This window comes from Thioalkalivibrio sp. ALE25, assembly GCF_000377285.1.
GTDB lineage: Bacteria > Pseudomonadota > Gammaproteobacteria > Ectothiorhodospirales > Ectothiorhodospiraceae > Thioalkalivibrio.
The window spans coordinates 56,738-102,969 of sequence record NZ_KB897932.1; the positions used below are offsets into that span (position 1 = coordinate 56,738).

40 protein-coding genes, 5 tRNA genes and 1 other RNA gene (1 of these 46 cut by a window edge) are annotated in these 46,232 nt (G+C 66.6%); 31 read left to right on the forward strand and 15 right to left on the reverse strand.

Going from position 1 to position 46,232, the window contains the following annotated elements:
• Positions 1–393, reverse strand: partial view of an OmpA family protein gene (locus tag C996_RS0108335; protein WP_018866999.1) — the 5' portion only. It extends 369 nt beyond the left edge of the window; the window shows 393 of its 762 coding nt (coding positions 1–393); its start codon is at positions 391–393; the stop codon falls past the left edge of the window.
• Positions 393–1,433 carry a hypothetical protein gene (locus C996_RS0108340; RefSeq protein ID WP_038035736.1) on the reverse strand — a complete coding sequence of 347 codons (1,041 nt, stop codon included), beginning with the start codon at positions 1,431–1,433 and terminating at the stop codon, positions 393–395. The genes C996_RS0108335 and C996_RS0108340 overlap by 1 nt, the downstream gene beginning before the upstream one ends.
• Before the next feature lie 347 nt (positions 1,434–1,780).
• Between C996_RS0108340 and C996_RS0108345 the strand changes: the two genes are divergently transcribed.
• From C996_RS0108345 to hpnC, 8 genes are all read left to right on the forward strand, one after another.
• Positions 1,781–2,647, forward strand: coding sequence for a PhnD/SsuA/transferrin family substrate-binding protein (locus C996_RS0108345; protein WP_018867001.1), 867 nt, complete (start codon positions 1,781–1,783; stop codon positions 2,645–2,647).
• A 213-nt stretch (positions 2,648–2,860) separates the two neighbouring features.
• Complete coding sequence (locus C996_RS0108350) at positions 2,861–5,653, forward strand: EAL domain-containing protein (protein ID WP_018867002.1); 2,793 nt, start codon at positions 2,861–2,863, stop codon at positions 5,651–5,653.
• A 109-nt stretch (positions 5,654–5,762) separates the two neighbouring features.
• Positions 5,763–6,383 (forward strand): NAD(P)H:quinone oxidoreductase, encoded by a 621-nt coding sequence (gene wrbA, locus C996_RS0108355; protein ID WP_018867003.1) that lies wholly within the window; start codon positions 5,763–5,765, stop codon positions 6,381–6,383.
• 116 nt (positions 6,384–6,499) lie between these two features.
• Complete coding sequence (locus tag C996_RS0108360; RefSeq protein ID WP_018867004.1) at positions 6,500–6,892, forward strand: DoxX family protein; 393 nt, start codon at positions 6,500–6,502, stop codon at positions 6,890–6,892.
• Between the two features lie 380 nt (positions 6,893–7,272).
• A complete protein-coding gene (locus C996_RS0108365) occupies positions 7,273–8,607 on the forward strand; it encodes a TRZ/ATZ family hydrolase (RefSeq protein ID WP_018867005.1) in 1,335 nt (444 codons plus the stop codon).
• 14 nt (positions 8,608–8,621) lie between these two features.
• Complete coding sequence (gene ubiG / locus C996_RS0108370) at positions 8,622–9,377, forward strand: bifunctional 2-polyprenyl-6-hydroxyphenol methylase/3-demethylubiquinol 3-O-methyltransferase UbiG (protein WP_018867006.1); 756 nt, start codon at positions 8,622–8,624, stop codon at positions 9,375–9,377.
• Positions 9,374–10,063 (forward strand): HAD family hydrolase, encoded by a 690-nt coding sequence (locus C996_RS0108375; RefSeq protein WP_018867007.1) that lies wholly within the window; start codon positions 9,374–9,376, stop codon positions 10,061–10,063. Before ubiG ends, C996_RS0108375 begins: the two co-directional genes overlap by 4 nt.
• 33 nt (positions 10,064–10,096) lie before the next feature.
• Positions 10,097–10,966 carry a squalene synthase HpnC gene (hpnC, locus tag C996_RS0108380; RefSeq protein WP_018867008.1) on the forward strand — a complete coding sequence of 290 codons (870 nt, stop codon included), beginning with the start codon at positions 10,097–10,099 and terminating at the stop codon, positions 10,964–10,966.
• Here the strand turns inward: hpnC and hemN are convergent.
• On the reverse strand, positions 10,963–12,351 hold the full coding sequence (gene hemN / locus C996_RS0108385; protein WP_018867009.1) for an oxygen-independent coproporphyrinogen III oxidase: 1,389 nt from the start codon (positions 12,349–12,351) through the stop codon (positions 10,963–10,965). The two genes, hpnC and hemN, sit on opposite strands and share 4 nt — an antisense overlap.
• 179 nt (positions 12,352–12,530) lie before the next feature.
• Here hemN and hpnD point away from each other — a divergent pair, with 179 nt between their 5' ends.
• From hpnD to C996_RS0108400, 3 genes are read left to right on the forward strand one after another with little or no spacing between them, the layout of a single operon-like run.
• A complete protein-coding gene (hpnD, locus tag C996_RS0108390; RefSeq protein ID WP_018867010.1) occupies positions 12,531–13,391 on the forward strand; it encodes a presqualene diphosphate synthase HpnD in 861 nt (286 codons plus the stop codon).
• A 4-nt stretch (positions 13,392–13,395) separates the two neighbouring features.
• Positions 13,396–14,742, forward strand: coding sequence for a hydroxysqualene dehydroxylase HpnE (gene hpnE / locus C996_RS0108395; protein WP_018867011.1), 1,347 nt, complete (start codon positions 13,396–13,398; stop codon positions 14,740–14,742).
• The gene (locus tag C996_RS0108400; protein ID WP_018867012.1) at positions 14,739–15,527 is read left to right on the forward strand and encodes an SDR family NAD(P)-dependent oxidoreductase; all 789 of its coding nucleotides are present in this window, start codon (positions 14,739–14,741) and stop codon (positions 15,525–15,527) included. The genes hpnE and C996_RS0108400 overlap by 4 nt, the downstream gene beginning before the upstream one ends.
• 12 nt (positions 15,528–15,539) lie before the next feature.
• Here C996_RS0108400 and C996_RS0108405 read toward each other — a convergent pair whose 3' ends face one another.
• The 3 genes from C996_RS0108405 to C996_RS0108415 form a co-directional block, all read right to left on the reverse strand.
• Positions 15,540–17,864 (reverse strand): YgiQ family radical SAM protein, encoded by a 2,325-nt coding sequence (locus C996_RS0108405; protein ID WP_018867013.1) that lies wholly within the window; start codon positions 17,862–17,864, stop codon positions 15,540–15,542.
• A gap of 132 nt (positions 17,865–17,996) precedes the next feature.
• The gene (locus tag C996_RS0108410; RefSeq protein WP_018875608.1) at positions 17,997–18,395 is read right to left on the reverse strand and encodes a globin; all 399 of its coding nucleotides are present in this window, start codon (positions 18,393–18,395) and stop codon (positions 17,997–17,999) included.
• Between the two features lie 92 nt (positions 18,396–18,487).
• Positions 18,488–20,062: a glutamate synthase-related protein gene (locus C996_RS0108415; RefSeq protein ID WP_018867015.1), complete on the reverse strand. Its 1,575-nt coding sequence runs from the start codon at positions 20,060–20,062 to the stop codon at positions 18,488–18,490.
• Positions 20,063–20,179: 117 nt separating this feature from the next.
• Here C996_RS0108415 and pdxH point away from each other — a divergent pair, with 117 nt between their 5' ends.
• The 3 genes from pdxH to C996_RS14270 all read left to right on the forward strand — a co-directional run bounded on the left by pdxH (position 20,180) and on the right by C996_RS14270 (position 21,375).
• Positions 20,180–20,824 (forward strand): pyridoxamine 5'-phosphate oxidase, encoded by a 645-nt coding sequence (pdxH, locus tag C996_RS0108420; protein WP_018867016.1) that lies wholly within the window; start codon positions 20,180–20,182, stop codon positions 20,822–20,824.
• Between the two features lie 91 nt (positions 20,825–20,915).
• Positions 20,916–21,005 (forward strand) — tRNA-Ser (locus C996_RS0108425).
• Between the two features lie 239 nt (positions 21,006–21,244).
• A non-coding RNA gene (locus C996_RS14270) (RtT sRNA) lies at positions 21,245–21,375 on the forward strand.
• Positions 21,376–21,621: 246 nt separating this feature from the next.
• On the opposite strand, the gene C996_RS0108430 is transcribed toward C996_RS14270, so the two are convergent.
• A tRNA-Val gene (locus C996_RS0108430) sits at positions 21,622–21,696 on the reverse strand.
• A gap of 236 nt (positions 21,697–21,932) precedes the next feature.
• Between C996_RS0108430 and C996_RS14575 the strand changes: the two genes are divergently transcribed.
• From C996_RS14575 to C996_RS0108460, 8 genes are all read left to right on the forward strand, one after another.
• Positions 21,933–22,092: transfer RNA gene (locus C996_RS14575), tRNA-Ser, on the forward strand.
• 69 nt (positions 22,093–22,161) lie between these two features.
• Positions 22,162–22,321: transfer RNA gene (locus C996_RS14580), tRNA-Ser, on the forward strand.
• A gap of 69 nt (positions 22,322–22,390) precedes the next feature.
• Positions 22,391–22,480, forward strand: a tRNA-Ser gene (locus tag C996_RS0108435).
• A gap of 456 nt (positions 22,481–22,936) precedes the next feature.
• On the forward strand, positions 22,937–25,009 hold the full coding sequence (locus C996_RS0108440; RefSeq protein WP_018867017.1) for a SulP family inorganic anion transporter: 2,073 nt from the start codon (positions 22,937–22,939) through the stop codon (positions 25,007–25,009).
• A 122-nt stretch (positions 25,010–25,131) separates the two neighbouring features.
• Complete coding sequence (locus C996_RS0108445; protein ID WP_017941768.1) at positions 25,132–25,821, forward strand: Bax inhibitor-1/YccA family protein; 690 nt, start codon at positions 25,132–25,134, stop codon at positions 25,819–25,821.
• A 98-nt stretch (positions 25,822–25,919) separates the two neighbouring features.
• Entirely contained in the window at positions 25,920–26,891 is a 972-nt protein-coding gene (locus C996_RS0108450) for a D-2-hydroxyacid dehydrogenase (RefSeq protein WP_018867018.1), read from the forward strand.
• A 5-nt stretch (positions 26,892–26,896) separates the two neighbouring features.
• Positions 26,897–27,115, forward strand: a complete 219-nt coding sequence (locus C996_RS0108455) for a SlyX family protein (RefSeq protein ID WP_018867019.1) — start codon at positions 26,897–26,899, stop codon at positions 27,113–27,115.
• A gap of 4 nt (positions 27,116–27,119) precedes the next feature.
• Positions 27,120–27,896, forward strand: a complete 777-nt coding sequence (locus C996_RS0108460; protein ID WP_018867020.1) for a class I SAM-dependent methyltransferase — start codon at positions 27,120–27,122, stop codon at positions 27,894–27,896.
• A gap of 18 nt (positions 27,897–27,914) precedes the next feature.
• Here the strand turns inward: C996_RS0108460 and C996_RS0108465 are convergent, their stop codons facing one another.
• On the reverse strand, positions 27,915–28,427 hold the full coding sequence (locus tag C996_RS0108465) for a hypothetical protein (RefSeq protein WP_018867021.1): 513 nt from the start codon (positions 28,425–28,427) through the stop codon (positions 27,915–27,917).
• A gap of 121 nt (positions 28,428–28,548) precedes the next feature.
• On the opposite strand from C996_RS0108465, the gene C996_RS0108470 reads away from it, so the two are divergent.
• From C996_RS0108470 to cyaY, 3 genes are all read left to right on the forward strand, one after another.
• A complete protein-coding gene (locus C996_RS0108470; RefSeq protein ID WP_018867022.1) occupies positions 28,549–28,884 on the forward strand; it encodes a hypothetical protein in 336 nt (111 codons plus the stop codon).
• Positions 28,884–29,270 carry a DUF423 domain-containing protein gene (locus tag C996_RS0108475; protein ID WP_018867023.1) on the forward strand — a complete coding sequence of 129 codons (387 nt, stop codon included), beginning with the start codon at positions 28,884–28,886 and terminating at the stop codon, positions 29,268–29,270. Before C996_RS0108470 ends, C996_RS0108475 begins: the two co-directional genes overlap by 1 nt.
• Positions 29,271–29,607: 337 nt before the next feature.
• Entirely contained in the window at positions 29,608–29,931 is a 324-nt protein-coding gene (gene cyaY, locus C996_RS0108480; RefSeq protein ID WP_018867024.1) for an iron donor protein CyaY, read from the forward strand.
• Between the two features lie 34 nt (positions 29,932–29,965).
• On the opposite strand, the gene C996_RS0108485 is transcribed toward cyaY, so the two are convergent.
• From C996_RS0108485 to serS, 3 genes are all read right to left on the reverse strand, one after another.
• The gene (locus C996_RS0108485) at positions 29,966–30,400 is read right to left on the reverse strand and encodes a hypothetical protein (RefSeq protein WP_018867025.1); all 435 of its coding nucleotides are present in this window, start codon (positions 30,398–30,400) and stop codon (positions 29,966–29,968) included.
• Between the two features lie 28 nt (positions 30,401–30,428).
• The gene (locus C996_RS0108490; RefSeq protein ID WP_026279254.1) at positions 30,429–31,442 is read right to left on the reverse strand and encodes a thioredoxin fold domain-containing protein; all 1,014 of its coding nucleotides are present in this window, start codon (positions 31,440–31,442) and stop codon (positions 30,429–30,431) included.
• Positions 31,443–31,524: 82 nt separating this feature from the next.
• Positions 31,525–32,811, reverse strand: coding sequence for a serine--tRNA ligase (serS, locus tag C996_RS0108495; RefSeq protein ID WP_018867027.1), 1,287 nt, complete (start codon positions 32,809–32,811; stop codon positions 31,525–31,527).
• Between the two features lie 224 nt (positions 32,812–33,035).
• Between serS and C996_RS0108500 the strand changes: the two genes are divergently transcribed.
• From C996_RS0108500 to C996_RS0108515, 4 genes are all read left to right on the forward strand, one after another.
• Positions 33,036–34,532, forward strand: coding sequence for an FAD-linked oxidase C-terminal domain-containing protein (locus tag C996_RS0108500; RefSeq protein WP_018867028.1), 1,497 nt, complete (start codon positions 33,036–33,038; stop codon positions 34,530–34,532).
• A 37-nt stretch (positions 34,533–34,569) separates the two neighbouring features.
• Positions 34,570–35,520, forward strand: coding sequence for a diguanylate cyclase domain-containing protein (locus C996_RS0108505; RefSeq protein ID WP_018867029.1), 951 nt, complete (start codon positions 34,570–34,572; stop codon positions 35,518–35,520).
• 41 nt (positions 35,521–35,561) lie between these two features.
• Positions 35,562–36,533: a sensor domain-containing diguanylate cyclase gene (locus C996_RS0108510; RefSeq protein WP_018867030.1), complete on the forward strand. Its 972-nt coding sequence runs from the start codon at positions 35,562–35,564 to the stop codon at positions 36,531–36,533.
• Positions 36,534–36,744: 211 nt separating this feature from the next.
• Positions 36,745–38,049 (forward strand): citrate synthase, encoded by a 1,305-nt coding sequence (locus C996_RS0108515; RefSeq protein WP_018867031.1) that lies wholly within the window; start codon positions 36,745–36,747, stop codon positions 38,047–38,049.
• A gap of 104 nt (positions 38,050–38,153) precedes the next feature.
• On the opposite strand, the gene C996_RS0108520 is transcribed toward C996_RS0108515, so the two are convergent.
• Complete coding sequence (locus C996_RS0108520; protein ID WP_026279255.1) at positions 38,154–39,542, reverse strand: TolC family outer membrane protein; 1,389 nt, start codon at positions 39,540–39,542, stop codon at positions 38,154–38,156.
• A 401-nt stretch (positions 39,543–39,943) separates the two neighbouring features.
• Here C996_RS0108520 and C996_RS0108525 point away from each other — a divergent pair, with 401 nt between their 5' ends.
• Positions 39,944–40,618, forward strand: a complete 675-nt coding sequence (locus tag C996_RS0108525) for a transglutaminase-like cysteine peptidase (protein ID WP_038032697.1) — start codon at positions 39,944–39,946, stop codon at positions 40,616–40,618.
• Between the two features lie 13 nt (positions 40,619–40,631).
• Positions 40,632–42,539, forward strand: a complete 1,908-nt coding sequence (locus tag C996_RS0108530) for a LapD/MoxY N-terminal periplasmic domain-containing protein (RefSeq protein ID WP_026279256.1) — start codon at positions 40,632–40,634, stop codon at positions 42,537–42,539.
• A 203-nt stretch (positions 42,540–42,742) separates the two neighbouring features.
• Here the strand turns inward: C996_RS0108530 and C996_RS0108535 are convergent, their stop codons facing one another.
• From C996_RS0108535 to C996_RS14790, 3 genes are all read right to left on the reverse strand, one after another.
• Positions 42,743–44,608: a retention module-containing protein gene (locus tag C996_RS0108535; protein ID WP_018867035.1), complete on the reverse strand. Its 1,866-nt coding sequence runs from the start codon at positions 44,606–44,608 to the stop codon at positions 42,743–42,745.
• Between the two features lie 142 nt (positions 44,609–44,750).
• Positions 44,751–45,080 carry a hypothetical protein gene (locus C996_RS0108540; protein ID WP_018867036.1) on the reverse strand — a complete coding sequence of 110 codons (330 nt, stop codon included), beginning with the start codon at positions 45,078–45,080 and terminating at the stop codon, positions 44,751–44,753.
• Positions 45,081–45,182: 102 nt separating this feature from the next.
• Positions 45,183–46,232, reverse strand: a 1,050-nt coding sequence (locus tag C996_RS14790) for a type I secretion C-terminal target domain-containing protein (RefSeq protein ID WP_038035739.1), incomplete at its 5' end; no start/stop codon positions are given.

The following is a 46,232-nucleotide window of genomic DNA, read 5'->3' on the forward strand; positions in this document are numbered from 1 at the left end:
CTGTTCGGCATAGCGCGGCATGAAATCCGCCAGAATCGCCTCGAATCGCGGCCGGATGGAGGCTGAACTGCGCTCGAACAGGACCTCCGGCTCACGGAAACGCAGCGTCAGGCTGTCGCGATCCAGCTCCGCGTTCCAGCGCGGCAGATCCTCCCGGAACTCCTCCTCGAGCACCGAATAGATCGCCGCGCGCAGCGCGGCCGCCTCGTTGCGCACCTCCGTGTGCGCGGCACTCTCGCGCTCCACCTGCACCATATGCAGCAGGGCGAGGAACAGGAAGATCATCATCAACGCCGCCATCAGATCCGCCACCGCGAGCCAGTGCGAGCCCTGGTCCGCCTCGCTGCCGGGGCCCTCGCCCCGGCGTCCGCGCCGCGCCATCCACGCAAACATCAGTTACGCCCGCCCGCTGATGCCACCGGCCGGCTCCAGCGCTGCTCGGCCGCGTGTCCGGCCTGAACGGCGTTCTCGATGCTCTCGAGCATCGCCTCCAGGCGGGCATCCATGGCCGGGAAGGCCTCGGTTGCACGATCGCGCAGGGCCGCGATGCTGCCCAGCAGCGCCTCCAGTTCGACCGTCTCGCGGCGCAGGCTGGAGAGCGTCGACTCCTGATCCTCCACGTGACGCGTGATCTGCAGGGCCTGTCCCGTCATGCGCTCCAGCGTCTGCTCGGTCTGCTCGACCCCGCTGCGCGCCTGATCAAAGGCACGCTGCAGGGTTTCCATCTGCTGACGGTACTGATCCTGCCACTCCAGCAGTCGCGCGACCGAGTCATCCAGGCGGCGGAAGTTCTCCCCGAACTGCTCGCCAAGACGATGGTTGAAATCGTGGATCACCCGCTCCAGCGCCTCGACGAGATGCGTGCTGCTCATTTCGGTGATGCGCTCGGCCATGCCGTCCAGCGCCCCGGTCAATTCCCGGTGCTGCCGCTCCAGCCGGGCATCGAGGCGCTGGTCCAGAGTCCGCACGGCCTCGACCATCGCCAGCGCGGCATCGCGTTGCTGTTCGGCCAGTTGCGCCGGATCTTTGGTGCCGTTTGTCGCCTGGGCGGGAACCTCGCGCTCCGCGAGAGTCGCGGTGGGTGTCAACACCTGCACCATCCGCAGCACCGCCGACAGGAGGATGCCCACGATACTGGTCACAAAGGCCAGCTTGAGCCCCTCCAGCAACGCGGGGATGCTCGCCTCCACGCGTCCCGCATCGAAGTCCAGCAGACCAATTGCCACCCCCAGGAACGTCCCGAGGATCCCGAGCGTGGTCAGCAACGCGGGCGCGGCCCCCTGCAGGGCCTTCGCGCGCCGCAGCGCCGTCGCGCCCAGGGCCACCAGGAACAACGCGAACAACACCAGCGCGAACAGGCCAATCACCGTCAGCGGGCTGAGCCCCTGTAGTGTCGCCAGCAAGGCCTCTGCGATCCTGTCCAATACTCCCATCCTGAATTCTCCTGCCGCACCCCGGGCACGCTTGTGTACTGCCGGTTCAAACAAGCAAGAAAAGCGCCAGTTTCGCCGAAGGCGCGGCAAGGCCGCTTGGACACCCACCAGAACCGACGAGTTATTGACGATTCCCAGGCGGGTCACACAACTCTTCGCTCAAATCGTCAGCTTGCCGGCACCGCCATCCCCAACCGTTTCACGACGGGTCGTTCCGGTCGCGTTGGGCTTTACTCAATATTCGGAATGCCGTATGAACGAGAGAGGGGCGCAATGACATGACCAGAACACGCTCAAACCCCGCACGTGTTCCTGCCGCGCACTGGATCACGCGGCCGGCCAGTGCGGTGCTCATCCCGGTTCTGCTGATGCTCGGCGGTTTGCCAGCACTGGCAAACGATGCCCAGACCCGGTCCCTGGGCATCCAGCCCTTTCTCAGCCCCCCAGCCCTCTTCGAGCGATACGCACCGTTGCGCGACTGGCTGAGCGAGCAGCTCGAGGTTCCGGTTCGAATCGAATCTGCGCGAACCCGTGACGTCTTCCACCAAAGACTCGCTGCCGAACGCTACGACCTGGTGTTCACCTCGCCGCATGTGGTGCCATTCCTTGAAACGGAGACGCGCTACCAGGCGATAGCGGCCACCCGGGACCGGCTGGCGATTCTGATTGCGGTGCTACCCGAAACGCCATTCGACAGTGTCGAGGACCTGGCGAATGCACGCATTGCCGCACCCTTCGAGGAAAGCCTGGCATCGGCCTACCTGGATCACGCCCTCTCCAGGCAACTATGGACAGACGGAGCATCCCGGCCGATCATCCAGCACCACCACCATCACAGCGCCGCCGTAACCACCTTCGTGCGCGGCGAAACAGAGGCCCTGGTTCTGGTCACGGATGGTGACCTGGTGGAATCTCTCACCCGTCTGGGTGCTACGACCATGCTGATGTCACTCGGGGATGGGACTCTCGTGCGTGTCATCGAGGCATCACCCACTTTCCCCGGCATGACGCTTTTGGCACGCAACGCCGTCGTCGCGGAAGCCGGTGATTTGACCCGCTCGCTCATCAGCCTTGAAGACACCGCCCAGGGGCAGCACCTCCTGCGCGCGATACGCCACCGAGGTTTCGTTGCCGTTCAGGACACCGACTTCCTGCCTTTTCGCCAGGAGGCGTTCGAAAATGCATTCGATTCGTTCGAACCCAAGGAGGAATGAGGTGGGCTCCAGGAGCCTGTGTGGCGACGTTGCCACGATGGGCATCTACGGAACAGTCCCGTAGAATATGCGCGACAATTTCGGCTTTTGACCAATCATCTCTACTGGCAAGCCCCCGACTCGGAACCCTTCCATGAACCGCTCCGGCCTGGCTCCAACCAGCTTCGGCCCCAGCCTTCTGGTGGCGCCGCGAACACGCGAGCCAAGCCCCGCATGCGCCTGAATTTCGCCTGGCAGATCATCATTGGCACCGTCGCGATCCAAGTCGCGATGGTCGCAGTACTGATGTTCAGTGGCATCTCCCAGGTGCAGCAGAACCAGTCGCAGATGCTGGAGCGCTTTGCCGAGCAGCAGGGGCGCCTCCTGTCCAGCGCGCTGACTCCGGGGCTGGCCTACGCCGATCCGGCGATGCTGCAGGACCTGCTGGACCTGGTCGCGGACGACTCCCACGTGCTCTACGCGGTAGTGCTCGATGCCCAGGACCAGCCCATGGCCTCCGTGGGCATCTCGCCGGAGGCAATCCCCGAATCCGGCGACCGCATTCGCACTGCCCCCGGACAGATCGAGATCCTCCGGGACATCGAACTGGCCGGACAACCCCTGGGCACCCTCGCGGTCGGGTACTCGACGGACGCCATCGATGCCCTGTCCGCCGACCTCCTGCAGCGCAACGTCCTGCTGGCCATGGGGGTTCTGGTACTGTCGATGGTCGCCGCGATTGTGTTCAGTCTGGTGATCACCCGCCGGCTACGCCTTTTGAATCAGGGCGCGAAGGCCCTGCAGGTCGGCCGCCTGGACCATCGCATCCCGATGCGCTCGAACGACGAATTCGGCGACCTCGCGCGCACCTTCAACGACGTCGCCGCCCATCTCGGTACAACCCAGACCACGCTGGAACAGCAAAACCAGCAACTCAACCGCTCGGTCGCGCGCCTGGAATCCATGCTGGGCGGGGCCAATGCCATCCTGTGGGAGGCCAACCCCGCCACTCACGAATGGGAGTTCGTCGCCGGCGACACCCGCCACCTGCTCGGCTTTCCCGCGCGCAATCTGGGCCGCGGCGAACTGCGGGCCCGCCACATCCATCCGAGCGACCTGCCGCGGGTCCAGAACGCCGCCCGCGAGAGCCGCAACCAGTCACGCACCGTGGACTACCGCTTCGCCCACCGCGACGGCCAGTGGATCTGGCTGCGCGACATCCTGTCCTGGGCCACGGACGGTGACGGCCGCGAGAGCCTGCGCGGACTGACCCTGGATATCACCGCCCATCGCCGCACCACCGATGCCCTGGCCGAAAGCGAGAATCGATACCGCGATGTCGTGGACCACATCTCCGAGGTCATCTTCCGGACCGATGCGGACGGACGCTGGACCCTCCTGAATCCCGCCTGGGAACACCTCACCGGCTTCAGCGTGGAGGAGACCCTGGGCCGCCCAATGTGCGACTTCGTGGCCCCGGAGGACACCGAGGATGCCCGCAGCTTCTGCGCCACCCTGCTGGAGGGCGGGTCCCACGCCCAGTCAGAGGAGATCCGCCTGCGCACCCGCGAAGGCGACATCCGCTGGGTCAGCGTCTATGCCAGTGCCCGGTTCAATGAGCGCGGCGAGGTCACGGCGACCTTCGGCACGATGACCGACATCTCCGACCGCAAGCAGGCCGAGGACGAGATCCGCCGTCTCGCCTTCTTCGACGGCCTGACCCATCTGCCCAACCGTACCCTGCTGCACGATCGACTGAGCCAGACGCTCGGGAACACCGAGCGCAGCCATTTGCACGGCGCGCTGCTGTTCATCGACCTCGACAACTTCAAGGACATCAACGACACCCTGGGGCATGCCGTGGGCGACGACCTGCTGCGGCAGGTCGCCGAGCGCATGCAGGACTCGGTCCGCGAGGCGGATACCCTGGCGCGCCTTGGGGGCGACGAGTTCGTGGTTATCCTCAACGACCTCCACCCCGACCCGGCGCGGGCCGCGACCCAGGCGGAAGCCGTGGGACGCAAACTGATCGACCTCCTGCGCGACCCCTTCGAGCTCGCCGGACAAAAACGCCATGTCACCCCGAGCATCGGCGCCACGCTGTTCAGCGGCCGCAGCCTGGGCGTGGAAGAGATCCTCAAGCAGGCGGACCTGGCGATGTATCGGGCGAAGAACGCCGGGCGCAACACCGTCCGCTTCTATGACCCCGACCTGCACCGCGCGGTCGAGGCCCGCTTCGAACTCGAGAGCGAGCTGCGCCATGCGCTCGATCAGGACCACTTCAGCGTGCACTACCAGCCGCAGGTGGATGCCTCCGGCGCGGTCATGGGCGCCGAGATCCTGCTGCGCTGGATGCACGAAACCCGTGGCGCGATCTCCCCCGCCGAGTTCATTCCGGTGGCCGAACAGACCGGCCTGATCGTCCCGATCGGACGCAAGGTCATGCGCGCGGCCTGCGAGCAACTGGCCGCCTGGCAGCACCAGCCGGCCTTCCGTGACCTGACGCTGTCGGTCAACGTCAGCGCCCGCCAGTTCCGCCACCGCCACTTCGTCCGCGACCTGGCGGCGATCCTGGACGAAACCGGCGCCCCCGGGGAACGCCTGAAACTGGAACTGACCGAAAGCATGTTGCTGGAGAACGTGGAAACGGTCATTGCCCACATCGAGGAACTGCGTACGCTCGGGATCGAATTCTCCCTGGACGACTTCGGCACCGGTTACTCGTCGCTGGCCTACCTCAAGCGCCTGCCCCTGGCCCAGCTGAAGATCGATCAGTCCTTCGTGCGCGATGTGCTGGATGACCCGAACGATGCCGCGATTGCCCAGATGGTGGTCAATCTGGCCCACACCCTGGATCTGGATGTGATCGCCGAAGGGGTGGAGAACGACGATCAGCGCGCCTTCCTGTTCGGCCTGGGCTGCCGTCATTTCCAGGGCTACTTGTACGGTCACCCCGACACCCTGGCCGTCCTGGAGGCGCTGGTCCTGCGCCAGGCGGGAAACCGCCAGCCGGCCGCCCACCGATAACAATTCGATTAAATCGAATTTTAAGGGGCGTTTTTCGGCATTTTCTTTCGTATAAATCGGATCTAGGCTGACGGATATTCGATTCCCGACAAACGGAGGCCCGTCGCCCATGAGCACCAAGATCCTGATCCTGTACTACTCCACCTGGGGCCACATCGAGCAGATGGCGGAGGCCGTGGCCCGGGGGGCCCGCGAAGTCCCGGATACCGAGGTCACGATCAAGCGTGTCCCCGAACTGATGCCGGACGAGGTGGCCCGCAACGCCGGCGCCAAGCTCGACCAGGCCGCACCCATCGCGAAGCCGGAGGAACTGGCGGACTACGACGCCATCATCATCGGCACCCCGACCCGTTTCGGCCGGATGGCCGCGCAGATGGCCAACTTCCTCGACCAGACCGGCGCCCTGTGGTTCGGTGACAAGCTGGTCGGCAAGGTCGGCAGCGTGTTCGGCTCCACGGCATCGCAACATGGCGGCCAGGAGACGACCCTGGTCTCCACCATCGTCAATCTGCTTCACTACGGCATGACCGTGGTTGGTTTACCCTACACCGAGAAGCGCATGCTCGACGTCAGCGAGGTCTGCGGCGGTACGCCCTACGGCGCCACCACGCTGGCGGCCGGGGACGGCTCGCGCCAGCCGAGCGAGAGCGAACTGGGCATGGCCGCCTCCCAGGGCCGGCACGTTGCGGAGGTCGCCCGCGCCCAGCGCCTTGGGCGCGAGGCCGGCTGACCGAACCGGTCCGCGACCCAGGGGCCCTCATCGTGATGCCCCCCGAACCCGACCCGGGGCAGATGCCCGGGTCTTAACGCGGGCCCGGCCCGCCCTGCTACAAGGAGAGTATCGACATGGACCACACCCTTGACGACAGCGGCAAGCTGATACTGCGACTGGCCCTCGGCATCATGATCCTGCTGCACGGGATCGCGAAGATCACCGGTGGCATCAGCGGCATCGAAGGCATGCTGGCCGACGCCGGACTCCCGACCATCCTGGCCTACGGCGTGTACGTCGGCGAGATCCTGGCCCCGATCCTGGTCATCCTCGGACTCTATGCACGCATCGGCGCCGTACTCATCGCGATCAACATGGTCTTTGCCATCGCTCTGGCGCATGCCCACGAGGTCTTCCAGCTCACCGGCCACGGCGGCTGGGCCCTGGAACTGCAGGGTATGTTCCTGTTCGCGGCCATCGCGCTGGCCCTGACCGGCCCCGGCCGTTTCGCGATCAACCGCCAATAACCCTAAAGGAGACGCTGATTGAATCGCGCGTCCGCGTTGGTGCCCCCTGTTTTCCGAGACAAGGCGCGTCGTGCAGCGGGTAGTGGTTCTACCCGCAAGTGGCGCAACGCAGGCTCGGGGAACAGGGGGCACCAACCCGACAAGTGATTGAAAGAGCGGGCTCGGCCGCCCGTTGTTGATCGAAAACGGGCGCGCGCACGGCGTTGCGGCTCCCTTGTGCAGAATGACTGCACGGCGGTCACCGCGCCTTGTTCGCACGCAAAAGCGACTCGAGCGCGGACGCGCGATTCAATCAGCGTCTCCTTAACGCCCCGGGGCGGCGCAACGCCGCCCCTTTCGGGTACCATGCGCGACCCTGTATCCCGCGCAGACCGTGTCCCATGAACCAGACCCAGACGCTGATCCTCGGCGCCCCCCAGATTCTCCCGGTCATCCCCCGCGACACCATCTTGCGGGATCACGCCCTGATCATCCGCGACGGCGTCATCCAGGCGATCGAGCCCACGGAGACCGCACGCGCCAGATACCCCGATGCGGAGTACCGCGACCATCCCGGGCACGCCCTGATTCCCGGCCTGGTCAATGCCCATACCCACTCGGGCATGAGCCTGCTGCGGGGCATCGGCAGCGACCACACCTTGATGGACTGGCTCAAGCGCTACATCTGGCCGGCCGAAGGCAAGCTGCTCTCGCCCGAGTTCGTGCGCGCCGGCACCCGCCTCTCGGTCGCGGAGATGCTGCGTGGCGGCACCACCTGTTTCAGCGACATGTACCTATTCGTGGAGGACGCGGCGCGAGTGGTCGACGAGACCGGTATCCGCGCCTCCTTGGGCCTGACCGTGTTCGATTTCCCCACCCCCTGGGCGAGCACGGCCGACGAGTACTTCCAGCGCGGCGCCGACGTGGTGACCGCCTGGGGCCGACACGAACGGATCGCCTTCAATGTGGCCCCGCACGCGCCCTATACCGTTGGCGATGCGAGCCTGGAGCGCGTGGCCGATCGCGCGCGCGAACTCGACGCCCCGATTCACATGCATGTCCACGAGACGGCCAGCGAGGTCGCCGACGCCGTCCGTGACCACGGCGAACGGCCCCTGGCGCGCCTCGCCCGACTCGGCATGCTGGACCAGCCCTTCATCGCCGTGCACATGACCCAGGTGGACGAATCCGACCTGGACCAGCTGCGCGACCGGCCGGTGTCCGTCGCCCACTGCCCGGAATCCAACCTGAAGCTGGCATCCGGGTTCTGCCCCGTCGCGCGTCTGCAGGAAGCCGGGATCACCGTCGGCCTGGGCACCGATGGCACCGCCTCCAACAACGATCTGGACATGATCGGCGAGATGCGCACCGCCGCCCTGCTGGCCAAGGCAGTCAGCGGCGACGCCGCGGCGCTGCCCGCCGCCTCGGCCCTGGAGATGGCGACCCTCGGCAGCGCCCGCGCCCTGGGGCTGGCCGACCGCATCGGCTCGCTGGAGCCCGGCAAGCAGGCGGACGTGGTCGCGGTGGACCTGCAGGCCCTGGAGCTGCAGCCGGCGCACGACCCCAGCGCGCAAATCGTGTATGCCGCCACGCGGGATGCCGTACGCGACGTCTACGTGGCCGGACGCCCGTTGCTGCGCGACCGGGAACTGCTTACGCTGAACGTGCAGGACCTCCGCGCCGAAGCCGATGACTGGCGCATCCGGGTGCTGGAAACCCAGCAGCCCACTGCCTGAGCGAGACCGACCCCATGAACCCCCAGTCCCATTCCGAACCGCAATCCCACTCCCGGGCGCACGCAAACGTCGATAGCGCCGAGATCCACAAGTTCACGCACCGGGCCCGCGAATGGTGGGACCCCAACGGCCCCTTCGCCACGCTGCATGCGATCAATCCGCTGCGCCTGGAGTGGATCGACGCCCAGGCCGACCTGACCGGCAAGAAGGTGCTGGACGTCGGCTGCGGTGCCGGCATCCTGTCCGAGGCGATGGCGGTGCGCGGCGCGCACGTCACCGCCCTGGACGCCGGTGCCGAACACCTGGAAGTTGCCCGCGAGCACGCCCACGAGGCCGGGCTGGAGATCCACTACCTGCATACCACCGCCGAGGCCCATGCCGAACACCACGCCGGCGACTACGACGTGGTCACCTGCCTGGAGATGCTGGAACACGTGCCCGACCCCGAAGCGGTCATCGATGCGCTCGTGAAGCTCGTGCGTCCCGGCGGCTGGCTGTTCCTGTCCACGATCAACCGCACGCCGCGGGCCTTCGCCGAGGCGATCGTCGGGGCCGAATACCTGCTGAACATGCTGCCCGCCGGCACCCACGAGTACGGCCGCTTCATCCGGCCCTCGGAACTGGGCGCCGCGCTGCGCCGCCATGGGTTCGAGGTCACCGCGATGACCGGGCTGACCTATTCGCCGCTCAGCGGTCGCTACCGCCTGGTGGGGCGCACCGACGTGAACTACCTCATGGCCGCCCGCCGGGGCGACGACACCACCGCATGACGCGTGATCTGGGTTCGCTCCTGTTCGACCTCGACGGGACGCTGCTGGATACCGCGCCGGACATGCATGCGGCGCTGGTCACCCTGATGGCCGAATACGACCGCGCGCCGCTCCCTTTCCAGGCGGTGCGCAACCATGTCTCCCACGGCTCGCAGGCCCTCGTCGCGCTCGCCTTCCCCGACGCTGATGTCGACTTCACGGAACATCTGAAGAAGCGCTACCTGGAGATCTACGCCCGCGACCTGTGCCAGGCCACCGCCCTGTTCCCCGGGCTCGCCGAGCTCCTGGACCGCTGCGAGGCCCGGGGCTGGTCCGTCGGCGTGGTCACCAACAAGCCGGGCTGGCTCACCGATCCACTGCTGGAGGCGCTCGGCCTGCGGGCACGCATGGCGGCCGTTGTCAGCGGCGATACCCTGCCCCAGCGCAAGCCTGACCCCGAACCCATGTGGCTGGCGGCGCGGCAAACCGGCCTGCCCCCGGAGCGCCACTGCTACTGGGGCGATGCCGAGCGCGACATCGCGGCCGGACGCGCCGCCGGCATGCCCACCCTGATCGCCAACTGGGGCTACATCGACGCGGACCAGCAGCCGGATCAATGGGGCGCCGACGGCGCCCTGGAGCAACCCGACGATTTCTGGGCCTGGTACAACGGCGCCCCCGCCCCGGAGCGCAGCCTTGCCGGCTGATCACGCCCGCCACCCCGCGGGGGCTGATGGTTGATGGAACCCCGGATCCGCCAGGCCTATCGCCACTGCCGTCAGCGTGCCACGGCGCACTACGAGAACTTCCCTGTGGCCTCCTGGTTGCTGCCCGGCCGCCTGCGCGACCCGGTGGCGGCGATCTACTGCTTTGCCCGCGACGCCGACGACCTGGCCGACGAGGACCCGCGCCCGGTCGAAGAACGCCGCCAGGCACTGCTGGCCATGCAGGAACGCGTGCAGGTCCTGGAGGACCCGGCCGCGGAACACGATCCCGAATGGATCGCCCTGGCGGATGCCCGCGCCCGTTTCCACCTGCCGGCGGCACCGTTCTCCGACCTGATCGATGCCTTCCTGCAGGACCTCGACCAGACGCGCTACGCGACCTTTGGCGAGGTGATGGACTACTGCCGGCGTTCGGCCAACCCGGTCGGGCGGCTGCTCCTACATCTGAACGGGAACCCGACCGAGGAAATGCTGGGCCATTCCGACGCCATCTGCTCGGCCCTGCAACTGATCAACTTCTACCAGGACCTGCAGCAGGACCTGGAGGAGAACAACCGCATCTACCTGCCGCAGGAGGAGATGGACCAGTACGGCGTCACCGAGGCCATGCTCGCGGCCGAAAAGACCACGTTCCAGCTACGCAATCTGATGCAGTTCCAGTACGCCCGCGCCGATCGCCTGCTACGGGCCGGCGCGCCCCTGGGCGGGATGCTGCGCGGGCGCATGGGGCTGGAAATCCGCGCCATCATCAATGGCGGCGCCCGCATCCTCTGGCGCCTGCGCCAGCAGGACGACGTCTTCGCCCGCCCGCGCCTGCGCACCCGCGATGCCTGGATCATCCTGAGCCACAGCCTGCGCCCGCGTCGGCGCCCCCGAGCCCGCTAAACCACCTTGCTGTACCGCGGCTGGCCTTCGGTCGCCAGATAGGCGTCGAATGCCATGGCCACATTGCGCAGGAGCAGGCGACCGCGCGGCAGCACATCCAGCCGGCCCTGTTCGATCCGCACCAAGCCGTCGTCCTGCATACCCTCGAGGCGCCCCAGCGCATCCGCGAAGACCTCGCCGAACACGATCCCGTGGCGCGCCTCGATCGCGGCAAAGTCGATCCGCGAGTGGCACATCAGCTCGCTGATCACGTCGCGCCGCAGGCGGTCGTCGGCACTCAGCTCCAGCCCCCGAAAGACCGGGAGGCGGCCCGCATCCATGCGGGCGTAGTAGGCATCCAGCTCGCGCAGGTTCTGGCTGTAGGTCGCGCCGACCTTCCCGATGGCCGTGGGACCCAGCGCCACGAGGTCGTACTCCGCACGGGTGGAATAGCCCTGGAAGTTGCGCTGCAGCGTCCCGGCTCTCTGTGCCTCGGCCAGCTCGTCGTCCGGCAAGGCAAAGTGATCCATCCCGATGTAGACGTAGCCCGCCGCGGTCAGCCGCTCGATGGTCGTCTCCAGGATCGCGAGCTTCTCGGCCGCATCAGGCAGGTCCGCCTCGCGGATCTGGCGCTGCGTCTTGAACATCTGCGGCAGGTGGGCGTAGTTGTAGATCGCCAGGCGTTCGGGGCGCAGTTCGAGGGCACGTTCCAGGGTGCGGGTGTAGGTCTCCACCGTCTGCAGCGGAAGCCCGTAGATCAGGTCGAAGTTGGTGGACTCGAACCCATGGGCCCGGGCCTGCTCGACGGCGCGCGCGGTGACCTCGAAGGGCTGGATGCGGTTGACCGCCCGCTGCACATCCGGATCGAAGTCCTGCACCCCGAGGCTGATGCGGTTGAACCCCAGTTCGCCCAGCAGCGGTATCGTCCCGGGTCGCACCGCGCGCGGGTCGATCTCGATGGAGAATTCGCGCGCGGCACTGTCGTCGAGGCGGAAGTGGCGCCCGAGCAACGCCATCACCGATCGCAGGTCCTCGTCCCCGAGATAGGTCGGCGTTCCCCCGCCGAAGTGCAACTGCCCCACCGTGCGCTCCGCGTCAAACAGCTCGCCCTGCAGCGCGGCCTCGCGTTCCAGATACGCGAGATAGCGCTGCGCCCGCTGGTAGTTGCCGGTAATGACCTTGTTGCAGGCGCAATAGAAACAGACCGTGTCGCAGAACGGGACATGCACGTAAAGCGACAGCGGACGCGCCGGGTCCGCCCCGTTCGTGGCCTGCGCCGCCTCGGCATACGCGCGGTCGTTGAAACCCTCGTGGAACTGGGGTGCCGTGGGATACGACGTGTAGCGAGGTCCGCTCACGTCATAGCGACGCAGGATCTCCGGATCAAATACCAGGCGCTGCTCCATCGGGTCCCCCTCGAGCGTGTACCGCCCATTTTAGGCATCGGATCATCACAGGCTACGACCACGGCCCGGTAGCGGGCTTGATACAGGTCAACAATCCGCCTTCGGGGGCAATCTCCCGCCTCGCGCACTGCCTGTGCTAGCCTTCCCGTCCCTGTTCGACACCCGCCACGCGAGAGCGCATGTCCCCCGACGAGTATTGCGAGGAGAAGGCCGCACAGAGCGGCTCCAGCTTCTACTACGCCTTTCGTTTTCTGGAGCCCGACCGGCGCCGCGCCATCACGGCGCTGTACGCCTTCTGCCGGGAAGTGGACGACATCGTCGACGAGGTCCGCGAGGAGAGCGTCGCCCGGACCAAGCTGGACTGGTGGCGCCAGGAGATCGAACGCCTGTTCGCGGGCGAACCCCGTCACCCCATCTCCCAGGCACTGCAGCCCCACATCGCCGCCTTCGACCTGGGCCGCGAATATTTCGACGAGATCATCGACGGCATGCAGATGGATCTCGACTACGACAGCTACCCGGATTTCACCACCCTGTCGCTGTACTGCTATCGCGCCGCCAGCGTGGTCGGCATCCTCTCCGCCCACATCTTCGGCTACAGCGACCGGCGCACGCTGAAGTACGCCCACGACCTCGGCATGGCCCTGCAGCTCACCAACATCCTGCGCGACGTCCACGAGGACGCCATGCGCGGCCGCGTCTATATCCCGCTCGACGAGCTGCGCAAGCACGAGGTCAAACCCGAGGAGTTCCAAGTCAACATCACCGATGACCGTCATCGCGCCCTGTTCGCGGAACAGGCCGAACGGGCGCGGCGCTACTACGACAGTGCCGAGGAACACCTCCCCGCTGCCGACCGCTATCCCCAGCGCCCGGGCCTGATCATGGCGGCGATCTACCGCACTCTGCTGGACGAGATCGAGGACGACGGCTTCCGTGTTCTGGAACACCGCGTACGCCTGACCCCGATCCGCAAGCTGTGGATCGCCTGGCGCACCGCCCGACGCCTGAAGCGCGAGCATCGCCGCCGCGCGGCCTGACGCCATGGCCTCCAGCCCTCCCGCGCACCCTGTCGCCGTGGTCGGCGCGGGCTGGGCCGGCCTGACCGCAGCCCTCGCCCTGGCGCGCGCCGGACACCCCGTACACCTGATCGAGGCCGGCAGGATCCCCGGCGGGCGCGCCCGCAGCCTGGAGCTGGACCACACCCCACTGGACAACGGCCAGCACATCCTCGTGGGGGCCTGCCAGCAGACCCTGGAACAGATCCGCGCGGTCGGTATCGACCCCGACTCGGCCTTTCACGCCGTCCCGTTCGGGCTGCGGATGTTCGACCCCGACCGCCGGCCAGCATCCCCGGCCTTCGCGCTCGAACCCCGCTCGCCCCGGCTGCCGGCCCTGGCCTCGGCCCTCTATCGTTCCCTTCCCGGCCACGCCACCGGCATCCGGCTGCGCGCCCTGATCGGCGCGGCGGCCCTGCTGCACCGTCCCCTGCGACACGACCTGCCGGTACTCGACTGGCTGCGGCGCCGCCACCAGCCGGAAGCCCTGATCGAGCGGCTGTGGGACCCCCTGTGCCTGGCGGTGATGAACACTCCGACCCGCCTGGCCTCCGCGCGGATCTTCCAGAACGTGCTGCGACGGGCCCTGAATCACGGGCCGGAGGCCGCCCGCCTGCTGATCCCTGCGCGGCCCCTGGGCGAGGTGTTCCCCGACGCCGCCATCCGCGAGCTTCGGGCCCGGGGTGCGCGCGTGGACCTTGGCCGCCGCATCACGATGATCCAGCGCGACGCGACACGCCCGGATGCCCCTTATCGACTGCACGATCGCCAGGGCGACACCAGCAACGCCCGCGCGCTGATCCTGGCCACCACGCCCACCGCCACCGCCAGCCTGTTGCCAGCGGACGCTCGATGGGGCGCCACGCATCAGGGGCTCAAGGCCATGGGCGCACGCAGCATCTGCACCGTCTACCTGCGCTACCCGCGGCCGCTGACGGACCGGCCCCCTCTCCAGGGGCTGCTCGGCCAGCATGGCCAGTGGCTGATCCCCCGGCACGTCGCGGGCGCCCCGCACTGGCTGGCTGTCGTGATCTCGGCCGCCGACGACCTCGAACCGTTGACGGCGGATGCCCGATGGCGCACCGTCGCCCGCTCGCTGGCACGGACCTTTCCCGAGCTGGGGGAGCCCGCAGCCGGTCACTGCGTCTGCGAACGCCGCGCGACGGTGGACGCCCGGGTCGATCTGGATCGGCACCGTCCACCGCCCCGCACGCCCTGGCCCGACTGCTACCTGTCAGGGGATTACCTGACCCACGCACTGCCGTCGACGCTCGAAGCGGCCATACAATCTGGACTAGAATCGGCGCACCTGTTCCTGGAGGACCATCCTTGACCGACCTCGATATCCCTCGCCTCCTCGCCTACCGTCCCGAACCGGGCGCCTTTGACCAGCGCGTGATCCTCGTCACCGGCGCCGCCGACGGCATCGGCCGGGCAGTCGCCGAGGCCTGCGCCGCCGCCGGCGCCACGGTGGTCCTGCTGGACAAGGACCTGAAGGGCCTGGAGGCGGTCTACGACCGGATCGAACAGGCCGGCCAGCCCCAGCCCGCGATCTACCCTCTGAATCTCGAGGGGGCTACGGTCAAGGATTACGGCGACCTGGCGGAGAACATCCGTGACTCGCTGGGTCGCCTCGACGGCCTGGTGCTGAACGCCGGCTGGGCCGGGGCCCTGATGCCGATGAAGAACTACGACCCGGAGCTGTGGTTCAAGGTCATCAACAGCAACCTGCACGGCCCGTTCTTCCTGACCCAGGCTGTGCTGCCCCTGCTGGAGGCCAGCCCGACCGGAAGCCTGGTGGTCTCCACCCAGAACGCGCGCAAGGCCTTCTGGGGGGCCTTCGGGATGGCCAAGGCAGCGCAGGACGCCCTGATCGACATCCTGTCCCACGAACATCGCAACGAGCCGCGCTTCATCCACGTCAATGGCGTGGACACCGGCCCCGTGCGCACCCGTTTCCGGGCCGGCCACTATCCGGGTGAGAACGCGGAACTGCTGCCCGAGCCCGAGGCGGTGGTGGGCCCCTACCTGTACTTTCTGGACCCCGGCGACCGCACCACTACCGGCCTGAACCTTAGCCTGGAAGGCCAGGTACCGCCGCCCGACGCGTCGGCCTGAGCCACTGCGCCGTCAGGCGCGCGGCCGCTTGCCGGCCGGGCGCCCCTTCTTGCGGAGCTTCCCGGCACCAGCCCGCGGCTTGCCACCGTGGGGCGCCGGCGAACGGCCGCCCGCCTTGCCCGCCGACGCGGCCCCGGCCTTTGGTTTCGCCCCCGGACGGGCCGCGGCCTCCACCCCGTTGTGCTGGGTCTGGAAGGTCTGGCCACGCTTTTTCAGGGCCTTCCCGCCGCGGGTCATCCGCCCGCCCGTCGATGGGCGCGCCGCGCCCTGCCCCGTTCCGGCCGGCTGCCAGGTCGGCACCAGATGGTGCTTCCCGTTCCCGATCAGATCGGCCCGCCCCATGCGCTGCAGGGCATCGCGCAGCAGCGGCCAATTGTTCGGGTCGTGGTAGCGCAGAAAGGCCTTGTGCAGGCGGCGGGCGCGGAAGCCCCGGGCGACCGGAACCCGTTCGCTCGCCTTGCGGCGGATGCCACGCAACGGATCCCGGCCCGAGTGCCACATGGCCGTGGCGAGTGCCATCGGGCTGGGCAGGAACGCCTGCACCTGGTCGGCGCGAAAATCATTGCGCTTGAGCCAGAGCGCCAGTTGCAGCATGTCCTGGTCGGTGGTCCCCGGGTGCGCGGCAATGAAATACGGGATCAGGTACTGCTCTTTCCCGGCGGCCTTCGAGTATTTCTCGAACATGGCCTTGAACCGGTCATAGGTGCCCATGCCCGGCTTCATCATCCGGGATAAAGGCCCCTTTTCCGTATGTTCCGGTGCAATCTTCAGGTAACCACCCACATGGTGGGTGACCAGCTCCTTCACGTACTCCGGGGACTCGATCGCCAGGTCATAGCGCAGCCCCGAGGCGATCAGGATCTTCTTGATCCCCGGTAGCGCGCGCGCCTTGCGGTAGAGACGGATGAGCGGGGCGTGATCGGTATCCAGGTTGCTGCAGATCCCCGGGTACACACAGGACAGCCGCCGGCAGCTCTGCTCGATCTTCGGGTCCTTGCAGGCCAGGCGGTACATGTTGGCCGTCGGCCCGCCCAGGTCCGAGATCACACCGGTGAACCCGTCCACCTTGTCGCGGATCTCCTCGATCTCGCGCAGCACGCTGTCCTCCGAGCGGCTCTGGATGATCCGCCCCTCGTGTTCGGTGATCGAACAGAAGGTACAGCCACCAAAGCACCCGCGCATGATGTTCACCGAGAAGCGGATCATCTCCCAGGCCGGGATGCGGGCATCACCGTATGCCGGGTGCGGGGCGCGGGCATAGGGCAGGTCGAACACCGCGTCCATCTCGGGGGTGGAAAGCGGGATCGGCGGCGGGTTGAGCCAGACCTCCTTGTCGCCATGGCGCTGCACGATCGCCCGCGCGTTGCCCGGGTTGGTCTCCAGATGCAGCACCCGCGAGGCATGGGCATACAGGACCGCATCCCCCTTCACCTGCTCAAACGCAGGGATGCGGATCACCGTCTGGTCGCGCGGCGTGCCCCGCGGGATCTGCCGCTGAAAGCGCACGACCTTCGCACCCGGCTCGCCCTCTACCGTCGGGCTGTCCTGCCCTTCGGCATCGGCACAGGTTGCCGGCGAGACCATCGCGTAAGGGTCGGGGTTGGCGTCCACCGGCCCCGGGGTATCGACCTCGCTGGAGTCCAGTTCGACAAAGCCGGCGGGGACCGCATCCCGCAGGAAGGCCGTGCCCCGCAGATCCGTGATCTCGCGCGGGTGCTCGCCCGCGGCCACGCGATGCGCCAGCTCCACCAGGGCCCGCTCGGCATTGCCGAACAGCAGGATGTCCGCGCGCGAATCCAGCAGCACGGAGCGGCGCACCTTGTCCTGCCAGTAGTCGTAATGCGCGATCCGGCGCAGGCTGGCCTCGATGCCGCCGGCCACCACGGGCACATCCTTGTACGCCTCGCGGACCCGCTGGGCGTACACGATCACCGCCCGGTCGGGGCGCTTGCCGTGCACGTCCCCCGGGGTGTAGGCGTCATTGGAGCGGACCTTCCGCTCCGCGGTGTAGTGATTGACCATCGAGTCCATGTTCCCGGCGGTCACGCCAAAGAACAGGTTGGGCCGCCCCAGGGCGCGGAAGGGCTCGGCCGACGTCCAGTCCGGCTGCGCGAGAATGCCGACCCGGAACCCCTGCGCCTCCAGCAGCCGCCCGATGATCGCCATACCGAAGCTCGGGTGATCGACGTAGGCGTCGCCGGTGACCAGCACGATGTCACAGCTGTCCCAACCGAGCGCGTCCATCTCCTCGCGCGTGGTCGGCAAGAACGGTGCCGTGCCAAAGCGCTTGGCCCAGTAGGGCTTGCGGGCAAACAGGGTCTCGGGGGCTGCGGACATCACCAGGCTTCTTCCGGCGGGCGCCGGCAACGGGAAATCCGCGCATTACACGCCCCGGGCGCAGCGAGATCAACAGGGCATGCCCACGGGCGGGGCTTCGTCCTTCAGTCCCCGCCGGGTACGCGCCTGGCGTCAGTAGCGTTCAATGAACAGGTCGATGGCCGGGCTCAGCGCCCCGCGCCAGCGCTGCGCGAGGGATTCGTCCCAGCGCGGGTCCACCTCGCGGGCCGTCTCCACCATGCAGTCCAGCCACACCCCGTACAACTCCGGCGCCACCGGCACCCGGCCATGACGGCTGTGCACCTCGGCCATCTTCTCCATGGTCGGCGCCACAAAGCTCTCGCCCTCCGCGTAGCTGATCGCGGTGGAGACCGCCTGCCCCAGGGCCCGCTTCTGCTGCGACCAGTTCGTGGTCGTAAAGGCCTGCGCCACCCGCTCGTCCGCCGCGAGAAAGCGTTCATAGAAGCGGTCCACGAAGTTGCCGGCCCGCCGGCAACGCCCGTAGCTCTGGTGCACATCGGAGTAGCTCATCCAGATCCCCCAGTCGCGAAAATGCGCGAGTGTAACGGGATTGCTCCGGCGGGTGCTGATCCAGATCAAGCCCGGGCCCGCCCAATCGACGGTCAACTGCCTTCGAGCACACCCGCGTACTGGATACCGGCCAGCCGCGCCAGGTCGCGATCGAACGTGGTCAGGTCATTGGGCCCGAAGTCCTCCAGGCTGGCATGCCCGCAGGCCCGCGCCAGCACCTTCATCAACTCCGTGGAGCCCTCCAGAAACCGACCCAGACGTTCCGCTCCTTCCTGCGGATCCAGCCGGGCGCGCAGGGCGGGATCCTGCGTGGCCACGCCGCTGGGGCACTGATTGGTGTGGCACATCCGCGCGCCCACGCAGCCCACCGCCTGAATCGCCGAATTGGCCAGGGCGATACCGTCGGCCCCCAGCGCGAGGGCCTTCACGAAGTCCGCCGGGGTGCGCAAGCCGCCCGTCACCAGCAGCGTCACGCGACCGGAGACCCCGTTCGCGTCCAGGAATCGACGCGCGCGGGCCAGCGCCGGGATGGTGGGCACGCTAATGTGGTCGCGCAGCAGGGCCGGTGCCGCGCCCGTGCCACCACCGCGGCCGTCGAGGATCAGGTAATCGGCCCCGGCCTCCAGGGCAAACGCCAGGTCCGCCTCGATGTGGTTCGCCGAGAGCTTGAAGCCCACCGGCACGCCGCCGGTCTTCTCGCGCACCGCGTCGGCAAAGCGACGGAAATCAGCCGGCGTCTGCAGGTCCGCGCTCGCCGCGGGTGAATGGGCGTCCTGGCCGGCCTCGATCCCGCGCACCCGCGCGATCTCGTCGCTCACCTTGCTCCCCGGCAGGACACCCCCAACACCGGTCTTCGCCGCCTGGCCGGCCTTGAAGTGAAACGCCTGGACCTTGTCCAGTACCGCGTCGGAGTAGCCAAACCCGGCGGGACCCAGCTCGAACAGGTAGCGGGAATTCTCCGCCTGCTCCGCATCCAGCATGCCGCCCTCGCCAGAGCAGATGCCCGTCCCTGCGCGCTCGGCCCCGCGCGCCAGGGCGATCTTCGCCTCCCGCGACAACGCGCCAAAGCTCATGTCGGACACCAGCAACGGGATCTTCAGCTCCAGCGGCCGCTTCGCCTCCGGCCCGATCACCAGCGATGTCCCGATCTCGGCCCCCTCGTCCAGCGGCCGCGTGGCCAGTTGTGCCGCCAGCAACTGCATCCCGTCCCAGCTCGGCAGCCGGTCCCGCGGGACCCCCATGGCGACCGTGGTCCCGTGTCGTCCCACACCCTCCAGTCCATCCCGCGCCAGCGCGTGGATCCACTCGACATGCGGCTCCGTCTCACTGTTGCGCGGGCTCGGCGCCCGATCCCCGGGCTCGGCGTCACGTGCTTCGCCCTCGGTGTCAGCATCCGCGGCACTCGCCGGCCCGCCGACTGCATCGGCCTCGAACTGCGCATGGGTCCCGTCACAGTACGGCAGGTTCCCGGACTGCTTGCACTGACACAGGTAGGCCTCGCCATCCTCTTGTGCGGTGAATACCAGAGGCTCGATGCCCGTCCCCTGGTGCGAACCGTCGCAGAACGGCTGATCCTGCGAACGCCCGCAGCGGCAGAAGGCGTACTCCTCGCCCTTTTTCAGCTCCACACCCCGGGGTTCCACTGCGGCGATAATCGGCTCGGCCATCGTATGCTCCTTGCGTTCTGTGATCGTCCCCCAGTGTGACAGCGAAACCGCGACAAATTTCCGAATCCGGCGCGCCGCCGTATGATGGGCGCCTCTCGCTCAAGCACGAGGCCCCTCATGACGACCGCCGACCACCGCCACACCCGCCGCGACTACACCCGCGCGGAACTGCGTCGCAGCGACCTTCAGGCCAACCCGCTCGGCCTGCTCAACGACTGGCTGGAGGCCGCGCGCGAGGCCGGCAACCCCGACCCGACCGCCATGATCCTCGCCACCGCCGATGCCGATGGCCAGCCGTCCGCACGCACGGTGCTCCTGAAGCATGTGGATGCCGACGGGCTTGCCTGGTACACCGACTCGCGCAGCCGCAAGGGCCAGGACCTCAACGAGAACCCGCGCGCCGCGCTCCTGTTCTACTGGCCGGAAACGGAGCGCCAGATCCGCATCGAGGGACCCGTCGCCGCCCTGCCCGCCGATCTCGCCGACGAGTATTTTCATCAGCGTCCACGCGGCAGCCAGCTCGCCGCCGCCGCCTCCACCCAGAGCCACCCGGTCGCAAACCGCGACGAGCTGGAGCAACGCGTACGCGCGCTGGAACAACAGTATCCAGATGGCGACATCCCGCGCGACCCCGCCTGGATCGGCTATCGCCTGCAACCGGAGCTGTTCGAGTTCTGGCAGGGGCGCGCCAATCGCCTGCACGACCGGTTCCAGTACCACCGCGTCGGGAGCGACTGGGAGATCACCCGCCTGATGCCATAGGCATCCCCGGCGGCCGCTACCGCTCGCCCGGCCGAATCTGCTAGGATTCGCTCCGCCGTGGCGGCTCGACCCCGCCCGGTTCAGCAAATACGGAGAGGTGCCGGAGCGGTCGAACGGGGCGGTCTCGAAAACCGTTGTACTCTCGCGAGTACCGAGGGTTCGAATCCCTCCCTCTCCGCCAGATTCAAGCACAGGGGGCCCGAGTGGCCCCTTTTGCATGTATAGCCCCAACGTTCTGGGATTCGAACCCGAGGAATTAGAGAAGATGGTTCGACCGGTGGCGCGCAGCGACACCGGAACGCCGCAGCGCAGCGAAGGCGGCCCGGAGGGCGGCGACCACGTCGCCGTAATCCCTCCCTCTCCGCCAGATCAAAGCAAAGGGGCCTGAGTGGCCCCTTTCGCATGTCTGGCCCCTGAGGTTTCAGGATTCGAACCCGAGGAATCGAAAACGATGGTTCGACTGGCAGCGCGCAGCGATGCCAGAACGTCACCGCAGGTGACGACCCGAAGGGCGAGGCACCTCGTGCCGAGTAATCCCTCCCTCTCCGCCAGATTCAAGCAAGGGGGCCCCAAGTGGCCCCTTTCGCGCGTCTGAATACCCCCAATTACGGCGAGAATCGAAACCGACCATCCGACTGGCAGGCCACGGAAATGCCGGAACGTCGCACCGGGGAGACACGGCGCACCGGAGTCACGGCAGGCGCCTGTGCCAGCCCCGGACGATCCGGCCTCGGGCCCTCCACGCGCACAAAAAAAGCGGCCCGGTTTCCCGAGGCCGCTTTCCTTTGATCCGAATCTGGTGGGCGGTACTAGGTTCGAACTAGTGACCCCTGCCGTGTGAAGGCAGTGCTCTACCGCTGAGCTAACCGCCCGGAGCGCGAACAAGATTAGGGTTCGCGCGAGCGAACGTCAAGCATTGTGTGCCGCATTTCCCCGTGATCCTCGGCTCCATCGGGCGGCGCAGCCGCCTTCGGGCGTTGCCGTCAGGTAACGCCCGAAGGGTGAGGCCCACAGGGCCGAATCCATCCCTCCCTCTCGTGGCCGCCAGGCCACGCAGCCCGCCCACCGGTTGCCAGCCCGAGCCCCGTACCAGACAATGCTCAACCTCGGAGAGGTGGCAGAGCGGTTGATTGCACCGGTCTTGAAAACCGGCAGGGGTGGAAGCCCCTCGAGGGTTCGACAAGGCGGCGCAGCCGCCGCAGGACGTTGCCGTCAGGCAACGCCCGAAGGGTGAGGCCCACAGGGCCGAATCCATCCCTCCCTCTCGTGGCCGCCAGGCCACGCAGCGCGCCCACCGGTTGTCAGCCCGAGCCCCGTACCAGACAATGCCCGATCTCGGAGAGGTGGCAGAGCGGTTGATTGCACCGGTCTTGAAAACCGGCAGGGGTGAAAGCCCCTCGAGGGTTCGACAAGGCGGCGCAGCCGCCGCAGGACGTTGCCGTCAGGCAACGCCCGAAGGGTGAGGCCCCCGGGGCCGAATCCATCCCTCCCTCTCGTGGTCGCCAGGCCACGCAGCCCGCCCACCGGTTGCCAGCCCGAGCCCCGTACCAGACAATGCCCGACCTCGGAGAGGTGGCAGAGCGGTTGATTGCACCGGTCTTGAAAACCGGCAGGGGTGAAAGCCCCTCGAGGGTTCGAATCCCTCCCTCTCCGCCAGATTCCAGCAAGAAATCCAAATGCTATCTAACGCATGGGCCAACCCCGCCAATCCGGGATTCGAACCCTCGAGATCCAACGCTCGGGTTCGACCGGCGACGCACAGCGACGCCGGAACGCCGCCGCGAGGTGGCGGCCCGAAGGGCGGCGCCCGCGGCACCGTAATCCCTCCCTCTCCGCCATTCCCCCACCCCACTCGCCGCACCCTCCCCGCACCCCACACATAGCCCATCTAACATGTTTCACATAGAACAAGTTAGATAGAAGAAAATGACTGAAGGCACTATAATCGGCGCCGTTTTCCCGCTTGCGCCCGCGAACCTCCAGCGGGCCCAGCTCCGGCTGCCAGTTCTGTGACGACGGCCCTGGCACGCCCTGGCCCGGAATGCCTTCCGGCGCCCCAGCCCTGGTTTCGGCCGTCGTCGTTTCTCACGAACTGGCCAAGCGAGTGACCCGATGAATCCGATCCTGCTGCGAGTGTTTCCCTTTCTCGGCTGGCGCCCGACCAAGCAAACCCTCAACGCGGATCTCATCGCCGGGATCTCGGTCGCCCTGGTCCTGATCCCGCAATCCATGGCCTATGCCCAACTGGCGGGGCTCCCGCCGGTCTACGGGCTGTACGCTTCTCTGCTTCCTGTCATGGTGGCGGCCCTGTGGGGCTCTTCGAATCAGCTGGCGACCGGCCCGGTGGCGGTAGTTTCCCTGCTGACAGCCTCGGCACTGATACCGCTGGCGGCCGAAGGCTCTTCCGAATTCATCATGCTCGCCATCGCCCTGGCGTTCATCGTTGGCGTGATCCAGTTGATGCTGGGGCTGTTCAAGCTGGGTGCGCTGGTCAGCTTCATCTCGCACCCGGTGATCGTCGGATTCACGAATGCGGCCGCGATCATCATCGCCCTGTCCCAGGTAAACAAGATTCTGGGCGTGCCGATCGATACCAGCGGCCATTTCATGCTCGGTCTCTGGGGCGTGCTCATGGAACTGGGCAGCGTGCACTGGCCAACCCTTGCGTTCGGGATAGGCGCGATCGCCCTGATGGTCGCGATGAAGCGTTTCACGCCCAAGATCCCCGGCGTGCTGGTCGCGGTGGTCGTGGCGATCGTCGCCAGCTGGGCGATCGGCTACGAACAAAAGGCCGAGACCTCCATCGAGCAGATCGCCCCGGCCGAGGTCCTGACCCTTGCCCAGAACATCGAGCGCGAAAGTGCCCGCCTGGCCGAACTCGACGACCAGATCCGACGCCTGGAGGCCGAACTGCAACAACAGGAAGGCGCCGAGGCCGTCCGCCTGCGCCACGAGGCCGACCAGCTGCGCCTGGAGCGCGAGGAACTGCGCCCAGAACTGGCGACCATGCGCGACGAGATCCGCGACCTCACCCTGCGACGGGTGCCCGGCACCGATGACGAACCCGCCCGCTTCATTGCCGACGAACACCTGACCGACGCTGAGCGCGAGCGCGCCGACCGGGCTGCCTGGCGCATCGAGCGGGTGGGCGACGACACCGTGCACCTGAACGGGGGCGGAGCCGTAGTCGGGAATGTGCCTCAGGGCCTTCCCGGCTTCTCGATTCCGGAGATCAGCTTCGGCACGTTCACGACACTCCTGACCACCGCCTTCGTCATTGCCCTGGTGGGCTTTACCGAGGCCATCGCGATTGCCAAGGCCATGGCGGCCCGGACCGGCCAGCGGCTGGACCCCAGCAAGGAACTGATGGGCCAGGGCCTGGCGAATATCGCGGGTGGCTTCACCCAGGGGTACCCGGTCAGCGGCTCGTTCTCCCGCTCGGCCGTGAACCTTAATTCCGGCGCGAAGACCGGACTCTCGTCGGTCTTCACCGCCGTGATCATTGGCCTGGCGCTGCTGTTCCTGACTCCGTTGATCTATCACCTGCCGCAGGCGGTCCTCGCAGCCATCATCATGATGGCGGTGGCCGGCCTGGTGAACTTCAAGGCGATCAAGCACGCGTGGGTGGCCAACAAGCACGACGGCGCCGCCGCGATCGTGACCTTCATCGCCACGCTCGCCATGGCCCCGAACCTGGACTACGGCATCCTGACCGGTGCCGGCCTGGCCATCGTGCTCTACCTGTACCGCACTATGCAGCCGCGCGTATCGGAGCTGGCCCGCTACGAGGACGGCACCCTGCGCGAGGCCCAGCGCTATGGCCTGGAGACCAACGAAAAGGTTGGCATGATGCGCTTCGACGGGTCGCTCTACTTCGCCAACGTGCCGTACTTCGAAGACGCAGTGCTCGACCTGGTCGCACGGCACCCGCAAGCCAAGTACCTGATCGTGGTCGGCAAGGGCATCAACGAGATCGATGCCTCCGGCGAAGAGGTCATCCATCAGCTGGTGCATCGTCTCAAGGCGCGCGGGATCACGCTGGTATTCGCCGGGGTGAAGGCGCAGGTCATGGAGGTGATGCAGCGCACCGGGCTGGACGAGATCATCGGCGAGGACAATATCTTCAAGTCCACCGATCACGCCGTGAAGACGATCTCCGAAAAGGTCGGCGAACCCATCAAGTAGGGGACGCCAGCGCCCGTTGCCCCACGGCCGGCCGGATCTCCCGGACCGGCTGTGGAAACACTGCAACCGGGCGCGCTTATCGCTACACTGTGGCTCATTCGAATGCATTGAGGAGTTGACCCGTGTCCCGAGACCAGATCGTCCGCTCGAGTCGCAACCCGTCCAGCACTGGCTCCATCAGCGAGACCATCTCCACCAACAAGGTGATCCGGCAGACCTACATGCTGCTGTCGCTCACCCTGGCGTTCAGCGCGGTTACCGCGTTCATCGCCATGGCGGTCAATGCGCCGCCGGTGCACTGGATCATCATGCTGGGCGTGCTGATCGGCGGCCCGTTCGCCATCCACGCCGCGCGCAATTCGGCACTGGGCATCGTCCTGACCTTCGCCTTCACCGGTGTGCTGGGCTTCTTCCTCGGTCCGATCCTGAGCATGTATCTGGGCCTGCCCAACGGCCCGCAGATCGTCGGCAACGCCTTCGCCGCCACGGCCATCGCGTTTGTCACGCTCTCCGGCTACGCCCTCGCCACCAAGAAGGACTTCAGCTTCCTCGGCGGCTTCCTGGTCGTCGGCCTGATCGTGGCCCTGCTGGCCATCGTCGCCAATCTGTTCCTGGCGATCCCGGCGCTCTCGCTGGCCATCTCGGCCGCGGTCGTCCTGCTGCTGTCCGCGGCCATCCTGTTCGACACCAGTCGGATGATTCACGACCCCGAGGCCAACTACATCGTGATGACCGTCTCGCTGTACGCGAACCTCTACGTGATGTTCCTGCACCTGCTGAACCTGTTCCACGCCTTTATGGGTGACAACTAAGGGTCCAGCGCCAACCGCAGGAACTCGTTCAAGGGCCCCGCCGCGCGGGGCCCTTTTCGTTGGACACCGCTTACACAGACTCCCGGGGACTTCGGCCCATGACCCAGCTCCAGCGCGGCGTCTTTCTCGACCTGAACACGGTTGACCGGGACGACCTCGACCTCACCGGGCTACGCGCCTGCCTGCCCGAGTGGACCTTCCACGACCGCACGCGACCCAACCAATGCGCCGAACGGATCGCGGACGCCGATGTCGTGATCACGAACAAGGTCGAACTGGATGCCGATCTGCTGGCCGCCGCGCCCCGCCTGCGACTGATCTGCGCCGCCGCGACCGGCTTCAACAATATCGACGTGGCCGCCGCCCGCCGACAAGGCATCGTCGTCAGCAACGCGCGCGACTACGCCACAGACTCCGTGGTGCAGCATGTCTTCGCCCTGCTCCTGACGCTGGTCACGCGGCTGGATGACTACCGAGCCGACATCCGCGCCGGACGCTGGAGCGCCTCGGATCAGTTCTGCCTCCTCGACCACCCGATCGGCACCCTGGCCGGGATGCGCATCGGGATCATCGGGTGGGGGGTGCTGGGCCGGGCCACCGCCCGTGTTGCCGAGGCCTTCGGCATGGAGGTACGGGTTGCGCAGAGTCACGATCCCGCGCAGCAGACGCACGCGGATCGCCTGCCGCTGGAGCGCCTGCTCGCGGAGTGCGATGTGATCAGCCTGCATTGCCCGCTCACGCCCGCAACGCGCCACCTCATCGACGACGACGCACTGCGCCGAATGCGGCCGGGAAGCATTCTGCTGAACACGGCCCGCGGCGGTCTCGTTGACCCCGAGGCCCTGGCGCGTCACCTGCACAGCGGTCATCTCGGCGGCGCGGGCATCGACGTCCTGGAACCGGAACCCCCGCCACCGGGTCATCCGCTGCTGGCAGACGACATCCCGCGCCTCGTGCTGACCCCGCATACCGCCTGGGCGGCGCGCAGCGCCCGTCAGCGGGTGATCGACGAAGTCACGCACAACATCCGCAGCTTCGCATGCGGTTCACCGCGCAACGTGGTGGAATGACGCGCATGGACACCGACCCCCTGCAACAGCGAATCGAGGACCTGGAGATCCGCCTGGCCCACCAGGAATACACCCAGGAGGAGCAGGCCCGCATCCAGATGGAACTGCAGCAGGCCAATGCCGACCTGCGCCAGCAGGTCCAGTGGCTGCGCGACCGCCTGCGTGAGCTTGAGGAACGCGGGGGCGGGCGAGAAGACGCCGAACCACCCCCGCCGCACTACTGACCCCATGGCGCTGACCGTACGCGCGGCTCCCGGCTACGACAGCGCTGCCGACGCACTGCGCAAGGCCCTCGAGGCGCGCGGCTACCGGCACGGCGGCGCGGCTCGGCTGGTCCTGGAAACGGGCGATCACGGCCTGCAGCTCATCCGCGAGGACGTCCAGCCGGCGCTGCGACTGCACCTCGACTTCGCGGCCGGACGCCAGGGCTATCGACTGGCCCATGCCGGCCATCAGCGCGAGGGGCTGATGCGCGCCTTCGGCAAACTCCCGCGCGACGGCCACGTACTGGATGCCTCCGCCGGTCTCGGGCGCGACACCCTGCTGCTGGCCGCGCACGGCTTTCGCGTGACCGCCTGGGAACGTCACCCCGTGGTATATCGTCTGCTCGCCGATGCCCTGGCGCGCGCTGCAACCCACCCGGATCTGGCCCCGGTCATCCAGCGCATTACCCTGCTCGAGGGCGTCGCCGACCCCACGGCCGTGAGCCCGCCCGCGATGGCCGCGGTCTTCGACCCCATGTTCCCGGAGCGCGCCAAACGCGCCGCGGTCAAGAAGGACATGCAACTGATCCAGGCGCTGATGGCGGATACGGCCGACCCCGACGGCGAACAGACCCTGGCCGCCCTGCGCGGCCACGTGGAACGCCGGGTGATCGTAAAACGCCCGCTGCACGCCCCGGCTCTCGGACCGGACGCCCCGCAGGCCAGCGTCAAGGGCAAGAGCGTGCGCTTCGACCTCTATTCGGCCACGGGGCCCGCCGAAGCGACCGCAGCGTCCGGCTGATATCGCTCCTCGCCCGTTTCAGGGGCTGCCCAGAATCAGCCGGTCCTCCCCCGCGAACCGGTAGTCCGGGATGGGCAGGTTACGGCGGGCGTTCTGATCCGCGTAGACCCGCCCCGCCCCGTCATAGCGTCCGCCCCGGCAACGATCGACGAACCCGCCACTCCAGCCATCGGCTTCGTCCGGATGCACCAGGTCCAGCTCGCAGCCCAGGTCCGTCCCCTCACCGATCACCACCAGCCATTCGGGGCGAAAGCTGCGCAGCGGCAGGTCCAGCCCGTCCGGCTGCTGACCGCGGCGCGCAGCGGGATCGACCAGTTCCTCGTCGCTCGCCAGCGCGCCCTGCCAGGCCGCATCCCGGTGGACCACCAGGACATGCCGGTTCCCGTGGACAAAGCGTCCCGCGTCGCCCGGCGCGATCTCCGCAAGGTCCACCCGAAGGGTGTCGCCACGGGTGTCCACCGATCCGGAAAATGCGTACCGCAGCATAACCCCCACCAGCAGCAAGGCGGCCCCCAGCACCATCAGCTTCATGAGCGCGCGGATCCGCACCCGCGTCAGTGAATCCTTCCCGGTTTGCACCCTGATCTCCGTTTTTCTCGTCCACCAGCGAAAACGCTTTGCCTGAACCCAAGTCACCCCTACACTATGCGGCATGAGAGGACCCAACCGTTCCAACCGCACCTACGTCGGCCTGTACAACGACATGTACGGCGGCATGACCCCCATCGGCAATTTCATCCGCGATGCCTGGGTATTCGGCATCCTCCCGGAGACCGAAACCTGCGACGGCTGGGATGTCTCGCGCATCCAGATGCTGCACGACCAGGTCAATGCCGAATGGGACAAGTACGACCTGCGTATCAGCAATCTCCCGCCGGAACTTCGTGAACGTCATGAACGCATCCATCAGGAAGCGATCGAGCGCGCTCGGGAACACGGCTGGGTCGCCGGACAGGACATCGATAGCGAGATGGGCGACGACGCCTGATGGTCGCCGGCGAGCCCCTGATTCGCCCCCTGATCGTCATCGCCAGTCTGCTGGGCGGGATCGCGGTCGTGCTCGGCGCCTTCGGCGCCCACGCCCTCCAGGAACGCCTTTCGGAACACGCCCTGACGACCTGGCACACCGGCGTTCAGTACCACTTCATCCACGCCCTGGCCCTGCTGCTGGTCGCCGCCCTGTGGGCGCAGCTGGCCAACGGCTGGGCCGCCGCCAGCGCGGTGGCCTTCGTGATCGGCATCCTCCTGTTCTCGGGCAGCCTGTACGCCCTCGCACTCGGGGCGCCCCGCATCCTCGGGGCGATCGCGCCACTGGGCGGGACGGCCTTTATCCTCGGCTGGGCGGGGTTGGCCATTGCCGCCTGGCGCGGCTGACCTAGGGAGACGCTGATTGAATCGCACGTCCGCGTTGGTGCCCCCTGTTTTCCGAGACAAGGCGCGTCGTGCAGCGGGTAGTGGTTCTACCCGCAAGCGGCGCAACGCAGGATCGGGGAACAGGGGGCTCCAACCCCACAAGCTATTGAAAGCAGGGGCTCGGCCGCTTTTGCGTGGGAACGGCGTTGCGGTTCCCTTGTGCAGAGTGACTGCACGGCAGTCACCGCGCCTTGTTCGCACGCAAAAGCGACTCGAGCGCGGACGTGCGATTCAATCAGCGTCTCCCTATAATCGCGCCCTGCCTGACCCCAACCTTCACCACCGGACCGAGCGCCCCATGAGCCAGACCTCCTTCGCCGTATTCGCCGAGAAAGCCCTGGACGACATCCAGACCCGCCTGAGCGACCAGAGCGCGCTGGACGACCTGGATATCGACCTGATCGACGGCGTGATGACCATCGAGTTCGACGATGGCGCCCAGCTCATCCTGAACCGTCAGGAGGCCGCCGAACAGATCTGGCTGTCCTCCCCCGAGGGTCCGGCCCACTTCGGCTATTCCGAGGAGGAAGGTGCCTGGATCGATGACCGCAACGGCGAAGACCTGCACGCGACCCTGGTGCGCGTGATCGAGCAGAAGCTGGGCGTGCCGGTCGAACTCTGAGGCGCCGCCGCCGGGCGCCCGAACTCGACAGCTCCTAGTCGCCCTTGCCAGACCCCTTGTCGGCATCGTCCTGCCCGGATGCGGCGCGATCCGTGGTCCGATCGGCGGCGGCGGGCGGCTCGTCTTCCAGCGCGCGCAGATGCGCCTCGACCTCGGCCAGCACCGGGTGCGGCTTATCCTGTTCCAGCGCCACGTCGATCGCCCGCAGCGCCTCCACCGCCTGCGGGTCGCCCCGCAGCGGCATGCGTGCCACCCCCAGCGCCAGCATCCGGAACTGGCGGAATACCAGATAGCTGACGGTCGCCACCACCAGGGCACCCCACATGTTGTCCTGGAACCACAGCCACACCGCTACACCGTAGCCCCCGAAGGTCAGCACGAAGATCCCCAGCGCAACGCGGTGGGAACGGGCCACGATGCCTTCCAGCACCTCGCGGTTGCGGATCACGAAATCACGTTCGAAATGCAAGGGGCAGTTTCCTCGGTTCGGGGTGTCGTCAGGGACGCGCCGGCTGCTGCGCCCGCCAGCGTTCGAAGGTCGGGTATTCCTCGTAGCCCCGCGTCAGCACGTAGTCCATCACGTTGCGCAGTCGATTCAGGTGAACCACGGAGTCGATGCGGATGATCTCCTCACCCTGTTCGTCGAAGAAGATCAGGGTCGGCGCCCAGTGTATATCCAGCGCCGCTGCCCACTCCTTCGGGTTCGTGCGTTCCCCGCCGGGCGTCAGCACCGGGGTATCGGCATCGTCGGCATCCAGCTGCACCGCATCCATCAGCGCGATGCGTTCCAGCACCTCGTCCTGTTGCAGCGGCTCGGAATGCAGGATATCGCAGGCATGGCAAGCCTCGCGCTCGAAGAACACCACCAGCGGCCGATCCGCAGGGATCCGGCTGCGATCCAGCGCATACGGCGGGTTCGCGAAAAAGTCGCGCTGGTTGATGTCGTCCAGGTCAAATTTCGGCGGCGGGTCGGCCCGGTCCAGGTAGTCGCGGAAGCCCCCCTCCCGGTCGTGGCGGTCAATCACGTACTCCAGCAGCGCGCGAAAACGATACGGCGGGTAGTAGCCACGCATCTGGTGGATGCGCTCGCCCTCCTCGTCGTAGAAGGCAATCGAAGGGGTGAAGTTGAGCCGCTGTTCGGCCGCGTAGCGCCGCTCGATCCAGGTCTCGCCATCGAGATCGGTAACTTCCCGCGTCCCCAGGGCATCAATCGCGACGACATTGAAATGGGCCGACAGATATTCCCGGATGTCGCCCTGCGCGAAATTCTTGTCGAACAGCGCCTCGCAGTAGGGACAGTCGTCCATGCCGAAGTAGACCGCCAGCCCCATCTTGCCCTGCTCGACCGCATCGTCCAGGTCCTCGCGCAGGTCCAGGAAACTCAGTTCGAACCAGTCCGGCGTATGCAGGCCGATCGGCCGCGGCGTGTCGTCGAAGACCAGTCCTTCGTCCGCCCCGGCCCCGTCGTCCGCCGACACGGGCGACGCCACAAGCGCCCACGCCAACATCATCAGCGCGAGACCGGCCAGCAGGCCGGGATGGCAAATTCGGCAAGACGGGCGTTTCACGTGGGCGGTTTTCCGAAAGGGCCTGCTACTCGGACGGCGGCTCCAGCACCGAGGTTCCCCCGAGATACGGACGCAGCTTTTCCGGGATCCGGATGGAGCCATCCGCCTGCTGATGATTCTCCAGCAACGCGACCAGTGCGCGCCCCACCGCGACCCCCGAGCCATTGATGGTGTGAACCAGCTCGGGACGCTCGCCGGCCTTCGGCCGGAAGCGCGCCTGCATACGCCGGGCCTGGAAGGCCTCGAAGTTCGAGCACGACGAGATCTCGCGGTACGCATCCTGCGCCGGCAACCAGACCTCGAGGTCGTAGGTGCGCGCCGCGGCGAAGCCCATGTCACCAGCGCTCAAGAGCATGACGCGATAGGGCAGTTCCAGTGCCTGCAGCACGGCCTCGGCGTGCCCCAGCAGGCTCTCGAGCGCCGCATCGGAGTCTTCGGGCCGAACGATCTGCACCAGCTCCACCTTCTCGAACTGGTGCTGCCGGATCAGGCCGCGCACGTCACGGCCGTAGCTGCCTGCCTCGGAGCGGAAGCACGGGGTATGGGCCACCATCCGCAACGGCAGCTCGTCGGCCTCCAGGATCTGGTCCCGCACCAGGTTGGTCAGCGTGACCTCGGCCGTGGGGATCAGGCGGTAGCGCTGATCACAGTCCACCGAGAACAGATCCGCGTCGAATTTCGGCAACTGGCCGGTGCCCTCCAGCGACTCGGGATTCGCCAGGTAGGGCACATAGGTCTCCTGGTAGCCGTGCGAGCCGGTGTGCAGGTCCAGCATGAACTGGGTCAGCGCCCGGTGCAGCCGGGCCATCTCCCCGCGCATGACCACAAACCGCGACCCGGCAACACGAACGGCCGCCTCGAAATCCAGCCAGCCGCCCGGCAGACCCAGATCCACGTGATCCCGCGGCGTGAAGTCGAAATCCGCCGGCGTACCCTCGCGCCGGATTTCCACGTTGGACTTCTCGTCCAGGCCGTCCGGCACATCCGCCTGCGGCAGGTTGGGGATCCCCATCAACAGCGCGTCCAGTTCCTCCTGCACCCCGTGCAGGTCGGTCTCGCACTGCTTGAGCTCGTCGCCCAGGCGCCCGACCTCGGCCTTCAGCGGTTCGATGTCCTCGCCCCGGGCCTTGGCCTGGCCAATGCCCTTGGAGCGGGTATTGCGCTCGGCCTGCAGCTCCTGGGTGCGCACCTGCAAGGCCTTGCGCCGCGCCTCCAGGGCCTCGAAACGTTCGCGGTCCAGGGTGTACCCCCGACGCTCGAGCGCGGTGGCGGTCGCATCCAGATCCTGACGCAGGCTGCGGATATCAAGCATGACGGCTTTCCAGTACGGGGTTGCGGGAACGACGGGGAAGTCTACGGTCGCGGCCCCGTGGCGTCCACGGGCACCGAGCCCGGAGACGCCCACCCCGCACAGCCCGGCGGCCGCGGCCAGACCGGAAACCCGACCTGTCCACACCACATGCCCGGTTCGCGGAAAAGGCCTACAGTTTATGCGATCACATCGCGTGTACCCAGCAGGTCCCTACCATCGAAGCCATGAGTGCACATCCGTCCATCGACCCGACCGAGACCGCCACGCAGGCACTGGCCACGGTCATCGAGACCCTGGCGAACGCGTTGCCCGCCGACGCCCTGGTCACCGAGACCGCGGAACGCCGCGCCTACGAGTGCGACGGTCTCTCTGCCTACCGCCAGATCCCCGGGGCGGTCGCCCTTCCGCGCACGCGGGAAGAACTCCTGACCTGCCTGCGGGTCTGCCGCGAACACGGGGTGCCGATCATCCCGCGCGGCGCGGGCACGGGGCTGTCCGGCGGCGCACTCCCGAGCGAGACCGGACTGCTGCTCTCCATGGCCCGCTTCAACCGCATTCTCGAGATCGACGCGGACAATCGCTGTGCCGTGGTGCAGCCGGGGGTGCGCAACCTGGCGATCTCCGAAGCCGCCGCACCCCAGGGCCTATACTACGCCCCCGACCCTTCCTCGCAGATCGCCTGCTCCATCGGCGGCAACGTCGCCGAGAACGCGGGGGGCGTGCATTGCCTCAAGTACGGGCTGACCGTGCACAATGTCATCGGGCTGGAGATCGTCACCCTCGACGGCGAGACCATCCGGCTAGGCGGCAAGACCCTGGATACCGCCGGCCTGGACCTCCTCGCCTTCATGGTCGGTTCCGAGGGCATGCTGGGCGTTGTCACCGAGGTCACCGTCCGCCTGCTGCCACGCCCGGAACGCACCCAGGTCCTGCTCGCCAGCTTTGCCGACGTGGAATCGGCCGGGCGCGCCGTGGCCGGGATCATCGCCGCCGGCCTGATCCCGGCCGGGCTCGAGATGATGGACAACGCCGCCATCCGCGCGGCGGAGGACTTCGTCCACGCCGACTATCCGACCGACGCGGCGGCCATCCTGCTGTGCGAGCTCGACGGGACCAATGCCGAGGTCTCGGAGGACATCATGGTCGTGCGCAAGAAGCTGCTGGACCTGGGCGCCACCGAGGTGCGCACCGCCCGCGACGATGCCGAGCGTGCCCGCTTCTGGGCCGGGCGCAAGGCGGCGTTCCCCGCCGCCGGCCGCATCTCGCCGGACTACTACTGCATGGACGGCACCATCCCGCGCCACCAGCTCGGTACCGTGCTGGAACGCATCAACCGGCTGTCACAAGAGCACGGCCTGGGGGTGTGCAACGTGTTCCACGCCGGCGACGGCAACCTGCACCCGCTGATCCTGTACGACGCCAATCAGCCCGGACAACTGGAGACCGCGGAGACCTTCGGTCAGCAGATCCTCGAGCTGTGCGTGGAGGTCGGCGGCACCGTCACCGGGGAACACGGCGTCGGTGTGGAAAAGCTGGACGGGATGTGCGTGCAGTTCGCCGCCCCGGAGCTGGAACAGTTTCACCACCTGCGCCGTGCGTTCGACCCGCTGGGCCTGCTCAATCCCGGCAAGGCCGTCCCCACCCTGGCACGCTGTGCCGAGTTCGGGCGCCAGCATGTACACGGCGGCCAGGTGTCGCATCCCGATCTGCCGCGTCTGTAGGATGCCAGCCTCAACCCCACCGCACGCGACCGCTACCATGTCCGCCACGACGCTGGCCACCCCGCTGGCCGACGAGTTCTCCGGTGCCGTCGATGCCACCCTGAACGCGCTGCAGGCCCTGGTCCCACTGGACATCTGGATGCTGACGCGAGTCGAGGCCGACGACTGGATCGTCCTGCACACACGCGGGCGGGCTCCACGCTTCCGCCCGGGTGCCGCCTTCAGCTGGCAGCACTCCTACTGCGTCCACATGCACGCCGGCGAGGGGCCGAACGTGGCCGCCGACGCGCGCAGCGTGCCCGCCTACGCCAGTGCCCCGATCAATGACATCGCGGCCATCGGCTGCTACGTGGGATTCCCCCTGCACGACGCCGAAGGCCAGCTGTTCGGCACCCTGTGCGGTCTGCACCCCGAGCCCGTGGATCCCGCCATCGAACGCCACGAACCGGTCATCCGCGCCCTGGCCGAATCCCTGAGCCACGTGCTGCGCCTGAGCCAGCGCGCCGAGGTCCTGGACCGCCTGCGCCAGCACACAGCCCTGTCCGTGCACAGCGACCCGCTGACCGGGGTCCTCAATCGCCACGGCTGGGAGCTCGCGCTGGAGGCCGAAGAGACCCGATGCCAGCGGCTCGGGCAACCCGCCGGGATCATCGCGCTGGATTTCTTCCCGCGGGGCTTGTCCTCCGAAGGGGCCGAGGGCCACGACGACACCGAACTGGTGCGGGCGATCCTCGCCCTGCAGGAGCGGGCACACCCCACCGACCGGATCGGACGCCTGGGTGGCGGCCGCTTCGCCCTGCTCGCGAGCGAGATGAAGAACCCATCGCTCGCGGAACGCGCCCGATCACTGCAACAATACCTGGCGGATCAGGGCATCCCGGCCAGTGTCGGGTACGCATCACGCGAACCGGGCACCGGCAGCCTCGCAAGCGCCCTGCAAAACGCCGCACGCGGAAAACGCAACGCGCCACAACCCACGGCTAGCTGAACCACCCGTCCCGCCCCAGCGCTCGCTCGACAGGACACATCATGGCCCGGACCTTCGACCCAGCCGACCCTTCGCACACGCCGTTCAATCTCGGGGTCGATCACACCCTGAAGCTGCTCCACCGCCTCGCGCCGCTGGATGTCTGGATGCTGACCCGCATCGAGGACAACGAGCAGATCGTGGTACGCGCCGACGATCACGGCTACGGGATCGAACCGGGCACCGCCTTTGACTGGGGCAACTCCTTCTGCATCCGCATGCTGGCCGAGCGCGGCCCGCGAATCGCTCCGGACGTGACACAGGTGCCCGCCTACCAGGAAGCACTCGCCGCGCAGACGGATCCACCCGCCATTGGCAGCTATATCGGCTTTCCGGTACACGACCGCGAATACGGCATGTATGGCGTACTGTGTGCAATGCATCCCGAGCCCGTCTCCCAGGCGATCGAATCGCACGCGGGGGAGATCGACTCCGCGGTCCAGGTGATCGAGGCACTGCTGCGGCAACGCCGCCAGATCGATGAACTCGAACGCGAGCGCGAGGCGCTGATCCTGAAGGCCTACAACGACAGCCTGACCGGTACCCGCAACCGCCGCGGCTGGCAGATCGCGCTCGATGCCGAGGAACAGCGCTGCCAGGACCACAGCCTTCCGGCGGGCATCATCGCCCTGGATCTCGACCACCTTAAGGCGGTCAACGACCGCGAGGGCCACGACGCCGGTGACCGGATGATCCAGACGGCGGGCCAGGCCCTGCGGGACGCCAGCCGCGAGATCGACGTGGTCGCGCGCCTGGGCGGCGACGAGTTCGGCGTGCTCCTGCCGGAAACCCCTGCCGACTACCTGCCCGAGATCGCCGAGCGGCTGCGCGCGGCGCTCCTGGCGGCGGGTGTCGAGGCCTCCATTGGCTACGCCTGCCGCACCGTAAGCGGCTCGCTGGCCACCGCCCTGACCAACGCCGACGCCGCCATGTACGCCGACAAGCGCCAGCGCCGCGGCCCATCCGCCCGCTGATCGCCGCAGACCTGGGAAACACTGATCCATCGGCGGCACCCGCGGTGCACACCGCCTACACCCCGCAGTCGCGCAAGCGCCGCGCGACGGGTGTCGAGAACCGGCTGCCCGTCCCGCTCCACCCCGCCCGAAACCCGCTGCCGCAGGGCCGCCTTTGGTTTACCATTGGGGTCTTCGCATCCGGGCGACCCCAATTCCACGAGGCCGTTTCATGAGCAAAACCGTCACGCTGACCGACAACACCACCGGCAAGAGCATCGAGCTGCCGATCCAGGAGGGCTCGCACGGCCCCAACTGCCTCGATATCCGCGCCCTGTACAAGGAGCTTGGCTACTTCACCTACGACCCGGGCTTCATGTCCACGGCCAGCTGTCGTTCGGACGTCACCTTCATCGACGGCGACGAAGGCACCCTGCTCTATCGCGGCTACCCCATCGAGCAACTCGCCTCCGAGAGCACCTACCTCGAGGTCTGCTACCTGCTGCTGAACGGCGAACTGCCCTCCTCCGACGATCTCCACGACTTCTCGCGCATCATCAAGGAACACTCGATGCTGCACGAGGCGGTGCGCCGCTTCTTCGACGGCTTCCGCCACGATGCGCATCCGATGGCGATCATGGTCGGCGTAGTCGGCGCCCTGTCGGCCTTCTATCACGACAACGTCGACGTGCATAACCCGGAGCACCGCCGCATCGCCGCGCACCGGCTGATCTCCAAGATGCCGACCATCGCCGCCTGGTCGTACAAATACGCCCACGGCCAGCCATTCATGTACCCGGATAACAACCTGTCCTACACGGCCAACTTCCTGTCGATGATGTTCGGGGTCCCCAGCGAGCCCTACCAGCCGAACCCGGTGTTCGTGCGCGCGCTGGACCTGATCCTGATCCTGCATGCCGACCACGAGCAGAACGCCTCGACCTCCACCGTGCGCCTGTCCGGCTCCTCGGAGGCCAACCCGTTCGCGGCCATCTCCGCCGGCATCGCCTCGCTGTGGGGCCCGCTCCACGGCGGCGCGAACGAGAAGGTCATCCGCATGCTCGAGGAGATCGTGAACTCCGACAAGAGCGTCGAGGACTTCGTCGCCCGGGCCAAGGACAAGAACGACCCCTTCCGCCTGATGGGCTTTGGCCATCGCGTCTACAAGAACTACGACCCGCGCGCCAAGATCATCCGCAAGATGTGCCACGAGCTACTGGAAGAGATGGGCGACATGGGCGCCGATAACCAGCCACTGTTCGACGTGGCCATGGAGCTCGAACGCATCGCGATGGAGGACGACTACTTCATCGAGCGCAAGCTCTACCCGAATGTCGACTTCTACTCCGGCATCATCCTGCGCGCGATGGGCATCCCGCTGAACATGTTCACCGTGATCTTTGCGCTGGCGCGCACCGTCGGCTGGATCTCGCACTGGAACGAGATGATGATGGACCCCGAATCCCGCATCGGCCGTCCACGCCAGCTCTACACCGGCTACCCCTCCCGCGAATACGTCGCCATCGAGCAGCGCTGAGCCAGAAGACCCGGCAGGCGTACCGATCGGCATGCCCTCCAACCGAAAAAGGGCCAGCCCTCAGGCTGGCCCTTTTTTGTGTGCCGGACATGCCCGGCGGTCAATCAGCGAAAGATGCTCTCGTGCCGGGTTTCCATCATCTGCGGTGCTTCCGGCGGGCACACCGTGTCCGGCTCGATGCGTGCACGCTCGTCGACCAGCCCCAGATCGGCAGCCGTCGGCATATCCCCACGCGAAATCTCCAGATACTCAAGCAACCGGCCAAGGCCGTTCAGCGCCCGTGCCTTCGCGATTTCCATGTCGTGCTGCGCGTTGATATAGGCGCGGCTCGCCTCGAAGTACTCGTTCTCGGTGTCGAGTAGGTCCAGCAGGCTGCGCTGGCCGATACCGAACTGCTGTCGGTATGCGGTCCGCACACGGTCCGAGGAATCGCGATGCTGACGGAGGAAACGCAGCTGGCTTTCCAGGGAACGGACGTCGTTGTACGCCACCGATACGGTCTGACGGACGTTACGGCAGACCACTTCCTGTTGGTCACGCGCCTGATTGAACTCCTCCGTGAACTGGCGTACACGCGCCTGATCCGCTCCACCCCGGAAGAGGTTGAACGTCATCATCACCATTGCCGAGGTGTCGTGGACCCGGATGTCCTGCCGCTCCAGAAGATCGTTCTCGTAGGCGTGACGCAATTGCAGGTCGACCCGGGGGTGGAAGGCCGCACGGGCGACGTTGCGTTGCTCCTGCGCCGCCTCCATGTTCCTCAGGGACGCAAACATGGCCGGGTTCATGGTGACCGCCTCGGTCAGTGCCTCCTGCACCGTACCCGGGATGGGCTCTTCGGAGAACGTCCCGACGAGATCCGCCCGGCCATCGGCTGGCATCTGCCCGACCACGCGATAGTAGCGAGCATTGACATCATGCAGGTTCTGTCGCTCGGTCAGAAGATTGGATTCCGCAAGCGCGAGGCGGCCGGCCGCCTGTTCCAGATCCACGCCCCGGCCAACCCCGCGCTCGGTTTGATCGACGATCTGATCGTAGACGTCTTTGTGGGCGTCGTAGTTTTCCTGCGCCAGATCCACCAGCAGCCGCTGACGCTGGACGTCGGCAAACGCCCGAACAGCCTCCAGCGCAATATCCTCGGTCGCCTCCCGCAGCTCGAAGAACCGGACACGCTGGATCTCGCCAAGACGATTCACCTCGCTGGCAGTCTCGAACCCGTCATACAACATCTGCGTCAACGTAATATCCACGCCGCGCGGGTTACGCGAGAAGGTGTCGAAACCGTCGTCACTGTAACGCTGCCGCTGGTAACCCGCGCGCGCGTTGAGATCGATCTCCGGCATGAATCGGCCGCGCGCACCAGTCTGCTCTTCGCCGGCCGCACGAAATGCGTGCCACTGCGACTGGACCTCCGGATTGGACAGTACCGCCTCCATGGCGGCGTCCCGGAGTTCCTCTGGCGGCGCTGCATGCGCAGACACCCCCACCGCCATCGCCACGGCCGCCGTCAGGCCGACGAGAGCCCCCTTGCTGATCACAGTCCCGAATCGCTTCATCGCTCTTGTCCTTTCATTTGGCACGGACACCCCCCAGAACGACCTCTGCCGGGCTTTTTTCTTGCCGGTCAGAAAAGTTCTGGTTATCAAAACTTTTGAATACTAGGGACCACCCCCAGGTGGCACAACTCTCGCTTCCTTCGCCGGCTAACGCTCGCTAAACGGAAAACGAAAAAGAAGTGATATTAAGGATGATTTTCTCTTTACGAATCTGGCTTTTGCCGTCAGCGTAGCCCATCATCGGGTGTGATGCGTAATCCGCTTTCACCGGAGGGCACGCCCACGTGCTTCTGTCTTGTGCCCGCACCCCCTCACAAGTGACCCGGCTGCTCGGCGTCGTGCTGATGCTGGCGCTGGGCACGTGGACCCTGGGTACTTCCGACGCGGGGCTCGAAGACTTCGCGCAACTGGAGGAGGTCGCCGCCATCCGGTACGGCCCGGAGACCGCGGAGCGGGTCCGTGAATGGCGCGAGTTGCTCGAATCGCTGGCAGACGAAGACGAGCAAACCCAGATCGCACGGGTGAACGAGTTCTTCAACCGTCTATTGCGTTATCAGGACGATCAGGTCACCTGGGGCCAGGAGGACTTCTGGGCGACGCCGCTGGAGGCCATGGACAAGGGTGCCGCCGACTGCGAGGACTACTCGATCGCCAAGTACGTCAGCCTGCGCAAACTGGGCATCCCGGATGAACGTCTGCGGCTCTTTTACGTGCGCGCCCGTATCGGCGGCCCGGGCAGCAACCTGAGCCAGGCCCATATGGTCCTGGGCTACTTCGAAACTCCGCGCGATGAGCCCCTGGTTCTCGACAATCTGATCACCCGTATCGAGCGCGCCGGGGAGCGCGACGATCTGACGCCAATCTTCTCGTTCAACAGTCGGGGCCTCTGGCCCGACGGCGCATCACAATCACAGGCCGACCCGACGGCCCGGCTGTCCCGCTGGCGCCGGGTCCTGGAACAGCTGGCGGAATACGGTCTCGATCTTGAACAACCCATCAACCCGACCCCATAAAGAGGGCGCAGGCATGACGTTGAGAAAACAACTCTGGATCGCAGTGGCCATCATCATGCTGCTCGCGCTGCTGGTGAGCATCGTCGCCAGCACGTTGTCGGCACGCAACTACCTGGCCCAGCAGATTCTGACCAAGAACATCGACAACGCCGCCTCGCTTGCCCTGTCGCTTTCCCAGCTGCCCAAAGACGACACGACCGTCGAACTGCAGATTGCCTCCCAGTTCGATACCGGCCACTACCGCCATATCCGGCTCGAGGATCCCACGGGCGATCTCATGCTGGAACGACGCAATCCCGAAGCGCCGCGGGGTGTCCCGATGTGGTTCATCGACACCCTGGATTTCGATGTCCGCCCCGGGGTGGCACAGGTGTCCGACGGCTGGTCGTCCTTTGGCACGCTGATCGTCGAGAGCCAGACCAATTACGCATACGAAGAACTCTGGGCCGGCACCCTTCGATTGACGGCAATCTTCACGGTGGGGCTCCTGGTCATCGGTTTACTGGGGTCGTTCCTGCTCGGACGACTCATCCAGCCCCTCCGGCAAGTCGTGGACCAGGCCGAAGCGGTCGGTGCACGCCGCTTCATTACCACCCCGGAACCGCGCACATGGGAATTCCGCGCCCTGGTACGTGCCATGAACCAATTGACCGAGCATGTCCGCGCCATGCTCGTTGAAGAGTCGAGACGACTGGAACGCCTGAAGACCCGACTGCAGCACGATGACGTGACGGGCCTGCTGGCTCGGGAGCCCTTTCTCGCCCGCCTGCAGGCCACGCTGGATAACCGACATGCGGGTTCCTCCGGCAGCCTCGTGGTGCTCCGCATCCACGACCTGGCCACGATCAACCAGATCGTCGGCCACCAAAATCTCGATGCGCTGCTCGCGCGAATCGCGAAGGTCGTGGAACAGGCCGTCGCCCATACCGAGTATGGCGCCGCCGGACGGCTCAACGGCTCCGACATCGCGGTCTTTGGTGACAGTATCGCGGACAGTCACCGCTTCGCGCAGTCCCTTCTGGGCGGCGTTCGGGATGCGCTCGGCGACGACGCACCCGACGCCCTGACGCTTCATGTTGCCGCGACCCTCTACCACCCTGAAGACACCACCGGGGAGGTTCTTGCGCGAGCGGATCTCGCGTTGGCACGGGCGGAACTGGAGCCCGGCGATGCAGTCGCCCACGAGCCCCATGCCGCCCTTCCCTATTCGGACCAGCATCAATGGCGGGCGGCCATCACCGACGCGCTAGACCAACACGGGGTCGAGCTGGGCCGGTTTCCGGTGATCGATGCCGACCAACAGCTGATGCATCACGAAGCGCCGATGCGCCTGTTACTCGACGGCGAACGGCGACCCGCGGGCTATTTCATGCCCTGGGCCGTGCGCCTCGATCTGATCCGCCGGCTCGACGACGCCGTCCTGGAAGCGGCCCTGTCTCAGCTGCAATCGCCCGACGAACGCCTGGCCATCAACCTCTCGGTCAACAGCCTGCGTGACACCCACTTCCGTCAGGCCCTCGAGTCCCGGTTGCAACTCGAACCCCAAGCGGCGGGGCGCCTGTGGGTCGAGTTCCCGGCTCGTGGTGCACTCGCACACCCTGCGGAACTTCGCGATCTCTGCCGCATCGCGCGCCTGACGGGGTTCACCGTGGGGCTCGAGCACGCAGGACCGGAAGCCTTTCAGGCGCACGACCTGACCACCTTTGGCCTCCATTATGTCAAACTGCAGGCTTCCCTGGTCCACGGCGTGCATCGCTCCAGCGAGACCCAGGCCCTGATACGCGGGCTTTGCACCCTGGCCCACTCCATCGGGATCCTTGTGATCGCCGAAGGCTGTGACAGCAGCGACGACATCGAACTGCTGATGGACGCCGGCATTGATGCCGTCACGGGGAGCGCCGTCCGGGAACCGACGCGTTAGGGAGACGCCGATTCAATCGCGCCGGATCGCTGGCTTCCGCATCTTCACTCGTGCACGGAGCCAGCTGGCCGCCCTGACCGGGCCAGCGACGGCCCGGTACTCGCCCCGCACGAACCCGCCTTTCTCAGGGATTCCCTTCCGGCACAGAAAAAGGCCCGGGCCGCACCGCGGCGCCGGGCCCTTGATCCCGATGGCAGAGACCGCTACTGATCGATAGAGAGGTGCCCGTTATCGATCAGGGTCTGGATAAAATCGTACGACGAGTCGAAGCCATCCATGCTGATCCCTTCCAGCGTGATGGCGTAATCGGCACCGCCCGCGTCACTCCCCAGCATGCCGCCCGAGCTGATGTGCAGCACGGTATCCTCGCCCTGCGCTTCCGCCATCAGGTACTGGTCGATCGTCTCCTGGCTCGCGCTGGACAGGAGCTCGCCGAGCGTGATCTGGGCACCGGGGTCGTTGCTCTCCAGGCTGAAGCCCTGGATCACGAAGCGCGCCGGATCCTCCATGCTGCCTTCACCACCCTGCGACACGACAAAGATGTCCTGATCCGAATCGACCGTCAGGAAATTCGCACCGAAGGAAAAGGCCTCTTCGCCACCCGCGGGATAGAACTCCGCATCCTCGCCCTGACCCACCTGCACCGAAAGGTCGACTGGCTTCACCGCGAACGCGCTTTCGTCCCCACTGGCTCCAGGACCCGTACTCCCGCCCTGGAATGCAATGAAGGCGAACGTCTCGCCACCAAGCTCCAGGAAGCCATTCTCATCCACATCGCTGGCCAGATCGCGGGCATCACCGATCCGCACACCCTCGGCGTCGTACAGGTGATAGGAACCGCCGTTAATGGCGCCCTGGACCTGGAACACGGCCGTATCGGTCGGGCTGACCAGCGTAAAGAGCAGGGCCTCGCCGAACTCGATCGCGTTGGGGTCATCCGAAGCCCCTTGGTGGTCGATCGCGAAAAAGCCATCCTGATGCGAGACGGCTGCACTCTTCGAACCGGTCTCCTTCAGGTTGTTCGCATTCGCCATCGTCCCCTGAACATCACTGCCGCCAACCGTGTGGGCAGAAGCCATCAGATCCGGCACCAGATCCGGCGGCTCTTCGCCACTCGGCTCGGGCACGGGAGCCACGCCACTACCGGTATCCACGAGATCGTCCATCCCGGACAGGACCACCGTGCCCTCGATCGTTACATTCAGCTGATTGCCATCCACCAGGCCGGCGCGAATCGCTGCGGCCCCGGCCTCGGTCAGGACCACCACCCAGTTGCCCGAGCCGTCCTGGGCCAGCACCAGGTAGGCTGTATCCCCACCCACGATGCTGTAGGCGATCGCCCCGGCCAGTGATGGGTCCAACCCGTCCAGATTCAGGACGTGAGACACATCGAAAACCACGTCACCCGCCGCGGCGTCATTCGCATCTTCGTAGCCGTATCCCGCTGTCACCGACACCGATACTGCAAGGGTCGGGTACGCGACAGGGGGGGGATCCACGGGCGGTGGATCGACAGGCGGCGGTTCGACCGGAGGCTGGTCTACCGATGGATCGGTCGGTGACGTACCGGGCGGAATGCCCGTCTCGATCCCTTCTCCCCCGGGAACCGCTACGGTCTCGCCCAAGGCGTCCGGCCGATCGAAGGCGTTCACCGGGAAGGTGTAGTTAATCGGCTCCATAGGCTCGCTAATGCGCGCGACGCGGACAAACCCGCCCCCTTCGCTCTCACCGCCCTCCAGGCCCGCTGCGGGAGGTGCGATCAGCTCATCCAGCGACTCACCGCGGTCGAGGGCGGCAATCACTTCTTCCGCCGTCGGGATCTCCGGATTATCGGCCCGCCCGCTCTCCGCCAGGGCCTCGCCCATCAGGGCCTGCTGGCCCTCGCCAAGCGAAACGGCGACACCGTCCATCCCTTCCAGTTCCACCGACGCGCCGCGCAGCGGGATCACTTCCTCGCCCGCATACACCGGATCGCCCACGGCAAGCACTCTCGAGTTGCCCTCGGCATCCCGCGCAATCACCGTCCCGGTCAACGCCTGTACGGTGGCCACCACAGCATTCACAGCCATTGTCCCCCTCCTACGCCGATCCTGCAGACCGGCCCATACGAACGCTCTCGCGTCCCGTCTCAATCCAGTTGTTGCGTATCACCCGATTGAGCGACCACAGACACACTCGACCCTATCGCGCCTCGTCTACTTGCCGACGGGCCTAAAGCAGGCCCTCATCGTCTTCCACCAGGGTCAGACGTTGCGCCGAGGCGCGAAGATCCTTGCGCCCCAGCAGCTTCTTCTGTGCGGCCTCCGGCAAATCCGTAAACCGGATCACGCCTTTGTCCGTGAGCACCTCGACCAGGTCCTCCAGCACGCGAATCAGCTCCAGGTCGGAGGCCTGCAACGCCGCCGGCGCTGCCTCCCCACCATTCCCGCCGAGAAACGCCAACATCTCCGGCGCATCCGCTGCCACGAACTCCGTGCAATCGGCATTCGCCTCGCGGCTCACCTGGTCGATCCTGCCTTCCGTATCCCGTCTCACATACATGCGCGGCCCCTCCGGCCGTTTCCGACTCAGCTTCCCAGACTACACCCCCAGACACGAAAAAGCCCCGCCGATTTGCACCGGCGGGGCTTTATCTACGACCGCTTACTGGTCGATCGTCAGCTGCCCGCTATCCAGCATATCCTTGACGATATCGTCGCTGTACTGGACGTCCTTCAACGTGATGACCTGATTGGCATTATCGGTGTCACCATTCAGGCCGCCCTGGGAGTTGACGTAAAGCTTGGTGTCGGCGCCGTCCTGCTCGGCAATGATGTAGTCGGCAATGTTTTCCTCGCTCTCACCCTGAAGAAGATCCTTCAGGTCGAGAACGTTGTCGCCATTTCCAAAGTCGGTCACTACATCATTGGCGGGCGCGTCGCTCGTTCCTTCGTCACCCGCATTCCAGCGGAAAATGTCGTCTCCAGCTCCACCGGTGAGGATGTCGTCGCCCGGCCCACCGATCAGAATGTCATCGCCTTCGGTACCGATCAACATACTTCCTTCGCTATCGCCCTCTAGGGTTACTCCTTCCGGGCGAATCCCAAACCCCGCGCCACCGGAACTATTGAATCCAATATATTGAAACTCGCTTCCGTCTTCCGCTTGGAAAGTACCATCCGAAGGGAAATCATCCGCACCTTTGTTCAGACGTTCGCCATCCGCATTAAACACGTCCCACCCACTGTTATTTTGCCAATCCCCTGTGAACGAGACGGTAACAGCCGACACCGGCTGACCAAGGTCGATCATGAGGAATTGAGGGTTCGACACCATATAGAATCCATCACCATCTGCGCTGGCAGGATCATTGTCCTCCATAATCTTGGTCGCCGAGTCCTCACGCGACCAAGCATTTTGCCCAACAAGATAGGCGTCACCATAAATTGGCTCCGGCTCCGGGTCCGGCATCGGCACTTCCACCGATGCATCATCAACGCCGGTAACCGTGATGGTGTTTTCACCCTCACCGATCTCCTGCGTACCGGTCACCGTCACACTGGCACCCGCCGGGTCGAACTGGCCATTGCGGATCGCCTGGGCCCCGTCGTCCGTCAGCACGATGGCGTCGCCCGCCTCGTTCAACGCGAAGTAGCCTTCGTCGTTGCCATCGGTGATCTCATAGCTCACCTCTCCGCCCAGATCCGGATCGAT

Coding starts and splice junctions, on each gene's coding strand:
- C996_RS0108340 (WP_038035736.1), bottom strand. CDS start 1,433: ATGGGAGTATTGGACAGGATCGCAGAGGCCTTGCTGGCGACACTACAG.
- C996_RS0108350 (WP_018867002.1), top strand. CDS start 2,861: ATGCGCCTGAATTTCGCCTGGCAGATCATCATTGGCACCGTCGCGATC.
- wrbA (WP_018867003.1), top strand. CDS start 5,763: ATGAGCACCAAGATCCTGATCCTGTACTACTCCACCTGGGGCCACATC.
- C996_RS0108360 (WP_018867004.1), top strand. CDS start 6,500: ATGGACCACACCCTTGACGACAGCGGCAAGCTGATACTGCGACTGGCC.
- C996_RS0108365 (WP_018867005.1), top strand. CDS start 7,273: ATGAACCAGACCCAGACGCTGATCCTCGGCGCCCCCCAGATTCTCCCG.
- ubiG (WP_018867006.1), top strand. CDS start 8,622: ATGAACCCCCAGTCCCATTCCGAACCGCAATCCCACTCCCGGGCGCAC.
- C996_RS0108375 (WP_018867007.1), top strand. CDS start 9,374: ATGACGCGTGATCTGGGTTCGCTCCTGTTCGACCTCGACGGGACGCTG.
- hpnC (WP_018867008.1), top strand. CDS start 10,097: ATGGAACCCCGGATCCGCCAGGCCTATCGCCACTGCCGTCAGCGTGCC.
- hemN (WP_018867009.1), bottom strand. CDS start 12,351: ATGGAGCAGCGCCTGGTATTTGATCCGGAGATCCTGCGTCGCTATGAC.
- hpnD (WP_018867010.1), top strand. CDS start 12,531: ATGTCCCCCGACGAGTATTGCGAGGAGAAGGCCGCACAGAGCGGCTCC.
- hpnE (WP_018867011.1), top strand. CDS start 13,396: ATGGCCTCCAGCCCTCCCGCGCACCCTGTCGCCGTGGTCGGCGCGGGC.
- C996_RS0108405 (WP_018867013.1), bottom strand. CDS start 17,864: ATGTCCGCAGCCCCCGAGACCCTGTTTGCCCGCAAGCCCTACTGGGCC.
- C996_RS0108410 (WP_018875608.1), bottom strand. CDS start 18,395: ATGAGCTACTCCGATGTGCACCAGAGCTACGGGCGTTGCCGGCGGGCC.
- C996_RS0108415 (WP_018867015.1), bottom strand. CDS start 20,062: ATGGCCGAGCCGATTATCGCCGCAGTGGAACCCCGGGGTGTGGAGCTG.
- pdxH (WP_018867016.1), top strand. CDS start 20,180: ATGACGACCGCCGACCACCGCCACACCCGCCGCGACTACACCCGCGCG.
- C996_RS0108440 (WP_018867017.1), top strand. CDS start 22,937: ATGAATCCGATCCTGCTGCGAGTGTTTCCCTTTCTCGGCTGGCGCCCG.
- C996_RS0108450 (WP_018867018.1), top strand. CDS start 25,920: ATGACCCAGCTCCAGCGCGGCGTCTTTCTCGACCTGAACACGGTTGAC.
- C996_RS0108455 (WP_018867019.1), top strand. CDS start 26,897: ATGGACACCGACCCCCTGCAACAGCGAATCGAGGACCTGGAGATCCGC.
- C996_RS0108460 (WP_018867020.1), top strand. CDS start 27,120: ATGGCGCTGACCGTACGCGCGGCTCCCGGCTACGACAGCGCTGCCGAC.
- C996_RS0108465 (WP_018867021.1), bottom strand. CDS start 28,427: ATGAAGCTGATGGTGCTGGGGGCCGCCTTGCTGCTGGTGGGGGTTATG.
- C996_RS0108470 (WP_018867022.1), top strand. CDS start 28,549: ATGAGAGGACCCAACCGTTCCAACCGCACCTACGTCGGCCTGTACAAC.
- C996_RS0108475 (WP_018867023.1), top strand. CDS start 28,884: ATGGTCGCCGGCGAGCCCCTGATTCGCCCCCTGATCGTCATCGCCAGT.
- cyaY (WP_018867024.1), top strand. CDS start 29,608: ATGAGCCAGACCTCCTTCGCCGTATTCGCCGAGAAAGCCCTGGACGAC.
- C996_RS0108490 (WP_026279254.1), bottom strand. CDS start 31,442: ATGATGTTGGCGTGGGCGCTTGTGGCGTCGCCCGTGTCGGCGGACGAC.
- serS (WP_018867027.1), bottom strand. CDS start 32,811: ATGCTTGATATCCGCAGCCTGCGTCAGGATCTGGATGCGACCGCCACC.
- C996_RS0108500 (WP_018867028.1), top strand. CDS start 33,036: ATGAGTGCACATCCGTCCATCGACCCGACCGAGACCGCCACGCAGGCA.
- C996_RS0108505 (WP_018867029.1), top strand. CDS start 34,570: ATGTCCGCCACGACGCTGGCCACCCCGCTGGCCGACGAGTTCTCCGGT.
- C996_RS0108510 (WP_018867030.1), top strand. CDS start 35,562: ATGGCCCGGACCTTCGACCCAGCCGACCCTTCGCACACGCCGTTCAAT.
- C996_RS0108515 (WP_018867031.1), top strand. CDS start 36,745: ATGAGCAAAACCGTCACGCTGACCGACAACACCACCGGCAAGAGCATC.
- C996_RS0108520 (WP_026279255.1), bottom strand. CDS start 39,542: ATGGCGGTGGGGGTGTCTGCGCATGCAGCGCCGCCAGAGGAACTCCGG.
- C996_RS0108530 (WP_026279256.1), top strand. CDS start 40,632: ATGACGTTGAGAAAACAACTCTGGATCGCAGTGGCCATCATCATGCTG.
- C996_RS0108535 (WP_018867035.1), bottom strand. CDS start 44,608: ATGGCTGTGAATGCTGTGGTGGCCACCGTACAGGCGTTGACCGGGACG.
- C996_RS0108540 (WP_018867036.1), bottom strand. CDS start 45,080: ATGTATGTGAGACGGGATACGGAAGGCAGGATCGACCAGGTGAGCCGC.